Origin of the sequence: Halobacillus litoralis (assembly GCF_009856445.1) — a bacterium.
In the GTDB taxonomy this organism is placed as follows: domain Bacteria; phylum Bacillota; class Bacilli; order Bacillales; family Halobacillaceae; genus Halobacillus; species Halobacillus litoralis.
The window spans coordinates 1-57,671 of record NZ_WMFA01000011.1; the positions used below are offsets into that span (position 1 = coordinate 1).

Consider the following 57,671-nt stretch of genomic DNA (forward strand, 5'->3'; position numbering starts at 1 on the left):
TATAAGTGTCTCGAAACCACTTCTAAAAGGGTCAGCTTGAATGGTTGAGGGAAGTGGATGATTCGAACACCTGTATTCATAAATAAGGTTCCAAATCTTCTCCCCTATGCGGGCATATAGTGCGTTCTATCAAGCATTTGCGTATGCTAAACGTCAACGAGGTAGAGTTTAAATCATTCACTTCTCATATCCATACAAGCTGATTTTTAAGTAGTGGTTTCGAGAACCATACTTGGTTAAAGGGGCGAAGGGAAATGGCGAGACTCCTGCGGGAAAAAAGTGCAGGGTGAGACCCCACAGGACGCAGTCCGAGGAGGCTCACCGCGCTCCCGCGGAAAGCGAGCTATTCCCCGCAGCCCCCATCCACTCAGCATAAGGCTCGAAACTGAGTCTTCAAGAAACCTGCCATATAGTGGAATGTTAATTACGAATTGCGCCTTGGATAGAAAGGAAAACTGAAGTGTATTTTTACAAGAAGTTAACTAAATGAAGACAAAAAAAGACAGAAGCGAGGGAAGCTTCTGCCAAAAAGAGAAAACACCTTGGATGAAAGGGTTTCATTGGTATTCTATCGAAGTATTGTTAACCTTAATTTAATGAAATATTAATTTTCCGTAAACTTCTTAGGGATCTCAACATAAAACGCCGTCCCGACATCCACTTCACTTTCCACATGGATGGTCCCTTCGTGTGCTTCCACGATATGTTTAACAATGGCAAGACCGAGTCCGGTCCCTCCGGAGTTCCTGCTTCTCGCTTTATCCACACGATAGAATCTTTCAAAGATCCGGGATATTTCTTCTTTTGGTATTCCTACGCCATTATCAGTAATTTTAATCGTTACATGGTTTTCTGATTCTTGAAATTCTAATGTAACTTCCCCTTCATCACCTGAATAATTAATGGCATTTGTAAGCAAGTTCATAAACACTTGCTTCAAGCGGCTGGAATCACCCTGTATTTTCGTATTTCCTTGCACGGAAGCATGAAGTTTCACTTGTTTTTGGTCAGCGTGTTGTTCCACAATCGGCAGTAAGTCATTTAATAACCGTTGAACTTCAATCTGTTCAACATTTAAAAGGAAGTCATCTCTTTCAAGTTTGGACAATTCCAAAAGGTCTTGAATCAAGGACTGCAGACGACCACTTTCTTTTAAAATGATTTGTAAAAACTGCTCGAGCATCTTTTCATCTTTCATAGCCCCATCAAGCAAGGTTTCTGAAAAGCCGCGGATGGAAGTAATAGGTGTCTTTAATTCATGAGATACATTAGCTACGAAATCTTTTCTCATTTGCTCCAGCTGCTTCAGCTCTGATATATCATGAAATACTAAGACAACCCCTCTCCATTTTCGGTCTTCGCTAAAGATGGGTGCTCCGGTTACCTCCAAGTGTTTCCTGTCGATATTAACAGGCAACACAAACGTTTCGCTTATCGTTTCCTCGAACATATAGATTTTCTGGACGGTTTCGTGAATCGTTGTATAAGGGATAGCATCGTGATACAAATGACCAATAAAATCGTTTTGTACACCTTTAAACGTTTCTAAGAACGCACGATTCGTAAGGAGAATATATCCCTTTTCATCAATGAGTACTAACCCATTGCCCATATTATTAATAACTGCTTCTAACTGATTCTCCTGCATCCCCTTTGTACTCGTCATTTCCTGCAGATTTCTGGCAAGAATATTAATTGACTGGCTTAATTGACCTGCTTCGCCAAAGTGCCCCTCATAAGTTCTTGCTTTATAATTTCCTTTTGCAAGTTGTGTGGCTACATTAGCGGCTGAACGAATAGGGCGAATATATTTAGAGAATACGTTAAACCCAATAACAAAAATGACTAAAAGACCAAGAAGTAACGTAAAACCGATTAAAAGCCAAATATTCTTTGTAATATTGGTCAAAGCTTCCACGGGTGAGAGAAGGATAAGGGTGCCATTTATATCATCTACACTGTTATTCACAGGGTAATAGAAAATATCATCGAGCATTTGCCCTTCATTCACCTGCGAAGTACCACCTTCTACCCTTGCCATGACTTCCTGCTTTTCGTCTTCACTAATGACTGGCACAGCCCCAACTGTATCAATCATTGTTTCTCCTGAATCCGATATAAAAACCATACCTGTATTCAGCTGTTCGCTGAAGTTATACAACTCATCCTGACTTACTTCACGGTCTTCGGTAAATTGATCCAAGTACGTGATGAAATATTGACTTTCCAACTCTACACGTTGTTCAAATATATTAATAAAATAGCCACGAGTCAGCTGCGCAAGGATAATTCCCAGCCCAAGCATGACAATGACCACTAAAACCGCATAGGTCATCAGTGGCCTAGTATTAGAACCCATTTACTTAGGCTCCTCCATTTTATATCCAAGCCCGCGTATGGTTTTTATATACACTGGCTTTTTCGTCTCGGGTTCAATTTTCTCACGTAAATGGCTCACATGGACATCAACAATACGAGTGTCGCCGGCGAAATCATAATTCCATACAGCACTTAACAGTTGGTCTCTGGAAAGAACACGCCCCAGGTTTTGTGCAAGGTAAAGAAGAAGCTCAAATTCTTTCGGCGTAAATGTTAAAGGTTCATCTTTAATGGTTGCCTCGTATTGTTCAGGGTAAATAGATAGATCGGCAATCTGAATAACCTTTTGATCGTTTACAACATTTTCACGAACCATTCTTCTTAAGATTGCTTTGATTCTAGCTACAACCTCTCTAGGACTAAATGGTTTGGTCAAATAATCATCAGCCCCAAGCTCAAGACCCAGAACCTTATCAAATTCATCGTCCTTAGCGGTCAACATGAGTACAGGTGTATTCACTTGCATTTGCCTTAATTTCTTACATACTTCCATTCCATCCATTCCCGGGAGCATAACGTCAAGAACAATTAAGTCAAAATGATTCTTCGATGCTTTTTCAAGCGCATCTGTACCATTATAGGCCACGTCTGTCTCAAATCCAGCTTGATCGATATTATATTTTAATAAAGTCACAATAGATTCTTCATCATCTACAATTAAAATTTTCTGTTCCAATGCCATCACCTCAACTACAAGTTACTTTCATCATACAACGAAGTTTACAATTTGAATACGGAACTTTACTATTTTTACTTAATCTTAATATAGACATTAAGTTTCTCTTCATCCCTTGAATACACTCAATTATTTCATTCTTACAAAGAGTGATGAAACGTCCGGATGGACCAAAGATGTTAAAAAAGAGGACAAGCCGCCAGTCTCTCTCGAGTACAAGCGGCTTGCCATTATAGGTGATACCTAATCTACATTCTCTTGTTTAATAAAAGTTTTCAAGGGAGATGGCATTCATGGAATCAGGTTCGTACGGAGGGCGGACGATAAGCGTTCCTTTGACTACTTCATCACCTTCTTCATCATATCCTGTAACATGAAGTTCCACTTCATGCTCTTCTTTATGAATGGCTGTTACTTCCGCTAGAAAACGAACTTCTCCATAATGATACACAGGTTTAGGGTATTCTAGATTCTGGTGGATGATATGACTACCCGGACCAGGCAAATGCATGGATACAATGGAAGACACCATACCAAAGACCATTACTGTTGGGACCACTGGGCGTTTAAAGGGGGTTTGTGAAGCATAATCATGTTGGATATACAAAGGATTTGCATCATTCGTCAAGCCTAGATACATAAGTAAATCACGATCTTCTACTGTAAAGGAAGTTTCAAATTTCTCTCCGGATCTTATGTCATTGATTTTCTTACCAAGCTTTCTCTTTTTGCCTAACATATCCTCACCTCTTGTAAGCGTTTTCCTAACTGGTCAAAAAAGGGATCCGAGGGTTTTCCTCGAATCCCTTCTCTTTTATTTTAATACATTCAACACGTTTTTAACAGAATCCGCCGATTTATCCAACTGCTGTTTTTCTTCTTCTGTCAGTTCCAGCTCAATGACCTCTTCAATTCCATTGCCACCAAGGATAGTAGGAACGCCCAGATAGATCCCGTCATATCCATACTCCCCTTCTAAATAAGCAATAGAAGGAAGAATACGACGCTGATCTTTCAAAATCGCTTCTGCCATTTGAACTAATGAAGCAGCAGGTGCATAATAGGCACTTCCATTTCCAAGAAGACCGACGATTTCTCCTCCACCTTTACGCGTTCTTTCTACAATTGCATCCAGGCGCTCTTTTGAAATTAACTTCTCCAAAGGAATTCCACCCGCGAAAGAATAACGTGTAAGGGGCACCATATCATCACCGTGGCCACCAAGGACAAAGCCTGTGACGTCTTTGATGGATACATTAAGTTCTTCAGCAACAAACGTGCGGAATCGTGCTGTATCAAGGACGCCGGACTGTCCGATGACACGATTCTTAGGTAAACCAGCCTCTTGGAATACAGAATAGGTCATGGCATCAACAGGGTTCGTCAATACAACGATAAAACAATCTGGAGAGTTTTTGACAATTTCTTTCGTCACACTCTTCATGATTTTTGAATTTGTATTGACCAGATCATCACGACTCATACCAGGCTTACGAGCTATTCCTGCAGTGATGATGACAAGGTCTGAATCTTTCGTATCCTTATAATCAGAAGTTCCAGTAACCTTGGCATCAAAACCCTGTACAGGACTCGCTTCCAGCATATCCAGAGCTTTCCCTTTCGTCGGATCCTCCATATCAGGAACGTCAACGAGAACAACATCTCCCAGCTCTTTTTGTGCGAGCATAAGCGCTGTCGTGGCACCAGTGAAACCAGCACCGATTACGGATACTTTGTTTCTACGAATAGCCATCATGATCCACTCTCCCTTATTGATTAATCCATATTTTTAATCAGTTCATCACCGAACTCGGAGCACTTCACTTCTGTTGCGCCTTCCATCATACGAGCGAAATCATATGTGACTACTTTACTTCCGATCGTTTTGTCCATAGATTTCGTGATCAAGTCAGCCGCTTCTCTCCAACCAAGGTGTTCAAGCATAAGCACACCAGAAAGGATAACAGAAGACGGATTCACTTTATCAAGACCCGCATATTTAGGAGCTGTACCATGTGTCGCTTCAAAGATCGCATGTCCTGTTTCAAAGTTGATGTTTGCCCCTGGAGCAATCCCGATTCCACCGACTTGTGCAGCGAGTGCATCAGAGATGTAATCTCCGTTCAGGTTCATCGTTGCAACAACATCGAACTCTTTTGGACGAGTAAGAATCTGTTGAAGGAAGATATCTGCAATGGCATCTTTTACGATGATCTTACCTTCAGCTTCTGCTGCATCCTGAGCTTTGTTTGCTGCTTCTTTTCCTTCTTTTTCTACGATACGGTCATATTCTGCCCAAGTGAATACTTTATCCGCATACTCCTCTTCAGCAACTTCATAACCCCATGCTTTGAAGGAGCCTTCTGTGAACTTCATAATGTTTCCTTTGTGTACAAGCGTGACGTTTTTACGACCCTCGTTTAATGCATAATCAATTGCTGCACGAACTAGACGCTTTGTACCTTCTTCAGATACCGGCTTAATTCCGATTCCGGAAGTTTCAGGGAAACGAATGTTATGTACACCCATTTCATTTTGAAGGAAGTCGATGACCTTCTTCACTTCTGGTGTTCCTTTTTGCCACTCAATACCTGCATAAATATCTTCAGTGTTTTCACGGAAGATTGCCATGTCCGTATCTTCTGGACGCTTAACTGGAGAAGGTACTCCTTCGAAGTAGCGTACAGGACGAAGGCATGTAAACAAATCCAACTCTTGACGAAGGGCTACGTTCAATGAACGGATTCCTCCACCAATTGGAGTTGTCAAAGGACCCTTAATTGCAATCTTGTAATCTCTGATTGTATCCAGTGTCGCTTCTGGAAGCCACTCACCTGTTTCATCATATGCTTTTTGACCAGCAAGTACTTCTTTCCACTCGATGGATTTCTCACTATTGTATGCTTTATCCACGGCAGCTTCGATGACGCGGCTTGCGGCTGCCCAAATATCAGGACCGATTCCATCACCTTCGATGTAAGGAATAACCGGACGATCTGGTACATTTAGTGATCCGTTTTGTTCTACTGTAATTTTTTGTGCTTGTGTCACAATAAACCCTCCTAATATTTTGTAAGAAATATGGATGGATCATCCTTTTCTATCATACGTTAAAATAGGTTGAATAAAAAGGGAGGCTTGCCGGTATTACGGCAGCGCTCTTATCGATCCTCAATTGGTGTATAACTTTGTCCTTTCGGTCCTACGTATTCCGCACGAGGACGAATCAGACGGTTGTTGGAGTACTGCTCGAGAATATGTGCCAACCAGCCGGACACTCGGGAAACAGCAAAGATTGGTGTGAAAATATCGTGATCGATTCCAAGACTATGATAGACAGAAGCTGAATAAAAGTCCACGTTTGCAGGAAGACCTTTATTTTCTTTGATATAGTCCTCAATTTTAATAGACATTTCATAGTATTTAGAATGTCCTGTAAGTCCTGTTAATTCACGGGACATTTCTCTCAGGTGTTTTGCACGTGGATCACCAGAACGATAGACACGGTGGCCCATACCCATGATTTTTTCTTTATTTTCGAGCTTTTTCTCAATGGCCGGAATCGCGTTCTCGACGCTACCAATTTCCGTCAGCATCTTCATGACGCGTTCATTCGCACCGCCGTGCAATGGCCCTTTCAAAGCTCCAATAGCAGCTGTTACGCCGGAGTAGACATCAGAAAGCGTAGCTACACAGACACGAGCTGTAAAAGTAGACGCATTCAGTTCATGATCAGCGTGAAGAACTAGTGCTTTATTAAAAGCTTCCACTTCCAAATCTTCCGGGTCTTTTCCGTTGAGCATATAAAGGAAATTTCCTGCAAAACTTAAATCTTTTTTAGGTGCAACCGGCTCTTCACCTTTACGGATACGGGCAAAAGCAGTGACAACTGTAGGGATTTTTGCTTGTAAACGCAGTGCTTTCCGCTTGTTCGCTTCCTCTTCCATGACATCAGATTCAGGATCATAGAGCCCAAGCATGGAAACAGCTGTACGTAAAGCAGCCATAGGGTGTACTGTCGATAGATCATAAGACTTCAGATGATCGACAACTTCAGTCGGAATGTCCATATTTGAAATAAGTTCTTCTTTAAAAGCAGCCAATTCTTTTTTGTTTGGTAGCTTCTGGTTCCAGAGAAGGTAGACAACTTCTTCAAAACTGGAGTTATTTGCCAGGTCATCGATATCATATCCGACATATGTCAGTTTATCGTCGATGATTGAACTTATGGATGATTCAGTTGCTGTAATTCCTTCAAGACCTTTAGTTGATGATGACATACAATCTCTCCCTTTCAAAAATTCCTTTTTCCTTAATACTCTCAAATAAGAAAACGCTTTACTATTTGCTTATTTACCCTTATAGGAAAACTACCCCACAGACAATTATAAAGTATTCTGAAGAGAATGTGAATTGAAACCGTTTAATTTTGCAGGATTTTATCGAATATTCCTACATAATTATTAGAATTTATACATTCGTTCCTATCTTTTTCACTGCAATTAAAAAAACATACTCATTTTCATAAAGGGGAGGTGGATAATTTGGATAACCAAATATTAAAAATGATACAACGTTCGATTCTAGTCATCCTTAGTACAATCAGCCTTCTATTCTTCACTTATTTTTCCTGGATATACTTGCAGCCATTTATCTTTGCTATTCTGTTATCTGTCTTCTTCCAACCCTTTATTCAATTATTTAACACACACCTCAGGATCCCAAGAGGCATGTCTATATTGCTAGTTCTGTTTATTTTCGGTGGGCTTGCGGGAGGGCTGTTGGCTTTATTGGTGGCTGAAATCATTCGTGGTATTCAGTATTTGGCGGCCGGAGTTCCTGGACACTTCTCTTTACTAACGAATTACCTGACTCAAAAAGTTATGAATACTTTAAGCCCCTTATTATCAAAAGGGCAAGCATTCACCGACAAATTAAGTGTAAATCAGCAGCAAACATTGGAAGAATATCTGAAGGTGGCTCAGGACAAATTCAGTGAGACAAGCCTCTCCTTGTTAAACAGCGCACTTGAAGCTACAGGCATTTTTCTTGCAGAGCTTCCATCCTCTTTCGCTTTTGTCTTCATTACTCTGCTTGCTACTTTTTTCATATGTAAAGACTGGAATATTATTATGAAGTTTTTAAAAAAAGTTTTTCCTGAAACACTGTCGGCACGTATGTACATCTTCCAGGACGAATTTATTCAAACAATTAAAGGACTGATCCGGGCGCAGTGCATGCTCGTTATGATTTCAACTTCTATCATCGCTACCGGGTTATTAATCATTGGAGCACCACACCCTTTGACCATAACATTTCTTGCTGCACTTGTCGATTTCATTCCTTATGTCGGAACAGGGATCATTTTTATTCCGTGGATCATTTATCAATTTCTCACAGGAGAATTCATGATGACCATCGGTTTATCCATTCTTTATATGGTTGTGATACTTACAAGACAAACACTGGAACCAAAATTGCTCGCCGATCATTTCGGGGTCCCACCTATCATCCTCCTCATTAGCCTTTTTCTCGGTTTTCAATTGTTTGGTGGATTGGGAATGTTGATCAGTCCCATCGCCCTCATGACGGTACAGACATTAGTGAAAACAGGAGTAACGAAGGAAATTTGGAGTTACATCATTGGGAGACCATAGCCATGGAGAGGAGCATTTGAAAAGTTGCTGGTCATTTACAGCCATCCCTGGAGCTTACCATGGATAAAGAACCCAGATACACTTAGATAAATAAATCTCCCACATTCAGGAGCCCATCTAAAAGAGATCATATCTATAACAAAACAAAAAAACTCAGAGAAAGGCTTCTCTGAGTTTGCATTTATTTTCTGTATATTGTAATTGTCCCTTTTTGCATAGCTTTTTGAATCGCATTTCGTATGACCCGTTTGATCGGCAACCTCGTTGCCGGAAACAACAATAGAAATCCAATAGCATCCGTAATGAAACCAGGGGTGAGCAATACAGCTCCACCAACAAGTATGCAGGCACCATCTAAAAGTGTATCTTGAGGCATTTGTCCGTATTGAACGGATTGTTGGAAGTTCCTGATTGTTTCTAGCCCCTGCTTTTTGGCCAGCCATGCACCTAAAACGCCTGTCAGTATAATTAAAAGAATGACCCAGATGGGTCCGATTAAGTTTCCTGTCCATATGAGTACACCAATTTCTAAGGCGGGTACTACTAAAATAAAAAGCAATAACCAACGAAACATAGAATCTTCCCTTCTTTCCATTTCCTCTATTATACCTTTTTTACAGATACAATGAAAAGAAAAGGCAGAGAAGTAAATACTCCTCTGCCTCTTTTATTTTGTTTCCATTTTATAATACGCTTGCGTGACCCTCGTAAATATCACCGCGTGAACTATCAATCGTGATATCAGAACCATCCTTAATTAATTCAAGAGCATCATTTACTCCAACAATTACTGGAATTCCAAGGCTTAATCCCACAACAGCTGCGTGAGAAGTAAGTCCTCCTTCCATGGTAATGATTCCGGCAGCTTTTTCAATCGCTGGCATCATGTCCCGATCTGTTCCTTGCGTGACCAGGATGTCTCCATCTTCGACGCGGTCGATCGCTTCTTGTGCATTTTTTGTAACGATAGCACGTCCATAAGCGCTCTTCTGACCAACTCCTTGTCCTTTGACAAGTACATCCCCAATAACGTGAACTTTCATCAAGTTCGTCGTACCACTCTCACCAACTGGTACACCACCAGTGATGACTACACGGTCTCCGCGAATGGCAAGACCGGATGCAAGGCTACGTTCAACCGCAACATCCAGCATATCATCCGTAGAATAAGCACGTGGACCCATCACAGCATAAACACCCCAAACGAGAGATAGTTTACGATTTACTTCTTCATCAGAAGTAATCGCTACAATTGGAGCTTTCGGACGATACTTAGAAATCATGCGGGCTGTGTGACCACTTTCTGTAGGTGTAACAATGGCTGCTGCGTTCAAGTTAATCGCTGTATGAGTAACCGATTGACTGATTGCATCCGTTATTGTCATATCGCTATGCTTAGAGCGCTCTTGTAATAACGCCATGTGGTTTAAGCCGGTTTCTGTTTTGCTCGCAATATTATGCATCGTTTGAACAGCCTCAACAGGATAATCTCCTGCTGCTGTTTCCCCAGATAGCATGATCGCATCTGTACCATCGAAGATGGCATTGGCAACGTCAGAAGCTTCTGCACGTGTCGGACGTGGGTTACGCTGCATAGAGTCAAGCATCTGGGTAGCTGTAATGACAGGCTTTCCAGCTTCGTTACATTTACGAATCAAGCGCTTCTGTACAAGTGGTACATCTTCAGCTGGAATTTCAACACCTAGGTCTCCACGAGCAACCATCAACCCATCGCTGACTTCAAGAATATCGTCGATATTATCGACACCTTCTTGGTTTTCGATTTTTGGAATGATTTGAATGTGACTGGCATTATGCTTCTCAAGAAGTTCTTTAATTTCCAGGACATCTGATGCACGACGTACGAAAGATGCAGCAATAAAGTCAACCCCTTGCTCGATCCCGAACTCGATATCTTTCGCATCTTTATCCGTAATTCCAGGCAAGTTGACACTTACATTAGGAACATTGACACCTTTTTTATTCTTCAATGGGCCATTGTTTAATACAGTCGTCTTGATTTCATTATTCTCTTTATCAATTTCTTCTACTTGAAGTTCAACAAGGCCATCATCCAACAGGATTTTGGAGCCTGGATGAACATCATTAATCAATCCAGGGTAAGTGACAGAGAAGCGTTCGGCATCCCCTTCAATTTCGTCCATAGATACATAAGTCGTAGAGCCTTTTTCCAAATAGACTTCTCCATCTTTAAGTGTACCTGTACGGATCTCCGGACCTTTTGTATCAAGTAAAATAGCTACAGTCTTTCCAGTCGTTTTCGAAGCTTCACGAATATTGTTTATTCTAGCTCCGTGCTCTTCAAAATCTCCGTGAGAGAAGTTCAAACGAGCGACATTCATCCCTGCTTCGATCAGCTGGGTCAATTTTTCTACAGACTCAGAAGCAGGTCCGATTGTACTTACGATTTTTGTTTTTCTAAACATTTTATTTCCTCCTCAAGTGCCTCTTGCATTATATAGATAATTCTTTGGAGAGACGATACATATCAAAGTCGATCTCATGCTTCGAATTCAATATTTCTACAATATCATGATCCACCAATTTATTCTGCTGTATACCTACCATACGACCGGCTTGTCCGTTCAATAATAAGTCTACCGCATAAGCACCGAGACGACTTGCCAGTACACGGTCAGCGGCACTTGGAGAACCACCACGCTGTGTGTGACCAAGAACAGTCACGCGTGATTCCAATCCAGCGGCCTCATCAATCTTTTGACCAAGGTCTACAGCACTTCCGACACCTTCCGCTACAATAATGATGCTGTGCTTTTTGCCACGGTCATGTCCGCGCTTCAGACGATCGATGATGTCTTCAAAATCATCGTCAAATTCTGGAATGATGATACTCTCAGCTCCGTCCGCAAGTCCTGCCCAAAGTGCAAGATCACCGGCATCACGCCCCATAACTTCGATAATAAATGTACGTTCATGGGATGTAGCCGTATCACGGATTTTATCAATAGCATCAATGATTGTATTCAGGGCTGTGTCGAAACCGATTGTGAAATCAGTTCCAGGGATGTCATTATCAATCGTTCCTGGTACACCGATGCATGGATATCCTTTTTCCGTAATTTTTTTTGCCCCCATAAAGGTACCATCACCACCGATGGCTATCAAGCCCTCGATGCCATGTTTTTTCATTTGTTCAATCCCTTTAAGCTGACCTTCTTCTGTTTTGAATTCTTCACAACGAGCAGAATAAAGCTTGGTACCTCCTCGCTGAATGATGTCCCCGACTGAACCAAGCTCCATCTTTTCAATATCCCCATCAATCAATCCCTGGTAGCCATATTTGATCCCATAGACTTCAATACCATGGTAGATCGCTTTACGAACGACTGAACGAATCGCTGCATTCATTCCAGGAGCGTCGCCCCCACTAGTAAGTACTCCGATTTTCTTCATTCTCATCACCTCAAAAGTTTTCTATTTATGTTGTCCCCAACCAAAGATGAATCGAAACCTCCGTCTATTTTCATAAGGATAGCCTATCCTCTAGTCTATTCAATTAATAAAACTTCAACATTCCATTCATCAATGATAGCGTTACCATCCTGTTAAGATGCGAAAAGCCGCACCCAAGTGCGACCTTTCTTTACGGACTTATTATTTTGAACCATCCTATTATAAATCAAGATACGTGTAATCGCCAATATTTTTGTACTTTAAGAAACGTTTTTCTAATAATTCTTCAACCCCAAGAGTGCTCAACGTTTCTAAAGAATCAGAAATGGTTTTCTCAATTTCACGGGCTTGAGCCTCGATATCTCTGTGAGCTCCACCTCTTACCTCTGGAATCACAGCATCAATTACATTTAATTTCTTCAAATCATAGGAAGTAATTTTCATTGATTCTGCTGCTTCTTGTGCAAGGCCTGCATCCTTCCATAAAATAGAAGAAGCCCCTTCAGGAGAAATCACGGAATAAGTGGAGTTCTCAAGCATAAAAATACGATCTCCAATACCAAGACCGAGCGCTCCACCACTACCGCCTTCACCAATCACTATGCATATCACCGGAACCGTAAGACCGGCCATTTCCATCAGGTTCCTGGCAATCGCTTCACTTTGGCCTCTTTCTTCTGCTGCTTTTCCAGGATAAGCTCCCTTTGTATCAATAAAAGTAATAATCGGTCGTTTGAATTTATCTGCCTGCTTCATTAAGCGGAGTGCTTTTCTGTAACCTTCAGGGTGAGGCATGCCGAAATTACGACGAATATTTTCTTTTGTATCTTTACCTCTCTGGTGACCGATCACAGTTACGGGTTGACCTTTGAATTTAGCAATTCCAGATACAATCGCTGCATCGTCTCCAAAGGTACGGTCTCCGTGCATCTCAAGGAAATCTGTAAATAGATATTCGATATAATCCAGTGTGGTCGGTCTTTCAGGGTGTCGTGCCATTTGTACACGATCCCAAGGAGCCATTCGATCATACACATCTGTTTCAAGTCTTTCCAAACGATTCTCTAATGTTACGATTTCGTCGCTAAGATCCATTTCACTGTTCTCAGTCAGGCGTTTCAAATCAGAAATTTTCTCTCTCAATTCTATGACAGGTTTCTCGAATTCGAGTACATGTTTCACGATTGGCCACCTCCCACATTATGAAGATCAAGAACCGTCGTCAGTGTCTTTTTCATGTCATGACGATGAATGACTTTGTCCAGTTGACCGTGTTCCAGAAGGAATTCAGCTGTTTGGAAATCCTCTGGAAGTTTTTCGCGGATCGTTTGTTCGATGATCCTCCGACCTGCAAATCCAATCAAAGCGCCAGGCTCTGCAAAATTATAATCTCCAAGTGAGGCAAAACTCGCTGAAACGCCACCTGTTGTCGGATGGGTCATGACTGAAATGAAAAGACCACCATCGGCATGATGACGTTGGAGAGCGACTGATGTTTTCCCCATTTGCATAAGACTGAGAACACCTTCCTGCATCCTCGCACCGCCGGAAGCGGTGAAGATGATAAATGGAAGGTTCTCTTTCCTGGCATTCTCGATAGCGTTCGTGATTTTTTCCCCTACTACCGACCCCATGCTCCCCATCCGGAAGCGGGCATCCATAACAGCCACCGCTGTTTCCATGCCATCCATTTTCGCTTTTCCTGTGACAACCGCTTCATTCAAGTCTGATTTTTGACGGTCTTTTTCGAGTTTTTCTTCATATTCCGGGAAATGCAACGGATTATTTGAAATCATGTGCTTGTCCCACTCTACAAAGGATTCCTCATCAAATAAGTGTTGGATGCGTTCATACGCACTAAGCCGATGATGATGATCACAATGAGGGCAGACATTCATATTTCGATTCAATTCTTTTCTATAAAAGATTTTCTGGCAGTTTGGGCATTTCTGCATCAAACCTTCAGGTACATCCTGCTTTGCTTCTTGGCTGGGAATGGATGCGTATCTTTTTTTCTTGCTGAAAAAGTCTCTTAGCAAGGTGATTCCTCCTTTGGGACAAAGCTTCCTTTCTTATCAATATACATAAATTCCATTTCATAATATGACTTATTCTGTCGAAATAGATTCGACACGATGCGATCATTGAAATAGACGTATAATATTCATTGTACTTTCTTCTTCCATGGCGGTTACCATTTCTTCATACCAATCATCAGAATAGCTTACCTCATGGAAAGTATGGGTAAATCCTGAGATGAATTGCCACATCGACAGAAGGAGAGGTTGATCACAAAGGCTGAACAAATATTCAAATACCTTTTGGTGCCTCTGAGTGTAGGAATGGCCGGATATTATTGTTTTTAATGCGCTCATATCCTCCTGGCTGGCTAACCTCCCGTTCAACAAAAGCAGTACCTCTTTTTCTATCATTTGTTTAGCAATCATCAATTCGCTCTTGGTCCTGGATTCGTTAAGTAAGAAGTTGGATAGCAGCTCGACCATATGGTAAGGACGATATGCTCTCATATAGGTGCCCTCGCCTCTTCTTGTTTCAATCAATCCTAGAAGCTCCATCGCCCGAAAGGCTTCCCGGATTGAGGATCTGCCTACATTCAGCTGTTCACTTAACTCTCGTTCTGAAGGCAGCTTATCTCCAGGCTTTAACCGGTGCTCTTCAATGTATGATTTCAACTGTTGAAGAACACCTTCATACACTTTTCCTCGCTGCTCCTGGGCCACGTTACACGGACACCTCTTTTCATCTCTAACCACAATCATATTATGTAGAAGGAGAAACCGAAAAGCTTCCCCTTCTCATATCAATCTTCATCAATTAATGTCAGTTGTCTCGTTTTTTCTGCAACTTCCTCCGGGTCTACATGATGGCGGGCTACCCCGGACTCCATCGCCGCTTTCGCTACGCTTGCAGCAACAGCTGGGGCCACCCGTGGATCAAATGGTGCAGGAATGACGTAGTCCTCACTCAATTCATCCTCGCTTACTAAGGAGGCAATGGCTTCAGCAGCTGCAATCTTCATCTTTTCATTGATCCTAGTCGCTCTTACATCCAACGCACCACGGAAAATTCCCGGGAATGCCAGCACATTATTTACCTGGTTAGGAAAGTCTGAGCGGCCTGTCCCGATGACGCGCGCTCCGGCTTCCTTTGCATCTTCCGGCATAATTTCAGGTTCTGGATTTGCCATGGCAAAGATGATAGAATCATCATTCATTTTAGATACAGTCTCTTTAGAGAGCAGTCCACCGACGGATACACCAATAAACACATCCGCGCCTTCCATGACCTCTTCAAGATTCCCCTCTGTGCGGTCTTTATTCGTGATTTTAGCAATTTCATCTTTCACATCGTTCATTCCATAATCACGGCCTTCAAAAATAGCACCTTTGGAATCACACATAATAATATCACGCACACCGAAATGATAGAGTAATTTAATAATAGCTATTCCAGCAGCTCCAGCACCATTCGCCACCACTTTAATTTCAGAGAAGGTTTTCCCAGTTATTTTTAATGCATTCATTAACCCTGCAACTGTAACGATTGCCGTACCATGTTGGTCGTCATGGAAGATAGGGATATTCGTTTCTTTCTTCAGTCGATCTTCGATGATGAAGCAGTTGGGTGCGGCGATATCTTCCAGGTTCACACCGCCGAAAGTAGGTTCCATCAACTTTACTGTCTGCACAATCTGGTCAATATCACGCGTGTTCAAACAAATAGGGAATGCATCTACTCCTGCAAAACTCTTAAATAAAGCAGCTTTACCTTCCATAACTGGAAGAGCAGCTTCAGGACCAATATTTCCAAGACCAAGAACAGCCGATCCATCACTGACGACGGCTACCATGTTGCCCTTCATCGTATAATCGTACACCGTATCTTTATGATCATAAATCTCCTTACAGGGTTCTGCCACTCCAGGGGAATAAGCAAGACTCAAGTCTCTAGCATTCCTGACTGGAACTTTTGAATGGGTTTCAAGTTTCCCTTTATTCACACGATGTATGTGCAAAGCTTCATCTCTTAAATTCGACACGACGACACTCTCCTTTTAGACTTATAGTGAACCGACCCTGGTGGTCTGACCACCATTAACCTCTTAATTATAACAGATGAATATAGAGTGTAAAGAAATACAAAAATCCGGACTGAGCTTTTATTGTTCTGCCCCATCTTTCACAGGCCTGACAGCTACAGATGACTCCCCGAAAAATTCTTTCAATTTCCCCATAGAGACATCATTGAGTTCAAGACAATAGGTATCATCCAGTTTATAAGTCACGCGATCTTCGGATCGAAAAATGAAGATTGGTGTATTCCCCGGGAAATATTCAGCAAGCTTTTTCAATTTTTCTATGGAATAGTGTTCATGGTCTTCCGTCACCTTTATAAACAGCCGTTGCTTTTTTTCACCTGGTACATCATTCATACCTAAAGGGTTCGCATGATTAATGATCAATTGTTTCTGTCCTTTTCTTTCATCAATTTTCCCCTTCACGTGCACCAGCATCTGTTCTTTCACCCATACTTTTATATTTCGATAAGCTTCCGGGAAAAGGACCGCATCCATCTCAGCCGTTTCATCGCTGATCGTTAAGAATGCCATAGGGTCGCCCCGTTTCGTACGTATTTCACGTAGTCCATCAATTACCACGGCAACCTCCACCTGTCTCTTCGTCAAACGTTGAGCCTCTCGCAGTGGAAGAACACCCTTCTTATCAAGGTCTTTCCTTTGGTGACCCAAGGGGTGTTGAGACATGTATGTGCCCAACACCTCTTTTTCCATCGACAAACGTTTCAAAGGAGGGAAAGGTTCCACTTCCACCATTTCCATATCCAATTCATTACCAAAGAAGCCAGGTTGATCTTGAAACTCCTTAAAGAGCTCTCCCTGTTCTAAAGCTTGATCGATGCTTGCAAGAACAGTCGCTCTATTTTGGTGTAGATCGTCGAAGGCGCCCGCAAGAACAAGGGATTCAATGACCTTCCTGGGAACAAGCTTTCCATCGACACGCAAACAAAAATCGTTAAGGTTACGAAAAGGCCCCTTTGCTCTCTCTTCAATAATCGCTTGAGCTGCCTGGTAGCCCACCCCTTTAACAGCAGTCATTCCAACTCTTATTTCTCCAGAGTCATCAGTGTTCAGGGCTTGACTTCTATTCACAGATGGAGCTTTCACCTTCACTTTCATATCTCTGGCTTCACGAATATACATCGTCATCTTCTCATGATCTCCTAGATGAGCATTCATCAATTCTGCCATAAAGTAAGAAGGGTAATGAACTTTCATATAAGCTAATCTGTAGGAAATCAAGCTGTAGGCAACCGCATGGCTTCTGTTAAAGCCATAATTAGAGAATTTTACAATCCAGTCAAATAACTGGTGTGCAATTGAATCCACATAGCCTTTCGACTTACACCCCTGAATAAACCTCATCCGTTCTTCCTCTAAAACATCGGCTTGCTTTTTACTCACCGCACGCCTTAATAGATCGGCTTCTCCTAAGGAATATCCAGCAACTCGACGAGCGACTTCCATTATTTGTTCTTGATAAACCAACACGCCGAAAGTATGGGCAAGAATAGGTTTTAAGTCAGGATGTGGATACTCAATATTCTTCTGGCCATGCTTCCTTTCAATATATAAAGGGATGTATTCCATCGGTCCTGGTCTATAAAGAGCGTTAACCGCGACAACATCTTCAAAATGACTTGGTTTTAAACGTTGCAGTACATTCTTCATTCCTTGAGACTCCAATTGAAAAACCCCATTGGTTCTCCCTTGTTTCAATAGATCAAACGTCAGATGATCATCAAGCGGTATACGACTGATTGAAAAGTCCTTTTGACGATATCTTTTAACTTTCTGTTCCATCCTTTCCAGGAAAGAGAGGTTACGGAGACCGAGAAAATCAATCTTAAGAAGTCCTACTTTCTCAAGGTCACCCATTGCATATTGGGTTAAGGATACAGGACCTTGACTCTTCAACAGAGCTGTATATTTCACAAGTGGCTCTTCACTTAAAACAACACCCGCTGCATGGGTTGATACATGCCTTGGAAGTCCTTCCAGCTTCGTAGCCACTCGGAACAACAACTTTAAACGATCGGAGTTTCTAATGTATTCTTTTAACTCCTCCGATTTCTTCACGACTTCCACAAGTGACGAAGCGGTGGTTTTAGGGATTTGATGAAGAATGAAGGATGCATCACTCTCATCTACTTTCAATACCTTGAACAACTCTCTCAAGACACTCCTTGCGGCAAACGTACCAAATGTACAAATCTGAGCCACGTGGTCGCTCCCATATTTCTCAGCAACATAGGAGATTACCTCGTCCCTACGGTGATCAGGAAAATCAATATCTATATCCGGCATCGTGATTCTTTCGGGATTGAGAAATCGTTCGAATAACAATTGATACGCTAAAGGATCGACCTGAGTAATCCCAAGCAAGTATGACACAATAGAGCCAGCGGCAGAACCACGCCCTGGGCCGGCGTGAATACCATTTTCTCTCGCATAACTAATGAAATCCCATACAATTAAAAAATAATCGCTGAAACCCATTGAAGATATGATAGACAATTCATGATTCAGTCTCTCCACCGCTTGTTGACGATTCTTCGTGTCGTATTTTAGAGACAAAGTTGATTCACAAAGCTGCCGCAAGTATTCATCCGAGCTTTTATTTTCCGGTGAAGGATAGGATGGAAGCAGTTGTCTGTTCAATTCCAAATCAACCTGGCATGCATCCACAATATCTTCCGTTGCTATTAGAGATTCGGGCCACCATTCTCCGAAAAAACCTTCCATTTCTTCTTGAGACTTAAGATAGTGGTGGTGGTCATTGTTTTCAGGGCTATAACGTGCCCCTTCATCAATCGCACGTAAACATTGGAAAGCATCTGCATCCTCGCGGTTCAAATAACGCACATCACCTATGGCCACGACTTTCATTCCGTTTTTACTCACCCATTCTCTTAATGGTGTATGTAATTGGCGTTCCGAATGAAGATCACGATCCTGGATACTTAGATAGAAACGGTGTTGTCCTAAAAGATCCAACCAACGTTCTCTAGACGTCTCTATATTGTCAGTCATGCGATTAGAGATCGACTCCGCCCACGGGGAACTCGAAGTCATTTGGATGAAAATCAACCCTTCTTTGTACCCGGCCAACTGCTCAAGCGTTAAGTGTTCCTTCTCTGTTTGTACGATTGTACTTATTTCGAGGAGGTTATGGTAACCCCTGGTTGTTTCCGCCAACAAAATCATCGGAAAGGAGAATGTTTGATCCACGACAGAGGTTTTCATACCAATGATTGGCTTTAATCCCTCGTTCTTACATTCCTCATAAAAAGAGACCGCTCCGCTCATCGTATCCTGATCAGTAAGGGCAACAGCTTCAAACCCTGATTCTTTGGCTGACCGAACAAGGTCCTTGATTTTAATCGTGCTGTTCATCAAGCTATACCCTGATTGCACATTCAAATGGGTAAACGTCATTTCGCACACCTTCTTTCATGTAAATTATAGCTACTCTGGAGATAGGATGAAAGCCTTCTGCATAAAGAGAGGGTCGTAAGAATAATGGTTAGGTAAGAGACTATTTTCAGATAGCGAAAAGAGGGACAAGATGGAAGATCGTTTAGTCATATCCATGATCCAATGCTTCTTTATCGCGTTCGGGGTAATTGTCGGCGGGACCATTATCGGTAGTATAGGAAGTTTTTTGACAGGAGAAGCCGCTTTGACATCCATGTTCCGAATCGCAAAAGGGCTGAGGATTTGGGCCATTGTCGCTGCCATCGGCGGAACATTTGATGCCATAAGCAACTTCGAAAAAGGAATTTTTGATGGTTCCACTTTTGATATCTTCAAGCAGGTGATGATCATTGTCGCTGCCATGGGTGGGGTAAAAACAGCACTGCTTCTTTTTGAATGGTTATTGGGTGATGAGGTGATATAGTGCACTTTCCTGCCTACCATAAAAATAAGGAATGGAGACGTTTCTTTGCAGGTCTTGTATTAGGAGCAATTATTGGTTACTCCTTTTTCATTTACGTTCATGGTCAACTGCAACAAAAATACACAGAAGAACATATCGAAATGACAGCCCGACTAAGTGAATGGGAAGCTAAATATGAAACACTTCTGAACAATCAGGATCAAGGGTCAGAAGGCAAGCCCATGAGTGTCAAAGAAATAAGCGTGGTGTTTACAAATGCAAAAAAACTGGAGATCGATCTGTTGACCCAACATCAGCTGAATGCCTTAGTCAAAGATCAGCTGGTGACTGTATCTGGTAAGGATGTCTCCATCGTTGCTGATCAAGTGGATCTCATCATCTCGACGATTGAAAACAAAAACTATGTGGTCGATGATTTCACTTATGAGTTGAAGGTGACGAGATTAATTGTCTCTGAAACCATGAATTTGCACCTCGAAATCAAATTGAAACGATAAAAAAGCAGAGCAGGCTTAGTTTGCCTGCTCTTTTTTATACTTCAGACATACAGCTTCAAGTTCTTTTGCGATTTCAGCAGTTTCGTCCCATGAAGAAGCAGAAGCACCTGAAGCCATCGGATGACCTCCTCCATTATGGTTAGCTGCAATTCCATTAATCACTGGACCTTTCGAACGTAACCGGACACGGATGGTATCTTCTTCCTCCACGAAAAATGCCCATGCGAGCATCCCTTCTATATCTCCCAGCAAACCTACGAGCTGACTCGTTTCTGACGGTGAAACGTTAAACTGATCCAACGTTTTGCGATCCAGACGGATGGTTGAATAACCAGCATCATGAACGGTGAAATTCTGTAAAACATATCCTTTTAACTTAGCGACATGAACAGGCGTCTTATACATTTCGTTGTATAATGATGGTCGATCGAACTCAAAATTCACAAGGTCAGCTGCATAAGAGAGCGTCTGTTTCGTCGTACTTGGAAAGAGGAACCGACCCGTATCTCCTACAATTCCTGCATAGAGAAGTCGAGCGGCCTCATCAGTAAGAATCAAGCCTTCTCCTACAAATTCAGCGTACAATTGATAGATCATTTCTGAAGTGGAGCTTGCTGTTGTATCCACCCACTGGATATCCCCATACGCATCTACTTCGGGGTGGTGGTCAATTTTCACTAAAAGATCTCCCTGGTCATAGCGCTGATCATCTATACGAGCCTGATTCGCAGTATCGCATACAATCGTAAGAGATCCTTTGAAAGCTTCATCAGGTACTTCATTCATCGTTGCCAGAAATTCCAGGGAAGGTTCAGATGTACCTGTGATAAACACTTGTTTTTGCGGGAATGTGGCTTTAATTATTGTTGCTAAACCAGCCTGAGATCCATAGGCATCCGGATCTGGACGCACATGACGATGGATGATGATCACTTCATAATCTTTAATCGCTTTTATAATGGCCTTCTTATTCATAAAAAGGTCCTCCTTTTTTGTATTCCGTGTCAATGAATCATAGAATTCTCTGTACAGGTAGCCTTTTCTGTAGAAACAAGCTACAATAAAAGGGAAAATTAAACGCAGGAGTCGATCAAATGATTATTTTCCCGATCCTTATATTAGTCTCTTTTGTGCTCTACATTTACTACAAGGTCATGATTATTCGTTCCAATGATCCACTTACTCAAGAATACTTAAATAGTAAATCCAAGCTTTTCCTTGGAAGTTTCATTTTCTTCTTTGGAATTAACCAGTATGTATTCTATCAAACGAAACTTTCACTCTTTGTAGGCCTTGTATTCATTGCTCTTGGTATTTTCCAAGCTCGTTTGGGATGGAAAGCAAGCAAACATTACCAGGCAGAGTTTCAAAAACACCGGACAAGCCCTCAATCATGAATTCTAAGAAAAGTCGCTGTTGTTCAGCGACTTTTTTTATCGGTCGATGAGCTGAGCCATAAGAAGGGCTTTCCCAACAATTGATTTCCCATGGTGAACCTCGATATCGACTTTGGCAAATTTCCTACCGACCTCCAAAATTTGCGGACGCACTTCGATATCACTTTCAATTTGAACAGGTTTAATAAAATAGACAGAAATGTTTTCTACAACAAGATCGCCCTTTTTATACTTTCTTAATAACCGACTTGAGGCTTCTGTGATTAACGAAATAAAAACACCATAAGACATTGTTCCAAGTGGGTTCGTCATTTGGGGAGTTACTTTCGTCTGCCACACAGGGTTTGAGTCGTCTTCTGTAATAACCTCCATGCGATTTGTGGCCAGATCATCTATCGTTTCGCCTACCTGAGGCTGCCTCTGGATATGCTGCAAGGCTTTTAACACATCCTGACGGGAAATGATCCCTTGCAGTTTATGTGAAGGATCGACAACGGGCATCAGCTCAATCCCTTCCCAAACCATGACATGGGCAGCATTCGCAAGGGAGGTTTTGGCATGAACAGTCATCGGGTTTCGAGTCATGACTTTTTCAATCCTTGCCTCCTTATCTTTTCCAATTACATCTCTTGACGTAACGATACCGACTACACGATTCTGCTGATCTACAACCGGATAGCGGCTATGGCCTGTGGCTGCGTTAAATTCATGCCATCTGGCAACGGAATCTGATGCTTGCAGAAACTTTGAATCTTCATAGGAAGTATAGATATCATCGACAAGCACAATTTCTTTTTTTATTAATTGATCATAAATCGCTCGATTGATCATCGTTGCGACGGTAAAAGTATCATAACTGGTAGAGATGACAGGGAGCTTCTTCTCGTCAGCCAGCTTTTTGACCGTCTCACTTGTATCGAAACCACCCGTAATTAAAACGGCTGCCCCCTCTTTCACAGCAAGCTCATGTGCATTTGTCCGGTTTCCCACAATAAGAAGAGAACCCGCTTCTGTGTACCGCATCATCGCTTCAAGCTTCATCGCACCTATGACAAATTTACTTAGCGTTTTATAAAGACCTTCTCGTCCACCAAGTACTTGACCATCAACGACATTCACAATTTCAGCAAATGTTAATTTTTCTATGTTTTCTTTTTTCTTCTTTTCAATTCGGATGGTACCGACCCGTTCCATGGTGCTGACAAGGTCTTGATTCTCCGCTTCTTTGATAGCCCTGTAGGCTGTACCTTCACTGACATTCAATGCTTTCGCTATTCTTCTGACAGATATTTTACTGCCGACCGACAGGGATTCTATATGTTCAAGAATCTGTTCATGTTTTGTTGCCATACGCCCACCAATCTTTCTAACTGTACTAATCCAATCTCGTATAATTGTTATTATACAGTTGATACAGATCATCCGCAATTTCTTCCTGAAGTTTCAGAAAAAGCCGTTTGTCATAGAGTAGACAAACGGCTTTGAATATCCTGGTCTTATAGCTCGATGGATTCTCCCGGCTTTAAAGCCTTTCCTTTACCTGGTTTCACTTCATGAGCAAAGGCATCCCCATCCTGGGCAATTAAATCAAAGGTGTTGTAGTGAACAGGCACAACCTGTTTCGCTTGAATCCACTCAGCAGCCACCAGCGCATCAGATGGCCCCATCGTGAAATTGTCCCCAATAGGGAGAAAAGCAAGATCGATTTCGTTCCGTTCCCCAATCATTTTCATATCAGAGAACAATCCGGTATCTCCGGCATGGTAAATGGTCTTTCCATCAATCGTTAGTAAAATTCCTGTTGGCATTCCTGTGTACACGATCGTTCCATCTTCTTCTTGATAAGAAGAACCATGAAAGGCCTGGGTGAATTTCACATGTCCAAAGTCGAATTCATGGCCTCCACCGATATACATAGGGTGAGCGTTCAGCCCTTTATTTCCAAGGTAAGTAGCTAACTCGAACGGAGCGATGACTTGAGCATCATTTCTTTTTGCAATTTCAAATGTATCCCCAACGTGATCGTTGTGACCATGAGTAAGCAGAATCACATCTGCTTTTACTTGGTCAGCATCCAGATCTGTCTTCCCGTTGTCCGAAATAAAAGGATCAAAAAGAATCGTCTTTCCATTGGCTTCAACCTTCACAACGGCATGACCATGATAAGAAACTTTCATCCATAACACTCCTTTTAAACATTGCTTATTTAGTAATTACGCCAAGCTTTTTCATACTTCTGAATAAGGTGTGGGTTGATGAGAGTATTGGGTTCCAACTTGACCACTTGGCCTTCTCCATTCAAGATTTCCCCATCTTCATCTTTTCCAAACACTGTCATAGATTGAAAAACTTCCTCTGTTAGAAATTCCGTTTCCACAGTAAATTGGACTTCTTCGACCTCCAACGGTTCTCTTGAGGCCATAATGAATCCCCAATTACCAAAGCTCGGAACATCGACGTGGAAATTTTCGGTGTAAAGCCCTGTAGAGGCTACCGTTTCATTAATTGTCCAGTATACTTCTGTCGCAAAAAGAGGACTTGTCGCCTGAATCATCGCTGCCCCTCCAGGGGACAGATGGTTTCTCACTAAAGAATAAAACTCCCGGGTATAGAGTTTGTTCAGGCTTTCGTTATTCGGATCTGGGAGGTCAATAATAATGACATCATACATTTGATCCGCATTCTCCAAAAACTTGAAAGCGTCTTTGTTTAATACGTTAACTCTCGGGTCATCTAGCGCACCCTTATTTACTTGCAGTAGATGGAAATTGGACCGAGCAAGGTTTGTAACAGCAGGGTCAAGGTCGACGAGCGTAATCCCTTTGATCCCCTGGTACTTCAACAACTCATTAGCCGCAATCCCATCCCCCCCTCCGAGGATAAGTACATGTTCATGTTTTTCAGAAAGAGCGACAGGAGGGTGAACAAGTGTTTCATGGTAGCGGTGTTCATCTGTTGAACTGAACTGTAATGATCCGTTTAAAAAAAGACGTGTGTCTCCCTGCTCCTTTGTAAGTACGATCCGTTGGTAAGCACTCTCTTCCATATGAATAATCGGATCTTTATACAGCTTCTGTTCGAACGAGAAGGCCATTTCTTCACCGAAGAACAGCCCACCAATAAGAAGGACGCCGATGATAATGGCACCTGTCAAATGGATAGAGAATTTCTTAATTTCAGAGCGGAATAGATACAAAACTAAAACAGCAACGGCTAAGTTGATACATGCCACAAAAAAGGCGCTTTTCACCATACCCATTTGAGGCCGGAGATAGAAAGCAAACAGGAGACCACCAATCAATCCACCTGCATAGTCAGAAAACAATACTCTCGCCGTGCTCCTGTTGAGCTCTACACCTATTTCATTTGCCTTTCTGATAAGAATAGGTAACTCAAGACCGGTCAGTGCACCAATGGTGAATGTGACTAAATATAAGAACAGTGCATCCGTTCCCGAAGGAGCAAATGCTGTCATACCAAACATCGTGAAACTTGAGAATCCTCCAATTAAAGCCACCATGAATTCAATCCAAATGAAGGTGACAATCAGCTGCTTCATCACTCTCTCACTTATACTCGCACCAATCCCCATCCCGGTAAGGAACAGGCTGATCGTCAACGTGTACTGCTTCACACCATCACCGAGAATGTAAGACCCGAGCGCACCAAATAAAACTTCGAAAATAATACCACATATGGAAACAATGCCTGAGGCCCAGTATATAAAATGACTTTTTCTAATATTCGCTTCCACTTTGTTCACTCCACTTAAACTTGAATGTTAAAAAGCCACTATGAGAATGGTTCATAGTGGCTTCTCTCAGCTATTCCAAGGGCGTTATGTAATCGACGCACCAATAACGAAGGCCAAACCGATTGATACCCCCATCGTAATGATTCCGACCGCTGTATTATTTTCCTTTAACTTCGTTTCTACAGAAAATTTACGTGTGAATAATTCAAATAATAGGTAGGCAATCATTTGAAGGACAACTCCATACGCCCCCCATATCAACGTATCCCATACAGTGAAACTATGATAGATTGCAAATGAGAGGACAATACAGATGCCGATAATTTTTCCTGCGATCGACATGGCAACCGCCTGGTTGCCTTGCTTTACCTCTTCCCAATCCTTATACTGCCTTGTTAACCATTCGAAAATAACCAATCCAATTACAACAATCACAACCGCCATTACAAAATAGCCTAACGTAGCCAAAAATGGTTCCATCATGATAACCTCCTTTATTTTCCTGTACCTGGTCCTCCACCACGATTTGATGACCCTCTCATAGAAGTGGTTCCACCTGAGTTATAATTCCCGTACATCCCATATCCACCATAACAGTTCCCGGTTTGCTGGCAATTCGACCTACGACGCTCATACCAGTCATTAGACCCCAACGAACGGTTAAGAATAGATCCTAAAAATAAACCACTAAAAAAGCCGGGAGAGTAATGATTTCTTACAAAATCATCAGATGCAAGTTCAATCGTAATGACCCCGGGTTCCTCCGTACTTTCCTGAAGGATAACAAAATGATCAGGATATATGAGCGCCTGTTTATTTTCCTGCCTCTCACTTATTTCTTCTGGAGGAATAGCTGAGGTCAAAGAATCTGAGACCTCGGTTAACGTCAATTGTTTTGTCATATAAATCCTCGAGATGCCCTGTTCGGATCGGACTGTATCCAATAAAGGGAAATGATTCTGAACCAGTGATTCGATATCATTGGTCCCTGAATTTTCTAATCCATTTAGTATCTCTGAACGGTCAGGCTCTGAAGGGAGTTCACCATATGTATCTTCTGTATAAGACCCAGACATTCCTCTTTGGTCATTTCCACCGAATACATTGAACAACAAGAAAAAGGCAATGATTCCTACGACTATGATCCCTGCATAATCTTTCAACACACATCCTCCTTTCACATAACAATCGCTCAGGTCACACTGAGCGTAAAGCGATGTCTCTATTGAGGCAATCCATCCAACACTCGAAATATGTTATATTTCCAGTCCTTAAAACAGCCGTGCCTGACCACTTGGCCAGGCACGAGTGTTGGACCAGAGATTACTCTTTGTTCATCTTTTTCTTCAGTGCTTCCAACTCATTATCCACACTATCTTTATTATCCAAGTCTTCGAATTCATCGTCCAAGGAACGGCTCTCTGAAGACATATCCTCACTTGTTTCAGCTTCTGCTTCATAGTGCATAACTTTTTCTTCCATACGTTCAAAACCTTGTCGTGACTGATCCCCACCAATGTTTGACATGGTGCGATTCATCTTCGTGCGCGTTTTCGCAGACTCGGCACGTGCCTTCAAGGAATCTTTCTTTAACTTCATTTCCTGATATTCCTTCTTCATTTCATCCAGCTTTTGACGAAGGTTATTCGCGTCCTGCTGAGCACGCTCCCAGGAAGCCTTGAATTGATCCGCTTGATCCTGATGGTTCTTCTTATCTTCCAGAGCACGACGGGCTAAATCTTCATTCCCTGCCTCAATCGCTTTTTCTGCCTGCTGCATGCGCTTATCTACAAGAGCCTGAGAGTCGTCGTATTTTCGTTTCAACATTTTTTCATTAGCAATCTGCTTGGCTACTGCACTTTCAGCTTCACGGATATCATTCTCCATATCACGCATGAATTGATCCAGCATTTTAACAGGGTCTTCTGCTTTATCCAACATGGCGTTCAATTCTGAACCTACGACTGTTTTTACACGATTAAAAAATTTAAACATTTTTCTTCCTCCTTATTTTGAACCTGCCAGGATTTTAATTTCATATGCTTCAATATCAAAACCTACACTTGCTTCTACTTCACTGCCCCAGGATTCGAGGCTGAGATACGTTTCTTCATCTTCCGAAATATACTCCGCATATCGGGAGGTACGTCCATTAATGTTTGTACTTCTCCCTTCTCCTGTTACGCGCGCTTCTCCTTCTTCATCTTTAAAGAAGTTTTGGCCCTCATACTCGAGTTTTTCAGGGAAGGGCAGGGATACAGGGAGTTTGACTGTCTCATACACGCCTAGTTCCAGCTCATCATCCATTTCTGCTGCCAGCCACTTTGTTTGATTCCCTTCCAATAGCTGATAAGAAAACCATTCATAACCACCGTCACGATAAGTAATCTTACCGACTACTTCGTAATCCACAAGATCGTATGTGACAATGTCCCCGACTTGGATATTCAAAGGGGTTCGCTCTTTCACTTCTGGTGTCTGCTTCTCATTTTTTGTAAACAATCTAGAAAAGAAACCCAAATCTTCACCTCTCCTTCAACTATGACCCTGTGTACCTGTATGTACGTGTGATGCTCTTAAAAGGTTTCACTTTTTCTTTTTATTTTACGCAGGATCTACAAGAATCTCAAATCTTGGGCCATTTCTTGCTTTTTTTCATTTTTTTCTGGTCTATCATCCTTTGTTTTTTCTGAAAAGAGCGTATAATCAGAAAATATATTTTTACATAAGGAGTTGAATCATATGAAAACATTAGAAAAAGTAAGTCAATTTGCAGGCAGCACTTTCGCGGTCTGGGTCCTCGTTTTCGCGGCCTTATCTTTTTTTATCCCAGGAGGATTTACGTGGATCGCCCCTTATATTGTTCCCCTATTAGGAATTATCATGTTCGGGATGGGCTTGACTCTATCTAAACAAGACTTTCAGGAGGTTTTCAAACGGCCAAAAGATGTGGCGGTCGGTGTAGGAGCCCAGTTTACACTTATGCCTCTTCTCGCTTTCCTATTAGTGACGATCCTTCCCGTTTCACCAGAAGTAGCGGTCGGTGTCATTCTTGTAGGATGTTGTCCGGGTGGGACTTCTTCCAATGTTATGACTTACCTTTCAAAGGGCGACACAGCTCTGTCCGTTTCTGTTACAGCCGTATCCACTCTGCTTGCTCCTCTTTTCACCCCGTTCCTGGTATGGGTGTTTGCAAGCCAGTGGCTCGCGGTTTCAGCAGGAGACCTTTTTGTCTCTATCGTTAAAGTCGTTCTTGTACCGATTGTTTTAGGTCTGATCGTTCAATCCATCTTCAAGAAAAGAGTGCAGGCAACCGTCAAGGTCGTGCCACTTGTATCGGTCATTAGTATCGTAGCCATCGTTGCTGCAGTCGTAAGTGTCAATCAATCTCAGATCGCAGAGACAGGAGCCGTCATCTTCGCAATCGTGGTCGTCCATAACCTGCTCGGTTACCTGACTGGCTATGGTTTAGGGAAGTTGTTCAACATGGAGCCTGCAAAACAACGAGCCATTTCCATTGAGGTTGGTATGCAAAACTCTGGTCTTGGGGCATCTCTCGCGGCTGTTCATTTTAACCCGCTCGCTGCCGTACCCAGTGCCATTTTCAGTGTTTGGCACAACATTTCAGGACCTATCATTGCAACCATCTTTAGAAAACAAAAAGGGGCTGACACAGAAGATACTAACCAGAATCATATTAAATCGGCTTAAAGAAATACCTGAGGAATCAACGATGCAACTAAAACTCCCTATACTTGAAGACTCAGTTTCGAGATGTTTGTGTGATTCTAGGGGCTCCCGCGGAAAGCGAGTTATTCCCCGCAGCCCCCGTCCACAAAAAAAACATCTCGATACTGAGTCTTCCACATTCCTGCTATATTGCGTAGGAAGAAGAGGTGAGGAATATAAAAAAGCGTGGACATAAAGTCCGCGCTTTTTGAAAGTTGACTAATTAAAAAAGTTGCTCGGCCTCTGTGAACTCAAGACCTTGCGCTTCTGCCACCGCTTTGTAGGTCACATGACCATCCAGCGTGTTCAGGCCCTTATAAAGCGCATCGTTTTCCTGACAAGCCCTCACATAGCCCTTATTCGCTAACTGAAGAGCGTAAGGAATCGTTACATTCGTTAACCCGATTGTGGACGTCCTGGGAACAGCTCCCGGCATGTTCGCTACTGCATAGTGAAGCACGCCATGCTTTTCATAAGTGGGATCATCATGAGTGGTAATTCGACCAGTGGTTTCAAAAATGCCCCCCTGATCAATGGCTACATCTACAATGACGGAGCCTTCTTTCATAGATTTGACCATATCTTCTGTAACAAGGCTTGGCGCTTTAGCTCCAGGAATAAGGACAGCTCCAATAACAAGATCAGACTCTTCCAAAGCCTCTTGAATATTAAGCGGGTTTGACATCAAGGTGTTGATATCAGAACCAAAAATATCATCAAGTTGGCGCAAGCGTTCAGGGTTGAGGTCAATGATGGTGACATCTGCTCCTAGCCCCATAGCGATTTTTGCAGCATTTGTTCCTACAACTCCACCACCGATAACAGTGACTCTCCCGCGCCTTACACCAGGGATGCCTCCTAAGAGGATCCCTTTTCCACCTTTGGATTTCTCAAGATATTGTGCACCGATTTGGGATGCCATTCTTCCAGCTACTTCACTCATCGGTGTCAAAAGTGGTAATGAACCGTTCGGTAATTGGACGGTCTCATAAGCAATTGAAACCACTTTCTTATTCACGAGAGCCTTCGTCAATTCAGATTCCGGCGCTAAGTGTAAATAAGTAAATAGGATTAAACCTTCATAAAAATAGTCATACTCTTCAGGAACCGGTTCCTTCACTTTCATAACCATTTCCTGACTCCATGCTTTCTGAGCGGACTCAACGATTGTGGCCCCCGCTTCCCTGTACTGTTCATCGGTGAACCCTGAACCTAATCCTGCATGGGTTTCTACAAACACTTCATGTCCCGCGTTGGTTAAGCTGACCACACCTGCAGGAGTCATAGCTATACGACTCTCATTATTTTTGACTTCTTTTGGTACTCCTATCTTCAACGCAACCCAGCCTCCTTGTTCCACATATGATTAATACGTCCTCTTTTTGTGCTTATCATACAAGTTAATCGAAGATCTAAGAAAGCCCTTTCATTGTACCAAATCTTTTACCCGTGATGAAGGTACACTGAAATTCAGCCCTTCCTGCGTCTTCACCGATGCCTGTGAATAACGTCCAATCCACCGGTGACTTCATAGATCGTACCCGTAATCATATCCGAGTCTTCATGACATAAAAAGTCGATGGTCCGTGCTACATCTTCCCCTGTTCCCGGCCTCCCGATTGGGGTTTCTTCATCCTTGCTTTTTCTACTCACCTCTATACAGGCTTCCTTCCACTCTCCTGTTATGTTTCCCGGACATATCATATTTGATGTGATGCCATATTCTGCTTCTTCATAAGCAATGGTTTTAGTCAGGGATACAAGACCAACTTTTGCTGCTGCGAAAGCAGAACGATAGATCCACCCGGAAGCAGATTGCGCACCCTGAAACCCATAATTAATGATCCTTCCGAAATTTTGCTTCCTCATATGAGGAACAATAGCTTTCATCAGATAAAACACAGCGTCAAGATTTCCTCGAATCATCGAATTCCATTCCTCTTCTGTATAGTCCATCAGTTTTTTACGTTCAAAAATATATGGTCCAGCATTGTTAATCAAATAATCTACTTTTCCAAAGCGCTTTATTGTATTTTCGGTAAGACGATGAATATCCTCTTTGACTGTCACGTCAGCCTGTATAATTTGTATTCTGTCATGATCCATTGGGAAATCATCCAGTAAAGAGAGGGCTTTAGCTTCGTCGTTTTTATATGTAACGGTAATGGAATGATTCTGGTCCAGCATGTGCTCAGCTACTTTTCTGCCCAGCCCCTTGGTGCCAGCTGTAATCAGAGCATGTCTCATTTTCCAAACCTCCTTAAGATTCTATTTTCATTTACACTTGTGTCACCTTTCTGTACAATGATTGGGTCAGAAAGGACGTGAATGTTTTGAAAGCTTATGCTCCACGGAAACGTGTAATCGAACAATATGGATTAGAAGCAGTCCCCGCCGAGAAACGGGATACCCCCTGGTACCGCTTTGCTTTCATTCAGATTGCCATCGCTGCCAATGCAGGTAATTTCCTCGTTCCCGCATTGGCTGTCTTGGAAGGTGGACTTTCCTTCTGGACAGGTGTCATCTCCACTAGTATCGGAGCCATCCTCGGCTTTTTACTTGTATCCTTTTTATCTTTACCAGGCGCAAGACTCGGCATCCCGGCCCAATATGCATTACGTACCATCCTTGGAGTAAATGGAACCCGCTTTTTATCCGCACCGATTCGAAGTCTCACTTCCCTTTATTGGTTCAGTGTACAAACGATCGGCGGTACATATGTCATCCAACAACTGATTTTACGTTTAACTGGTATCAATTTCCCGTTTTGGGTCTATTCCATTCCGTTGTCCATTCTCATGGTTACACTTGCGATTGTTGGTTTTAATGCGGTAAAAAAAGCGATGAGCTATTTTTTACCTTTATTGCTCGTTGGAGAGGCAACAATCTTGTATGTTTACTTTACTACAAATGTGACACCTGGTTCACTGATGATGCTTCAAAGTGGAGGCTTGGGAGGGTCCTTTCCCTCTATGTTATTTTTTGCAAGCCTTGCCTTTGTTCAATATGTATCAGGCGTCAGTGCATCTGCTGACATGACGAGGTACGCAAAGTCCCCTTCCCATGGATTTTACGGGCTACTCATAGGAAATGGAATTGGATTTTTTATTACAGCCGTTATCGGATGTGCCTCCGCCTATCTTTTTCAGGATATCAACCCATATGTATCATCGACGGACTTGACGGATTCCCCGATTTTTATAACGATCATTACAGCGACAGCCATCGTTTCTATGATCAGTATTAATGTCAGCAATGCTTATACAGGTGGATTCAGCCTTTTAAATACCTTTCCAAAACTCTCGAGAGTTCAAGCGGCCGTTGCTTTCGGCTCAGTAGGTGTGCTCCTTAGTGGATTTCCCACCCTTGTAAATGAAGCCGAATCCTTCATCTCTTTGCTTGGCGGCTTAATCATTCCAATCTCAGCTGTTATCTGCAGTGATTACCTGATTGTAAAAAGAATACATTTGGACGAAGAAGATCTGCTCCTATTAACGAAGCCACGGTATGTGAACAGCTTGGCTATGGGAGTGATTATGGCAGGGAGCCTTCTTTATTTCCTTCTTCCTGATTCGTGGTCTCCGGGATTCTTAACTTTCTTGGTGATCTTCACGGTTTACCCATTCTTAAAAAAGAAAGATAAATCAAGTACCCCAACAGCATAAAACTGTTGGGGCTTTTTGTTAGCGTTTATCTTTTTTCTTACTTCCAGATTGGTAACTCTCATTCATGGACTGCATGAGTTGCTGATCCTGTTCCATTTCTTTTTCTCTTTCGATTGGATTTTTCGGTTTCTTCATGTGACCACCTCCCTGTTTACTTTTCGCAAAATTGTTATAATTATGCTTGATTCGTCCGTCTATCCAATAAACAGGCGTGATATAATAAAAATATAGAAATGAGAGGAGGCATCCAGCATGACTTTTGAATACAAAGATATTGTTGTGGCGGTCGATGGTTCTGTAACGGCAGAAGTTGCATTTAATAAGGCTATTGACATTGCGAACCGTAACGAGGCGAAGCTGGTTTTAGCTCACGTGGTGGACACCCGGGCCTTTGCGACCGTAGAAGCCTATGACCGTTCCCTAGCCATCCGGGCGGAACAATATGCGACCGAATTATTAAATGACTACCAGGAAAAAGCAGAAAAAGCCGGTGTGAAAAATGTAGTGGTTGACATTGAATACGGTTCTCCAAAAGTAAAAATTGCTAAAGATGTCGCTCCGAAATATAATGCCGATCTGATTATCTGTGGCGCAACCGGCTTAAATGCGATGGAACGTTTCTTTATCGGCAGTGTATCCGAACACATAACAAGATACGCTACCTGCGATGTACTTGTTGTTCGCCCTGATGACACACAAGAAAGCCAAGACAAATAAAAGAGCCCGCATGTGGGCTCTTTTATTTGTCTTTATTCAGTTCACCAATTATGTGTGGAAGTTCAGGAAGAATTAATCGATTCATCGCGAGTTTTACAGCACCAGAAGAACCTGGAGTAGAGAAAATAGCCGTTCGTCCTGATACTCCAGCGATCGCCCGCGATAAGATTGCCGCAGATCCAATATCCTCTTTGTAGCTAAGCATTCTGAAGATTTCTCCGAAACCTGGCATCTCTTTATCCAGTATTTTTTCTATCACTTCAATCGTTACATCTCGTTTGGCAACCCCTGTACCGCCGTTTATTAAAACGGCATCGATTTTGGGATCATCCACCCCTCGCTTCACATAGTCATGAATTTGACTTTGTTCATCTATTACAATATGGTATTCACCCACCAAGTGACCTTCTTTCGTCAGCGTATCGATCATCAGCTTACCACTTTTGTCCGTTTTTTCTGTACGTGTGTCGCTCACGGTGAGCACAAGGCAGGAAATTGAATTTGCTGCGCTTTCTTTATGTTCCTTTACGGCCAATTAAGATGCTCCTTCCTTGTTCATAAGGTGACGGTATTGATAAAACTTCATAGCGAACTCTGTCACTTGTTTTGTTAAATGATAATTCGAATAAGCACCGATCGCAATACTGATGAATGGAAGACCTTGAACAAGTTTTTTCCTGAACATGAGGATGAATAAGGATTTAAAGCACTGTTTCACCGGTTGTTCCATCCAACCTTCATCGGTCAATTGATCCTCCCCTGCAAAGATAAAAGGATGCTCTTTCTTTTTCACTTCTTCGATCAACTCATTCCACGCACCCGCTTTTAGTCTTTTCGGCAAGGTAGCGGCATGAAAAACCTTGAGAGAAATCATCATTTCGTAAGGGTGGTTCATCTCATGACCAAAGGTTAACCCAATCAGCTGAATGGCTCTTAAATTCATTAACATCATCAAAGGATAATCCATCCCTAAGAAAAGCCATCCACCAGCCCCTGTCAAGCCGCCCTGTGCAAATGAGTACAGGCGCCCCCGAGCCATCTGCTGCTCGGCTATGTAGGTCAACTGTTCAACGGTCAGCTCTGTCTCCATATCTTCAATTTTTTCAATCTGATTCGAAAAAATCCGTCCCACCGTTAGAATCCGTTCTCTCGCCTCATATTGATAAGAGGTGCCTTGTAAAAAAGCATGGGTATGAAAAAACCAGGCATCTAATTTTGAGAAAAATGCTTTTTTCACTTGAGGATCCACATTCATCAGACTTTGTTGAATCCAATGATCATAAACCATTTCAAAATCATTCGGCTGATACTGTTGGTATTGCTCTAACCATGTCTTTAATTCCGTACGTATGCGGTGGTGGTGTGACAAAGCGCTCCCTCCTCGTCTTTGTTCCTTACCATATATTGTAGACTGAAAGCTCAAAAAAAAGCAATTGCACCTAGGGTACAATTGCTTTTCCTATTATAGTCCTTTTTCGACGGTATCACGAGCAATCATGACTTCTTCGTTTGTCGGAATAATCATGACCTTCACAGGGGAGTGAGGGTAGTTTACAAATGCTTCTTTTCCACGAACTTTGTTAAGGGCAGGGTCCCAGTACACGCCCATGAATTCAAGCCCTTTTAACACACGTTCACGCATCGTAACACTGTTTTCACCTACACCAGCTGTAAAGATAATTCCATCAATGCCGTGCATACGAGCTGCATAAGAACCGATATATTTATGAATACGTGCAGCAAACACTTCTAGAGCAAGCTCGGCACGCTCGTCCCCATTTTCTGCACGCTTTTCGATATCTCTCAAGTCACTGGAGAAACCAGAAAGCGCAAGCATACCACTTTCTTTGTTCAATACATTCATGACTTCATTCGCTGTTTTACCTGTCTTCTCCATGATGAATGGAATCAATGCAGGGTCGATGTTACCTGAACGCGTCCCCATTGTAACCCCAGCAAGTGGTGTGAAGCCCATAGATGTATCAATAGACTTGCCGCCTTCAATAGCTGCAATACTGGCACCATTACCCAGGTGGCATGATAGAAGACGAAGTTCTTCCACTGGGCGTCCCAACATCTCAGCAGCACGCTCTGAAACATACTTGTGAGAAGTACCATGGAAACCATACTTCCGGATGCCGTAGTCTTCATAATACTCATATGGCAGGCTGTACAGGTAAGACTGCTCAGGCATGGATTGGTGGAAGGCAGTATCAAATACTGCTACGTGAGGTACATTCGGAAGCACTTCACGGAAAGCATTGATTCCAGTCAAGTTTGCAGGGTTATGCAATGGCGCCAAGTCTGATACTTCCTCAATTTCTTGGATGACTTCATCCGTGATGAGTACAGATTCGCTGAAACGCTCGCCGCCGTGAACGACACGGTGACCGACACCATTGATCTCATCTAGAGAATCAATGATTCCATTCGCTGTCAATTTATCAAGAAGCATTTTTACAGCTTCTCCGTGATCAGGGATATCTGTTACAGTTTCATCTTTTTCATCATTTACTTCAATAGTAAATACCGCATCATTCAAGCCGATACGCTCGACTAGACCTTTGGTAATTACAGTTTCTTCAGGCATTTCAATCAGTTGGAATTTCAGTGATGAACTACCTGCATTTATAGCAAGAATTTTATTACTCAACGTTGCTCATCCCCTTAAAATATAGGTTCGTAATTTTCTACCACTACTATTTAATCACCCGTTATCATCGATTTCAAGGTCACTGAGCTATGATAACGTTTACTTGTTATATTCGTTATTTTCTCACAATTGTGTGCTTTTATATTCGTCGAACCATTGGTTCATCTGTGTCAGGATATCCGCCATCCCATTCGGGTTCTTAAAAGAAGGGAGTTTGGCCAACAATGCTTGTTTCGGAGCCTTCGTTCCCTGTCCTTTCTTCTGTAAAATCAAAATGCTCTTTCCATGCTTTTCATCTTTGAATAAGCTATCGGAAAGCTGCAGCATTCCCACAATATGAGCATGCTCACGTAAAAAAGCATTCAAAGCCTTAGACTGCTCACTCTCAAAAAGGAAGTTCGGGACAATGAACATAAGGAAGCCGCCTTCTTTTGTATAATTCAATCCCTGTTCTATAAACAGATGATGGGCATAGGATAAGCCTTCATCCGCTTTCAGTTTATACCTTGCCGCTTGAGCGTCATCAGGATAATAGCCTACAGGAAGGTCAGCCAAAACAAAATCGACAGGCTCCATTAAGAAAGGGGCCAGGCTGTCCTGATGGAAGAATTCAATTTCATTTTTTTGCAGGTTGGCATTCGCAACAGCAAGCTGGATAAGCGTTGGGTCAACTTCACTGGCATACGCTTGCAGCGACATATCCAGCTGGTTCATAACGGATGTCATTAGATTTCCGCTTCCCGACGCTGGATCGAAAAGTTTCAAGCTTTCTCTTCCTTCAAATAATTTGGAAGCCAAATACCCCATAAACATGGCTACAGAGTCTGGTGTGATGAGGTGTTGCTGCTGAGTAGCTCCTTTCATTCCTTTTAGAATGGCAAGCTGAACCGCTTTTCTTATTTCTTCTTTTTCAAACTCTTCTTTTTTCACTTTCAGCAGTTCATTCGTGAGAAAGGTCTGCAAAGCATCTCCCATGTCGTCAAAGGGCTGTCCATTGAACAGAACATCCATTGTTTCTGCAATTGCTTCTAAATAAGTGATATTCAAGTCTTCAGATATGACCGTTGACGTATCATCGATCCATTGAAATAGTTTTTCCACTTGTTCCTGCTTCATAATCATTCTCCTTATAATATAATTACGCTTTCATACCTTGTAAACTTCCTCGTACCAAATCAAAAGAAATTGACGCAGCTGTCTGTTTAACTCAAACATGATGCGCCAATCTTCGTTTACGTTTTCATCTATATCCACCATATCGAATTACACCCTTCAATTCAACAATGTTAAACTTTCCCGATTTGTTTGAAAATTGTGTGCGGTTTCAAGAATGAAATGATAAAATGACATCAAGCTATACATAAAAGGAGGATGCTAGATGAACGACCAACGAAGAAATTTATACTTTTTTTATCAACAAACCGAAGAATTAAATGATAAATTGGAATCATTATTCCAACTGGCACGCGACAATAATTTTCATATCGTCGAAGATTCCACAGATGCTAACATCATCATCGCTGTAGGCGGCGATGGCACCTTCTTGCAAGCTGTCCGCAAAACGGGCTTCCGTCAAGACTGCCTGTATGTTGGGATCCGGACCGGGCATGAAGCAGGTCTTTACTGTGACTTTGACATCGATGATCACGATGAAATGATTGATGCGATGAAGAATTCTGAAGTTGAAGTCCGCCGTTTTCCCGTCATTGAAACAACGATTAATAATGAGTCTACCTTCATGTGTTTGAATGAATGCAGCGTGCGCTCGACATTGATCAAATCCATCGTCATTGATGTCCACATCGATGATCTCCATTTTGAAACGTTCCGTGGAGACGGTTTAATTATTGCCACTCCTACTGGAAGCACCGCTTATAATAAATCCATCAACGGTGCGGTGGTGGATCCGAAGCTTCCTTGTTTCCAAATCAGCGAGCTTGCTTCTCTCAACAATAATCGCTACCGCACACTCGGCTCTTCCTTTATTTTAAGCGGAGAACGGTCATTAAAGCTCAAAGTCCGGCAAGATGGAAATGACTATCCTATTATTGGTATGGATAATGAGGCTTTCTCCGTTCGTAACATCCAAGACGTTACCATCAACCTCAGCGAGAACGTTATTAAAACCGTCAAACTTAAAAATAATACGTACTGGGACCGTGTAAAACGTACGTTCCTGTAATCTCTTCTAAAAAGGAACTTCCGAGACATCGGAAGTTCCTTTTTTTGTTTAAAATATATCTACTACACAAAAGCTCCCTTTAGTGGAAGACTCAGTTTCGAGACTTTTGTTGAGTGGATGGGGGCTGCGGGGAATAGCTCGCTTTCCGCGGGAGCGCGGTGAGCCTCCTCGGACTGCGTCCTGTGGGGTCTCACCAAGCACTTTTTTCCCACAGGAGTCTCGCCATTCCCCTCCGCCCTTTGCCATATAAGTATCTCGAAACCACTTCCAGGAAAGGGAAGCTTTTACTCCTAAGGAAAGTGAAGCAACATGGATTCTCCTACAACATTTTGAATGATAAAGCCTGTTATAGAGCGCTTTATCACTATAGATTCAGGATCTGTGAAAGCCACTCATACTGGGCAAAGGGGTTCGTTTCTCACTTTTATCGTATGGGGTGGCTGGGAAGCTGCGAGACTCCCGTGGGAGAAAGGAGATCGGCGAGATCCTGCAGGGCGTAGCCCGAGGAAGCTCGGCACTCCCCCACAGGAAAGCGAGTAGCTTCCCAGCCACCCCTGACTCCAAATATGGCAAACGAAGCCCCCAAACATCTCGAAACTGAGTCTTCAAGAAACCTGCCAGTTTGTTGAATAACTTTTACTTATCGGTGGTTATGAGCGTTGGTAGACGATTTCCTCGTCTACGACGGTCATGGTAACCGTTGCGTCTGCAAGTTCATGTGATTTCAGTGCAAAAAGATCCCTGTCTAATACGGTAAAGTCTGCAAGGAACCCTTCCTGAATCATCCCTTGTTCTTTCTCCTTGTGAATCGCCTGCGCACTTCCTTTCGTGTAAAGGGAAATCGCCTCATATACCGTAAGCTTCTCTTCCGCTTGATAGACGGCATGATCATAAGACGCTCTTCTGTCTACGGCGGCACGGATGCCTAGCAGCGGGTTGATTTCTTCAATTGGGGCATCTGATCCTCCTGCACATTTAATTCCTGCATCAAGAAGAGTTTTCCATGAATAGGAATTCTTCAGTCTTAAATTCCCTAGTCGTTCCATGACCCACGGAAAGTCAGAAGCAACGAAGGTTGGCTGTATATCCAAAACGACATTTAAGCGCTGCAATTGATGAATTAACGCAGGACTTAGAATTTGTGCATGGATGATACGGTCACGTTCTCCATTCTTAAGAGGATTGGACGCAATGGCGTTGGCCACAGCTTCCACCGCTCCGTCCCCGATGGCGTGGACAGCCACCGGCATATCTCTTTTCCTTGCTTCTTTTACAAGTTGATCAAGCTCTTCGTCTGTATGGATAGCTACTCCATAGTTTTCCGGATCATCTGCATATGGATCTTTCAACCAGGCTGTTCTTCCACCTAAAGCTCCATCAGAGAAGATTTTCAAAGCCCCTAATTCCACGAAGTCCGTCCCTTTTTTGAACCCAAGTTTTTCTTGATCTACCTGTTCAATGACGCCATGATGAATTAGAAGATGAGCACGGAATTTTGTTACCTTACCGTCAATGACATGCAGAAAAGCGTCGTATGTTTTTTTGAAACCACCATAGTAATTCAAGTCTTCACTATGGCCTCCAACAAGACCATAAGAATGCATATCCTTAACTGCTAAGTCGGTAGCTTTCCTTAAATACTCAGGCGTAACTTCAGGCATGGCCGCTTTGATAAGTTCCTGTGCCTGATCATGGAAAAATCCAGTCGCTTCTCCGTCTTCCCCTCTTACAATGACACCACCCTGAGGGTCCTGGGTACCTCTTTCGACCCCAGCCATGTTCATGGCTTTTGTATTGGCTAGTAAGGCGTGGCGGCAGACCCTTGTAAGCATCATCGGATGTTCCGAAGAAATTTCATCAAGTTCATCTTTATGTATGATGCGTTTTTCTTCCCATTGGTTTTCATTCCAACCATCACCGATGATCCATTCTCCAGGTGGCAGTTGTTCTGCGTGCTGATGTAAGGCCTGTTTCACTTCTTCTGCAGATTTCATAAAAGAAAGATCGAGCCTCATTAAACGTTCTCCGTGGCCGATGATGTGTAAATGACTATCGGTAAATCCAGGGTACATGACAGCCCCTTTCAAATCATGTTCTTCCGTAATTTCATCTTTGTAGGTTTGATATAAAAGCTGTGTATCACCAACCGCTTTCACCTTTCCTTGGGAAGTCACAATCGCTTCCACCCATTCGCCTTCTTTTTTCATCGTATATATTTTCCCACCATACCAGAGCTTCACTTTTAACACTCCCTCTTTCTTCCTTTTATCTATACCATAAGCTATATGCGGAAAGAAATGAAGTACAAGCTATTAAAAGAATGACCACGATGGTCTCGAATGGTATTAGAGGTCAATTCCTTATCAATATAATTATTTCCTAGAAAATAAAAAAGCTCTGGCCATTATGGCCAGAGAGATAACTCTACAGTAAATCATCAAATTCGTCGTCTTTCTGCCCTGATTGATGATCAGGAGAGACTTCAATGGTATAGGATTCTTCCAATGCTTTTTCAATATCCTCAGAGAAATCTGAATTGGATTCATAATAATTGGCATTTTTGCGTGTCGGCTTCGTTTTAGGAGCTTTCGGAACGAATACAGTACAACAATCTTCAAATGGGCGGATAGATATATCATACGTTCCAATTTTTCTGGAAATATCGATAATTTCAAGTTTGTCCATAGAAACTAGCGGCCTGATAATCGGGTAATTAGTAACCTCATTAATCGTATGCATGCTTTCCATCGTCTGACTGGCGACTTGACCAAGGCTTTCGCCGGTAGTGATGGAAAGAAGATCATTCTTAGCAGCCAATTGCTCACTGATTCGCATCATCATTCGGCGCATGATCGTCATACTGTACCCTTCCGGCATTTCACGATGAATCTTTTGCTGAATTTCTGTGAAAGGAATAACATGGATTTTAACTTTTGAACCGAACTTTGATAAAGCTTGAGCAAGATCGATGACTTTTTGTTTCGCCCGTTCACTTGTGTAAGGAGGAGAATGAAAATGAATCGCTTCAATTTCAACACCACGTTTCATCGTCAAATATCCGGCGACAGGACTATCGATTCCGCCTGAAAGCATCAACAAACTCTTCCCTGTTGTACCGACCGGCAGTCCACCCGCTCCTTTGTAATCTTGTGCCGTCACATAACACCCTTCGTGACGAACTTCTACTTTTATTTCTACATCCGGATTGTGTACATCGACCTTTACGTCTTCCGTTTGACGGAGGATATGGCCCCCCAATAACGGGTTGAGCTCCTGTGAAGGAATAGAAAAAGTTTTATCTGTCCGCTTTGATGAAATCTTGAATGTACGTGCATTCTTTGCATCATGAAAGGCAAGCATCACTGCTTCTTTCATTAGCTCCTCTTCTTTTTCCACTTTGACAGCGAAACTGAGGCTGTGAATACCGAAAACTTCCTGGCATTCTCTCATTACATCATGAGGATTTTCCCCATTCAGCAGGACAAACATGCGCCCTTGTGTTTTTTTTATCGTTGTATTTGGATACTTCCTTAGCTTTATAGCAATGTTACTTTGCAGTTTTTGTTCAAATGCACGTTTATTCTTCCCTTTCAACGCCATTTCACCGTATCGAATCATAATTCTATCAAAATTCATTATGCTCACCCCATCGTCGCTTGTAAGTTTTCAACTGTTTGATCTAATTTTTTCAGGAACAGATCGATTTCCTCTCTTCTATTGCTTGTAGAAAGACTAACGCGCAAAGCGGATGTCGTCCGTTCATAGTCCAAGTTACATGCCTTGAGAACAGCGCTCACGTCCGGCTGTTTGGAAGAACAGGCAGATTTGGTTGAAATAAATATGCCTTCTTCTCCAAGAGCGTGAATAATGACTTCAGGTTTATATCCTGGGATAGAAAAATTCACAATATGGGGAGCCCCGTCCTCCGGTGAATTGATCCTACAAAAGTCTCGGAGCATGAGCCCTTCCCATAACATCTTTCTCATTCCACTTAAGTGGTCAATTTTTTGTTCACGATTTTCATGAAGCAGACGAAGAGCTTTTACAAACGCAACTGTCCCAGGCAAATTTTCTGTCCCTGCTCTTACTTCTGCCTCTTGATTTCCTCCATGCAACAATGGAAAAATACGCACGTGCTTTTGCATGAGTAAAGCCCCGGTCCCTTTCAATCCATGAATCTTATGACCAGAAAGAGTACAAAGATCAATGCCCCAATCTTTTAAGGATAACTCTATTTTTCCTAACCCTTGAACATGATCGACATGAAAAAATACTTTAGGGTAAGATTTGAGTAATTCACCAATTTTTTGCACGGGCTGAATGGTACCTAGCTCATTGTTCACGCTCATGACACTGACAAGAATCGTATCATCTCTTAACGCTTGCTTTATATCTTCAGGATTAACTTTCCCGTTCTGATCAACATTTATATAAGTGACTTCAAAACCCAATGTTTCCAGTGCCTTGAATGCTTCCATCACAGAGGGGTGTTCAATCTCAGTCGTAATCAAATGTTTCCCTCTGGTTTGATGTTGAAGCGCAACCCCTTTGATCGCCATATTATTTCCTTCTGTACCCCCGGATGTGAAGACCACTTCCTGTGGAGAGACGTTTAATAGCTGGGCCGCTTGTTTTCTGGATCGATCCAATAAGCGTTCAGCATCACTCCCGAAACGATGGACGGATGAGGGATTGGCAAAATATTGGTCGGCGACTTTTTGAAAACTCTCCAAAACTTCGTCATGCGGATGAGTTGTGGCACTGTTATCTAGGTAAATCATGGGCTCTGACTCCTTTGTTTTCGAATTGCAGCTCATTATTTTATCATAACATGAAGTCAAATGGAACACTTGGTTTAGGAACAAAAAAAGCACCTGCCTCAGCAGGTGCTCTTCATCTTAACTGTTGTCCGTATCATTTAATTTAAGAGATTTAAGGAGAGTATCGATACTTAGTTTTCCATCTTCACGGACATCCTTGACCCATTCTTTCGTCAAAGTCTTTTCTCCGATGATTGTTCCACTAGCCTCATCATCCACTCCTACGTTTCTTTCAAAGAAATCAACGATTCGCTGATCATTCAAATTTTTACCTTCTGAATTCATAGACCTGGTAAAACTATGCTCCCCGCTCTCTAACACACCCGCATCCTGGTTTATAGAAAATACGGTAAAAACACTTGCCCAGGTAAGAACGGTTGCTGAAATTAATCCGATGATGATTCTTTTCTTCAAATGAAACACTTCCTAAACCAGGACTTCTTCCTCTTTATCAATTTTAGACAATGCAGCTGGATCTACTTCTTCAATGGCCTCTTTTGCTAGAGAAAGTGCTTGATCATAATGATAAGACCTGAATCTTTCCTCTGCTTCAAGAAGTTTAGCAGCTAAGATCGGGTATTTGCTTCTATAACGATTGCCGCATTGAATGACTCGTTCAGCAAGTTGAGCTGTCTCCATAACCGTTTCAGCATCCTGACTCAACTGCTCAGTCATACCCATAGCTTCATCAAGTTTTTCATTGACTACAGCCATATCCAGTGGCTGTGCTTCAAGGCTTTGAAATACCTCATCCACTTTGTGGCTCGCCGTTTTCATATCTTCATAGATAGCAGTAGGAATGCCCGGGATGTTGCTTCTCTTTAGACGTCGATGAGTATCTAAGAGAAGGCTCTCCATCTTCGTCAACTTTTGTTTAGCTTCTCTTTCATCTTTTCTGAGGTTTTGTACACGCTCATGGAAATATTTATGCTTTTCTTCGAGTTCTTGCAATTGTTTTTCGGTATCTTCTACCTCTTCACGGAGAAGAGAATAGGAGGTTTCTCCATCGTTTCGTCTGAAATCGAGGCTTGTCACCCGTTTACGCATTTGATTAAACCACTTTTTCAAGCTTCGGTGAGACTCCAAATGATCTTCCTCCACTTGATACGTTTGTTGGATTTCTTCTAATTCCCGTTCCGTGTCCGCCAAAACATATTCCAGCTCATCCAACTGAGCTTTAAGCGGTACAAACTGTTTCTCCACATAATGATGAGCTACTGCTTCTCTTTCCAGCAGCTGGTACATTTCCTGAATTCTTGTTTGAATTTCTTCTAACGACTCTTCGACCCCTGATTGGTCTCCCTGCTCCATTTGCACGAGCATTTCCTCCAGAGACCGCTCATAATTATGTAACTCCGGAAGAAAATCAAAATGAGAGATCCTGTACCCTTCCGCCTTCATCTCTTCCACACCATTTTTCAGCTCTTTCAACTGTTCAGGCAGATCAATTTTCACCTGTTTCAAACGATCAGGAAAATGTTGGACATCCTCCTGCAATTGTGTAGTCTCCTGCCGAATCGTTTGCACCAGGGTGTTGGCTTCAATGTAATCCCCCTGCTCGGTTAACTGTTCATATTCACTAAGCTTATCCTTCAATTCACCCACTCTTTGTTCAAAAACACGGACCGCTTTGCCATATTGATGGCGGTTTTGAATAAGTAGTTTGGTGAGCTCTTTCAATTCCGGCTCCATCGATTCAATTTCCAAGCGGCTCTGCTTTTCGGAATCAAGGAGGTCTTCCAGTTCTTGAAGCATCATTTTAATGTCTTCCTCAATGGCTACTAACTTTTTCTCTGTGTTTGCCAAGACCACTTTCACGCGTTTATAACGATAGCGATCCGCCGCTTCTTCTGCATCGAAAAGGTCTTCTTCCAGCTCAGGCAGTTCTTTTGTCAGGATTTGATCCCAACGGGCCCGCCAGGCTTCGAACTTTTCCTGTGTCTCACCGGAAAGGTTTAAACTTTTCACTTTGGATAATTCTTCAGTGACGCGCCGGTTCATGATATCCATTTTCCAACCTTCCAGGCGATCCACTTCATCATAGACCTTTTTCCGCCAAATCAGCCCTATGATGAACAATGCGATGAGTAGTAAAATAGCCCCGATGACGAACTTCATAAATAGCCTCCTTACAATAAACGTGCCATACGGATGTATTCCGTTCCGAATTGTGATTTAGTTGTCTATAATGATACCATGTAAAACATCCTTTTGGCTAAAATATTTCAAATTTATTATCATATTGACAAAAAATTCAAGCACAAAGGAGAGACGACTATGATTGATGGTCACATCCATACCCCATATTGCCCACATGGATCTTCAGATACACTTAAAAGTTACATTGAACAAGCCATAAAATGCGGGTATCATTCCATGACATTCACAGAACACGCACCGCTGCCCTCAACGTTTGAAGACCCCGTGCCGGAAAAAGATAGCGGGATGTCTTTAAACCAAGTGGAAGAATATTTAAAAGAAATCGATCAATTAAAAGCAGCATACAAAAAGGATATTCATATTAAGAAAGGATTTGAAGTTGACTATATCGAAGGGTATGAAAAAGAGGTGGAAAGCTTCCTCCATACTTATGGTCCCTCTCTTGATGACAGCATCCTATCCGTTCACTTTTTACAAGGACAAAGCCGGTGGTACTGTATCGATTACAGCCCGGACACGTATAGAGAAGCCCTTCATGATTTTGGCGGGGTCGACCAACTTTATGAGGCCTACTACAAAACACTTACCCGATCGGTTCTCAGTGATTTAGGTGAATACAAGCCGTCCAGGATTGGTCATATGACACTTGTAAAGAAGTTCCAGGAACTCTATCCCGCACCGGCTAATTGGGAAGAGCTGGCTCATTCATTTCTCAAACTTGTTAAGGATCGAGGATACACCCTTGATTATAACGGTGCAGGAGTTGTGAAAGAGCATTGCAAAGAGACTTATCCGCCATTAAAAATGGCACGAAAAGCCTCTTCGATGGGTATACCTTTAATCTATGGTTCTGATGCTCATACGTCATCAGGTCTGGGGCAAGGATATAGCTCTGTCGATTCTCAGATTCTCAAGCTTTAGCAAGCTCCTGGACGGAACGATGATCGTTCATAAGTCCACTATACATGTCTACAAAGTGATTGAGAGAAGCATCTGTAATAAACGGATCTTTAAATTCATGTGGCATCATGAACGGAGCATTTAAGAGTCCTTTTAATTGAAGCAGGCATAATTTTTCTTTGAATGTCACATCAATGTGGGAGTTTTTATGAAAAAGGATTTGGGTAAGCAAGTGATTCTCTTTCGCCAGGTAAGTGACGAGCATTTCTCTTGCAAACGTCGTGTTTAACGTCAGCTCCCTATTTAACAAACAGGATAGTTGATAATTGGACTGTTTATAATGTAGAATTTTTTTCACTAATTCATTTAGACGATATTCGCCTTCTGAGGGTTGCTCGTTTTCCAGCATTTCAAGATAAGGCTCAAAATAGCTGACAGCGAGCGATTCAAAAAGGCCTTGCTTGCTCTTAAAGTAGTAATGGATCAGCGAGACATTGACATTAGCTGCCTTCGCGATATCCCGGACAGATGTTCCATTGAAACCTTGGCTGTAAAAAAGGCGGCAGGCTACATCTAACACTTTGTCACGCGTTACGTTTGGTCGGCTCATTATTTTTCCCCCTCAGGAAAGGATTCTCTATATTTGTTGGATTTCCTGCTTGCAATCGTCCATCAAATACCGACAGAAAACTCTAGTTTTTGTCGAATACTATATGCTCAGGAGGTATCAAGATGTTTCAAGCGACTTCTTACTCAGGTTCAAAAAATGAAAAATATGATTTGGTCATCAAACAATTAAAGGCTCTTATTGAGGACGAGCCGGATCAAATCGCTAACTTATCCAATGCATCCTCTCTCCTCAACCAATTCTTAGATGATGTGAATTGGGTCGGCTTCTATTTGTGGAAAGAAGACCAGCTCGTTCTTGGGCCTTTCCAGGGCCTTCCCGCATGTGTTCGAATCCCATCAGGCAAAGGGGTTTGTGGTACAGCCGTAGCCGATAACGAAGTTCAGCGCATTGAAGATGTCCATGCGTTTCCAGGTCATATCGCATGTGATGCCGCAAGCCAATCTGAAATAGTCGTTCCCATTTTAAAAGATGGTGAAATTTTCGGTGTCCTTGATATCGACAGCCCTTCCAAAGGAAGATTTGATGAAGTGGATGAGGAGAAATTGATCGAATTCGTACAAACCTTACAAAAATACATTTAACACAAAGAAGCCGCTGGAGCAGAAAACACTCCAGCGGCTTCTTTGTCAGCTTCTTTCTTTTATTGGATGAGCCGTTACAATTCGATTTCTTCCTGAACTTTTGGCTTTATATAAAGCTTGATCCGCCTGTTGGACAATTTGTTTCCGAGTAGGTCTGACCCATTCTGCCTTCCACGGAGCAATCCCACAGGAAACAGTTACAGCAGGGGAAGTAGACATCGCTATCTTTTCACGGATCATTTCGGTCAAATCGTGGGCTTTTTCAGATGGAAGCATCGGAAGGTAAACCGCTAGTTCTTCTCCACCCCACCGTGCAGAAAGACCATGATTCCCTATCACTGCTTTGATAATATCAGCGACCTGACAAATAACTTCGTCCCCCACCTGATGACCATAGGTATCATTGATATTCTTAAAATTATCGATATCAAAGAGAATCAAACTACCTTGCTCATCATTTTTGACATGTTTCTCCACGCATTGGTCTAAATGAACCCTTGAATGAAGTTTGGTTAGATAATCAGTGATGACCGCTTTCTCTAACTTTTCTCTCAGGATTGAATTCGCAAAAGCAAGCGTAGAATGAGCGACAAGCGATTGCAGAAGTTTGAATGACTCAAACGTAAAAAAATATGGATCTTTCTGGAGGACAATTGCAAGACCGCTGATATGTTCGTGGTCTTTCATTGGAACAGCCATCAGAGAACGGTAAGGCAAAACATGTTCGATGGGCTTTGCATCCAAATCACCTATGAAAAGCGGGCCCTCTTGATGAGATATGGATTCTTTTACATAGTGGATAAGTGGTCTGGAGTCAGACGAAGCGAAATATTCTGTACTCCCCTCTAGAACGTTGGGAATCGCGGGTTCTTCGTATGTAACAAAACCGACTTCACCCGCATCAAAAGACTGTTGAATTTTATAAGCCATATAACGAATCTTTTCAGTTAATCGCATATTGGAGTTAAGTTTTTGTGATGTAGAGTTAATCAATTGCAAATCACTATTTAACTTTCTTGATTGCTGATAGAGCTGAGCATTTTCAAGTGCCTTCCCCGCTGTGTTTGCTATGAAAATGAAAAATTCGATATCTTTTTTTGGAAAATGTAAATATCCCGGGGTTACAACTTTCAAAACTCCATAAATGCCTTGTTTTCCTTTAAGAGGAGCGTATAGAATCGATCGCTTTTCTACCAGATGGTCTTCCATTTGTACTTCGCCTGTTAAATAAGCCTGTGTACTTGCACTGGACTCAAAATCAATGTCATATGTGAGCTCGCGGACAGGGAGGTCATTATCTTTCGTGTAATCATTCGACAATAATAAATAGTATTGAAAATCCCGATAGGTTTTTCTTAGAGTTTCAATAATTTCTTTTAACACACCATCTGTATCGATAGAGGAATGGAAGTGAGAAGTTACTTTGTATAACAACTCGTATTTCTTCTCTTCCTCCATGGACGTGTAAAACCCTTCAATCTTTTTAATACATTTCGTAACCTCTGACCCAATCGCATGCAGTAAATCCTCCTGCATATGTATGGCAGCCACTCCCTTCAGAACCAGATAACCAAAGACATTTCCCCCAGAGTGTAGTGAGGTGACCCGCAACGAAGACCCCACTTCTTTCACATTTATAATATGTTGTAGGTCGGATTGATTCGGCGTCTGGGTATATAAATCATGGAGAGAAAAATGACTTCTCAGTGATTCTCTCATGTACCTGTCCTTTGAATGGATTTGAAACCACCCTTTCCATTCATCCAGCAAATATATAGCACAAAAAGAGGCACCGGAAAATTTCTTTATTTCATCAGTCAGGTTGACAACAAACTGTTCATACGTATAGGGTGATTCTGAAACAAAATATCGGAACAGACGACTTTGCAGTTTTTCCATTCTCTTCTTGATGAGGGATTGGACAATCATTCGACTCACCTATCTTCCCTAACAAACATTTTGAGTATATTGTACCACTACTTTAATCCCAAAAACGACCTTGAATATGTAAAAATTTATCTTATTACCTGTTTACTATTATATCATTCTAGATTTGTTTGCCTGGAATCAGCCAACCTTCCCTTTTTCAAACTGCATCTATCAGGAACATCGGCATAAACACCAGAAAAACGATAGGTACGAACCATAATGGGTCCTTTCACCAACATGGGGATTCCCCCAATAAATATAAAAAATACTATAATCACTATATTTCTACGATCCACTCTTCCATACTCGACACCTTTTTTATTTCCATCCCCTTGACTTCCGTATCTATAAGGATTACAATGTTCGTTGTGTAAAATAAATGGCAGCCTATGTGAACCACCATTGTCATCATTTTGTTCCTCTCTTTGAGGTGCATCGTGTAACTCTCTGCTGCTGGGGCGAAGGTGCATGAAAACATAATGAGCAATGATCGAAGGGACACACTGTTTTTATTTTATGCAAAATAAAATAAAAAGGAGGAAATTCCTATGGCACGTTACACAGGTCCAACCTGGAAAAAATCACGTCGTTATGGTATTTCTTTAAGCGGAACTGGTAAGGAGCTTGAAAAGCGCCCTTACGCTCCTGGACAACACGGTCCAAACCAACGTAAAAAACTATCCGAATTCGGTCTTCAACTACAAGAGAAGCAAAAGCTTCGTTTCATGTACGGTTTGACTGAGCGTCAATTCCGTCGCTTGTTTGAAGAAGCGGGTAACATGAAAGGGATCCACGGTGAAAACTTCATGATCCTTCTTGAATCCCGTTTGGATAATATCGTTTACCGTCTAGGTCTAGCTCGTACGCGCAACCAAGCTCGTCAGCTAGTTACTCACGGTCACGTTACAGTAGATGGCGGTCGCGTTGATATCCCATCTTACCGCGTAGCTCCTGGTCAAATGATCAGCCTTCGTGAAAAATCTCAAAAGCTTAACGTCGTAGAAGAAGCGATCGAAGTAAACAACTTCGTACCAGAATATCTTACTTTCGACGAAGACAAGCGTGAAGGAACGTACACTCGTTTCCCTGAGCGTTCTGAGCTTCCTTCTGAAATCAACGAAGCACTTATCGTTGAATTCTACTCTCGTTAATATCTGCTCTTGCAGATCAACGATAAAGCGTCTTTGGAATGTTATTTACATTTCAGAGGCGCTTTTTATTTTCATTAAATGGAAAAGGAATTACGCTCCTCTAAGTAATCCATAAATAAAGAGGCGGACCACAACGGTCCGCCTCTTTGCTTTGTTATTGGAACTTAACCAAGAAATACTTTTTCTTTCCACGGCGGATAATGGTAAAGCGATCCTCAATACGATCTTCCTCACCGATTGTATGCTTAAGATCCTGATTCCGTTCTCCGTTAATGTAAACGGCCCCATTACCGATGTCCTCGCGCGCCTGACGCTTGGAAGAAGAAATGCCTGCATCCACGAGCAGATCGAGCAGCTGCGGTTCTTTTTCTTCGGAATGGTAAGTCGGCACATCTTTAAATCCTTGCTCGATTTCTGCGCCTGATAAAGCTTTGATATCTCCACTGAATAAAGCCGCAGAAATGCGCTCCGCCTGTTTCAAGGCTTCCTCATCATGAACGAGCTTGGTCATTTCTTCAGCGAGACGACGTTGAGCCACACGCTTTTCAGGCTGGCTTTCTACCTCTTTTTCCAACTCAGTGATTTCTTCTACGCTTAAGAAGGTGAAATACTTCAAGAAGCGGATGACATCCCGGTCATCTGCGTTGATCCAGAACTGATAGAATTCGTAAGGAGATGTTTTCTCAGGATCAAGCCAGATGGCTCCACCAGCCGTCTTCCCGAATTTTGATCCATCCGCTTTCGTAATCAATGGGACAGTCAAACCATAGGCTTCCACTTCTTCTTCTCCAGCTGCAGATCGTCTCAGCAGTTCAAGACCGGCTGTAATGTTCCCCCACTGATCGCTTCCACCGATTTGAAGCGTGCAATTTTCTTTTTGATACAACTGTTGGAAGTCAAGAGACTGCAAGATCATGTAAGAGAATTCTGTATAACTGATCCCCTGTTCAATACGGGACTCTACAGAATCTTTCGCCAACATATAGTTGATTCCAAAATGTTTCCCGGTATCCCGGAGGAAATCGATAATGGTCATTTGAGATAACCATTCATGGTTATTGCGCGCAACCGCCGCATTTTCTCCTTCATCAAAATTCAGGATTCTCGCTAATTGTTCTTTAATACTCTCACTGTATCCCTGAACAACCTCTGCACTGTTCAATTGTCTTTCACTTGAGCGGCCACTCGGGTCCCCGATCATTCCCGTACCGCCACCGACAAGCGCAATCGGACGGTGCCCTGCTTGCTGGAATCTTTTCAACATGAGTACTGGAAGCAGGTGTCCAATATGAAGACTGTCCGCTGTCGGATCAAAGCCGCAGTAAAGTGTTACTTGTTCTGACGCCAGGTGTTTTTTTAAACCTTCTTCGTCTGTCATCTGATTGATCAAACCACGTTGTTGCAAATCCTTCAAAATATCCATTGGATCACTCCTCATTCTTTAATAGATAGACTTGTGCTAAGGTCTAAGAGATGAATTTTCTGAATACAAAAAAAGACCTCGCTCCCTGTAAAAAGGGACGAGGTCTCGCGGTACCACCCTTGTTGCACACACGTATCATGTGCCACTCCGATCGATAACGGCATTTCACCGTCTTCTGATTCATACCAGAAGAATGCTCCAGGTCGTAATTCAAAAACAACTGTGTACCGACTCTCACCCACCATCGGCTCTCTGAAACAGGGAATTGTTTTTTACTCCAGTCCTTCAACGCACATATATTCATCTACGTATATATTTATCACAACACAACCCAAAAAGCAATAAACCAGGAGGAGAATTATATCCTATCTTCCTTGGGTGTGTTATAATATTGGTGGATTTTTTAGGAGGTATTATCATGTCTAATAAACCGGAAAACGGGCGAAAAAAGCTGGATATACGCTCTTTATGGCAGAGTGGCACCATCCAGAAAAATGGCCGGATCACCTATGATGTCGTATGGAACGTCATCTTATTTTTTATCATCATCGGTGTTATCGGGTTATTCTTCGCAGGTGGTGTAGGCGCCGGCTATTTCGCTTCTCTTGTGAAAGATGAAGAGGTCAGAAGCGAAGAGCAAATGAAAGAAACGATTTATAACTATTCGGAAACCTCAACCATGTTCTTCAACGATGAAAAAACAGAGATTGGAGATGTCAGGTCGGATCTCTATCGTGAAGAAGTCCAATTAGAGCAGATTAATGAACATTTAAGAAATGCTGTAATTGCGACAGAGGATGAATATTTCGGAGAACACAAAGGTGTGGTTCCGAAAGCGGTCATGCGGGCTGTTGTTCAGGAAGTGACCAACTCCTCCGTCAAAACAGGTGGAAGTACCTTGACCCAACAGCTGGTCAAAAACCAAATCCTGACGAACGAAGTATCGTTTGAACGTAAAGCCAAAGAAATGCTGCTGGCTTTAAGAATCGAACGATTCCTTGATAAAGATGAGATTTTGGAAGCCTATTTAAACATCGTACCTTTTGGCAGGAATGCGAATGGTCAAAATGTGGCAGGCGTACAAACAGCAGCTCAAGGAATTTTTGGAGTGGATGCTAAAGATTTAACATTAGCACAATCCGCTTATATTGCAGGATTACCTCAATCACCCTTCGGATATACCCCTTTCTATAATGACGGATCGATAAAAGAACCAGAAAATTTAGAAGCGGGAATCGACCGCATGCACGAAGTTCTTGAACGTATGCATGAGGCTGAATACATCACTCAGGCAGAGTATGATGAAGCGATGAAGTTCGAGATTAATGAAGAAACATTAACAGATCCAAAAGCTACGGTTCTGGGTACTTATCCTGCTATTAACCAGGAAGTCCAAGGTAGAGCGAAAGCACTCATTAAAGATCACTTAATGAAAGAAAACGGTCATACCGAAAAAGACCTTGCAGAAGACGACGAGTTAAGTGAGGAATATGAGACGATGGCAGAGCGTGAACTTTCTGCCGGAGGATACCAGATTCATACCACACTAGACAAAGAAGTCTATGATGCTATGCAGAAAGTGAGAGATTCCTATACTGAAGGTAACTGGCCATGGGGTAAAGAAACGGTCTTGAACAGTGAAGGGGAGAAGGTCAAGGTTGATTCGCCTCTCCAGCTGGGAAGTATAATTATTGAAAACTCCACAGGCAAGATTTATGGTTTCATCGGTGGATATGATTTTGAAGAAGAAAACCTCAACCACGCAACGCAGGCCCGCCGTTCTAACGGAAGTACCATGAAGCCATTACTGGTCTATGGCCCTAGTTTCGACATGGGGGCAGCTCAGCCTGGTTCTGTAATTGCAGATGTTCCTTTTTACTATAATAGCGGGAAGGAAGTTCGTAACTTCTCGAGAAACCATAGAGGGTTTGTCTCTGCACGTTATGCCCTTGCCAAATCATATAACGTTCCTGCAGTAAAACAATACAAAAAAATTCAATCTCAAAAGCCTGTAGAAAACTATTTAGTTAAAATGGGAATGGAAGAGAATTTAGTTAAAGATGACTACACGAATGAGTCAATGGCACTTGGTGGACTTAGGTACGGAATTACAGTAGAAAATAACGTAAACGCTTATGCTACATTTGGAAATAAGGGTAAATTCGTTGATGCGTATATGATAGAAAAAATAGAAACAAAAGACGGAGATACCATCTATGAACATCAAGCGGAAGAAACAGAAGTGTACAGCCCGCAGGCAGCTTACCTTACTATTGATGTCATGCGTGATGTATTGGAATATGGAACAGGTTCTAGGGTCCGTGGTTTGCTTTACAATAGAGGCGTCGACTGGGCTGGCAAAACCGGAACGTCACAATCGACCAGAGATTCCTGGTTTGTAGCGACAAACCCTAATGTTACGGTCGGCATGTGGACTGGTTTTGCAGAAGGAAACATGCAGAACTTAAACTACAACTCACGTACGCAGGGCTTATGGGCGGACGTTGTCAATGCCGTGTCTGAACTCCGACCAGAATTAATGGTTCCAAAGAACGACTTCCAAAGCCCGGGTGGTTTGGTGACGCGTTCATATTGCGCCACATCAGGACTGCTGGCCTCTGACCTATGCTCTTCTGTTGGGCTTGCCAAGAGCGATCTATACGATGCCGACTATGCACCAACAAAAGTAGACGACAGCTTGATCAGCGGTGATTTTGTCCGTGTCAAAGATCAACTGGTCTTAGCAGGTCCGAATACACCTGGTGAATTCATTATTGATGGTGGAGGCGTTACTCTCAGCCCTGAATTCTTAGAAGAAAATGGGTACACAAGCTCTGAAGTATTAAAAGAACTCTTGCCGAATTCAGGCGCATGGTCCAATGTGGCTCTTCCTTCTACGGATAGTATCGGATCGACCGCTTCTTCCATTGATAATGATGGACAGGCACCAGCGGCACCAGGGTCCGTGAGCGCTAGTGGATCGGCCATTTCCTGGTCACCTTCCTCCAGCAGTGATGTTGTAGGATACCGCGTTTATCGCGCTTCTACACCAGGAGGATCATTCACTCAAATTGGAAGTACAGTCGACAATTCTCTTGGATTCTCAGGAGGAAGCGGAATTTATGCCGTAAGAGCCGTAGATTACTTCGGTCAGTCTTCGGGATTATCCGGAACGACGACTGTAGGAAATCCCGGCGCACCAGAACCTTCAGATGATGAAGGCACCTCCTCTAATAACTCAGGAGGAAATTCAAACTCAGGCAATGATTCTTCCAATAGCGGATCTTCCAATGATGGGGACGAAGATTCCAACGATTCGAATGGAAATAATTCTGGGAATGATGAAGGAAATTCAGATGGTGGACAGGCAAACGATAGTGAGGGATCTGGAAACAATGATTCTGGAGACAGTGGATCTGGAGACGATAACTCCGAAGGGAACTCCGGTGAGGACTCTGGCGGAGAAGGATCTGACGATGGCACTGGAGATGGTTCCGGTTCTGACTCTGAAGAGGATTCTGACTCTGGTGACGGGTCAGAAGGTAATGATTCTGGAGCAGATGATGTATCAGATTCTCAGGAAAATTAAATCATGAATTAAAATCCGATCGGCTTGCCGGTCGGATTTTTTCATACATCATGAAAAACAAGCATGGTTTCATGTATAATGGAGGAAATTAGCAAATTAATCTATTAATCTATGTCAGGTGGTGGCTGAATGAATCATGAAAAGACGTATCATTACGAGGCATTTGACACAGAACATGGACCTGTCATCGTAGAAGGTCCATTGCCCTCTGAAGATCTAGAGAAGTACACGTTCCATGAAGGTTTGACGGCCTTCCGTCCCCCGGAAAAACAATTTGAGGCCATTAAAGGGATTGCAGACTTCGAAGAAGGACGTATTATTATTGCGAGGCACAATGAGGAAATCATCGGTTATGTTACCTATCTCCATCCAGATCCTCTTGAACGTTGGTCAGAAGGAAATATGGAAGACCTCATAGAGCTTGGAGCAATTGAAGTCATACCAAAATTCCGCGGCTATCGAATTGGCTCGCGTCTATTAAAAGTCTCCATGATGGATGAATATATGGAAAACTATATCATCATTTCTACAGAATATTATTGGCACTGGGATCTTAAAGGTACAGGACTGAACATATGGGATTATCGAAAAGTCATGGAAAAAATGATGGCAGCAGGAGGACTTACTCCCTCTCCTACTGACGATCCAGAAATCATATCCCATCCTGCAAACTGCTTGATGGTGAAGATAGGAAACCATGTCTCTGATTCATCTGTTGAACAATTTGATAAATTGAGGTTCTTAACAAGGCATCAATATCGCACGAGGAGGTAGTCATATGTTAGTGGAAGAAATCATGAAAGAGAAAGTCATTACCCTTTCGCCTGAAGAAACCATTGAAAAAGCTTTGAAACTCCTTCACGAACATCATATTCGTCATATCCCAATCATCAACGAAGAAAATGAAGTCATTGGCATCGTCTCAGACCGTGATGTCAGAGATGCAAGTCCTTCAGTTTTTGACAAAGAAACCGCTCATGAAGAGCTGAAAAATCCAATCCGATCCATCATGACCTCGCCCGTAACAACAGTGCATCCGCTGGATTTTGTTGAAGAAGTGGCCTCCATTTTTTATGAGCAGGAAATTGCCTGTGTCCCTGTGACTCGAGATGAAAAACTGGTAGGAATTATAACGGAAAAGGACATGTTGTACACGCTCATTCAACTGACGGGAACTCATGTCCAAAGTTCACAGATTGAAGTTAAAGTGATCAACAAACCCGGAATACTGCCTCAAGTAACTCAAGTGTTCGGTAAAAGAAAAGTGAATATCAGCTCTGTCCTCATCTATCCCTATAAACCGGATCCCAAATATAAAATCATAGTGGTAAGGATCCAAACCATGAATCCCCTGCCTACGATTGAGGACTTGAAATCTGAAGGCTATGAAGTACTGTGGCCTCAAATGCCAGGGATTCCATCATGACCTGTCATGCTGGATTTGTGTACTCCGAAGAATTTACGACATACCGCTTTCGCGACGATCATCCTTTCAATCAAATGCGTGTGGTGATGACAAAAGATTTGTTAGAATCTGCAGGTGCGTTATCTGAGAAGGACATCATTGCTCCACGCTTGGCCACAGAAGAGGAATTGTCGCTTGCGCACAGCAAAAAGTATATTGAAGCTGTCAAAAAAGCAGGGCAGGGGTTATTGACAGAAGATGAGGGTATGGAGTTCGGGATCGGCACCGAAGATACGCCAATTTTTAAAGGCATGCATAAAGCGTCCCAGTTGCTTGTTGGAAGT

General features: G+C 42.4%; 51 protein-coding genes and 1 other annotated feature (1 of these 52 running past the window's edge). Of the genes, 15 read left to right on the forward strand and 36 right to left on the reverse strand.

What is annotated here, in order from left to right; genetic code table 11:
• Window positions 1–604 precede the first annotated feature (604 nt).
• The 6 genes from pnpS to citZ all read right to left on the reverse strand — a co-directional run bounded on the left by pnpS (window position 605) and on the right by citZ (window position 7,335).
• A complete protein-coding gene (gene pnpS, locus GLW00_RS17390; protein WP_160916207.1) occupies window positions 605–2,359 on the reverse strand; it encodes a two-component system histidine kinase PnpS in 1,755 nt (584 codons plus the stop codon).
• Window positions 2,360–3,055: a response regulator transcription factor gene (locus GLW00_RS17395; RefSeq protein WP_160916209.1), complete on the reverse strand. Its 696-nt coding sequence runs from the start codon at window positions 3,053–3,055 to the stop codon at window positions 2,360–2,362. It abuts the gene before it with no gap.
• A 262-nt stretch (window positions 3,056–3,317) separates the two neighbouring features.
• Window positions 3,318–3,794: a MaoC/PaaZ C-terminal domain-containing protein gene (locus GLW00_RS17400; RefSeq protein WP_160916211.1), complete on the reverse strand. Its 477-nt coding sequence runs from the start codon at window positions 3,792–3,794 to the stop codon at window positions 3,318–3,320.
• A 75-nt stretch (window positions 3,795–3,869) separates the two neighbouring features.
• The gene (mdh, locus tag GLW00_RS17405) at window positions 3,870–4,808 is read right to left on the reverse strand and encodes a malate dehydrogenase (RefSeq protein ID WP_160916347.1); all 939 of its coding nucleotides are present in this window, start codon (window positions 4,806–4,808) and stop codon (window positions 3,870–3,872) included.
• A 23-nt stretch (window positions 4,809–4,831) separates the two neighbouring features.
• Entirely contained in the window at window positions 4,832–6,106 is a 1,275-nt protein-coding gene (icd, locus tag GLW00_RS17410; protein ID WP_160916212.1) for an NADP-dependent isocitrate dehydrogenase, read from the reverse strand.
• A gap of 110 nt (window positions 6,107–6,216) precedes the next feature.
• Entirely contained in the window at window positions 6,217–7,335 is a 1,119-nt protein-coding gene (gene citZ, locus GLW00_RS17415; RefSeq protein ID WP_160916213.1) for a citrate synthase, read from the reverse strand.
• A gap of 264 nt (window positions 7,336–7,599) precedes the next feature.
• On the opposite strand from citZ, the gene ytvI reads away from it, so the two are divergent.
• Window positions 7,600–8,712 carry a sporulation integral membrane protein YtvI gene (ytvI, locus tag GLW00_RS17420; protein ID WP_160916214.1) on the forward strand — a complete coding sequence of 371 codons (1,113 nt, stop codon included), beginning with the start codon at window positions 7,600–7,602 and terminating at the stop codon, window positions 8,710–8,712.
• A gap of 181 nt (window positions 8,713–8,893) precedes the next feature.
• Here ytvI and GLW00_RS17425 read toward each other — a convergent pair whose 3' ends face one another.
• The 8 genes from GLW00_RS17425 to dnaE form a co-directional block, all read right to left on the reverse strand.
• Window positions 8,894–9,286 carry an FxsA family protein gene (locus tag GLW00_RS17425; RefSeq protein ID WP_160916215.1) on the reverse strand — a complete coding sequence of 131 codons (393 nt, stop codon included), beginning with the start codon at window positions 9,284–9,286 and terminating at the stop codon, window positions 8,894–8,896.
• Window positions 9,287–9,395: 109 nt separating this feature from the next.
• A complete protein-coding gene (gene pyk, locus GLW00_RS17430; RefSeq protein ID WP_160916216.1) occupies window positions 9,396–11,159 on the reverse strand; it encodes a pyruvate kinase in 1,764 nt (587 codons plus the stop codon).
• 28 nt (window positions 11,160–11,187) lie between these two features.
• Complete coding sequence (gene pfkA / locus GLW00_RS17435) at window positions 11,188–12,147, reverse strand: 6-phosphofructokinase (RefSeq protein ID WP_160916217.1); 960 nt, start codon at window positions 12,145–12,147, stop codon at window positions 11,188–11,190.
• A gap of 219 nt (window positions 12,148–12,366) precedes the next feature.
• Entirely contained in the window at window positions 12,367–13,329 is a 963-nt protein-coding gene (accA, locus tag GLW00_RS17440) for an acetyl-CoA carboxylase carboxyl transferase subunit alpha (RefSeq protein ID WP_160916218.1), read from the reverse strand.
• Window positions 13,326–14,186, reverse strand: coding sequence for an acetyl-CoA carboxylase, carboxyltransferase subunit beta (gene accD, locus GLW00_RS17445; protein ID WP_160916219.1), 861 nt, complete (start codon window positions 14,184–14,186; stop codon window positions 13,326–13,328). Before accD ends, accA begins: the two co-directional genes overlap by 4 nt.
• Window positions 14,187–14,288: 102 nt before the next feature.
• The gene (locus tag GLW00_RS17450) at window positions 14,289–14,888 is read right to left on the reverse strand and encodes a FadR/GntR family transcriptional regulator (RefSeq protein WP_160916220.1); all 600 of its coding nucleotides are present in this window, start codon (window positions 14,886–14,888) and stop codon (window positions 14,289–14,291) included.
• Window positions 14,889–14,968: 80 nt separating this feature from the next.
• Window positions 14,969–16,207 carry an NADP-dependent malic enzyme gene (gene ystJ, locus GLW00_RS17455; protein WP_089650539.1) on the reverse strand — a complete coding sequence of 413 codons (1,239 nt, stop codon included), beginning with the start codon at window positions 16,205–16,207 and terminating at the stop codon, window positions 14,969–14,971.
• Window positions 16,208–16,327: 120 nt separating this feature from the next.
• Window positions 16,328–19,681 carry a DNA polymerase III subunit alpha gene (dnaE, locus tag GLW00_RS17460; protein WP_160916222.1) on the reverse strand — a complete coding sequence of 1,118 codons (3,354 nt, stop codon included), beginning with the start codon at window positions 19,679–19,681 and terminating at the stop codon, window positions 16,328–16,330.
• A gap of 130 nt (window positions 19,682–19,811) precedes the next feature.
• Here dnaE and ytrH point away from each other — a divergent pair, with 130 nt between their 5' ends.
• Together ytrH and ytrI are read left to right on the forward strand one after the other, a co-directional pair.
• Window positions 19,812–20,144, forward strand: a complete 333-nt coding sequence (gene ytrH, locus GLW00_RS17465; RefSeq protein WP_160916224.1) for a sporulation membrane protein YtrH — start codon at window positions 19,812–19,814, stop codon at window positions 20,142–20,144.
• Entirely contained in the window at window positions 20,144–20,641 is a 498-nt protein-coding gene (ytrI, locus tag GLW00_RS17470; RefSeq protein ID WP_160916226.1) for a sporulation membrane protein YtrI, read from the forward strand. The genes ytrH and ytrI overlap by 1 nt, the downstream gene beginning before the upstream one ends.
• Window positions 20,642–20,656: 15 nt before the next feature.
• Here ytrI and GLW00_RS17475 read toward each other — a convergent pair whose 3' ends face one another.
• A complete protein-coding gene (locus GLW00_RS17475) occupies window positions 20,657–21,616 on the reverse strand; it encodes a DHH family phosphoesterase (protein WP_160916228.1) in 960 nt (319 codons plus the stop codon).
• Window positions 21,617–21,735: 119 nt separating this feature from the next.
• Between GLW00_RS17475 and GLW00_RS17480 the strand changes: the two genes are divergently transcribed.
• A complete protein-coding gene (locus GLW00_RS17480; protein WP_160916230.1) occupies window positions 21,736–22,038 on the forward strand; it encodes a YtpI family protein in 303 nt (100 codons plus the stop codon).
• A 36-nt stretch (window positions 22,039–22,074) separates the two neighbouring features.
• Here GLW00_RS17480 and GLW00_RS17485 read toward each other — a convergent pair whose 3' ends face one another.
• From GLW00_RS17485 to GLW00_RS17515, 7 genes are all read right to left on the reverse strand, one after another.
• The gene (locus GLW00_RS17485) at window positions 22,075–23,388 is read right to left on the reverse strand and encodes a DRTGG domain-containing protein (protein ID WP_160916232.1); all 1,314 of its coding nucleotides are present in this window, start codon (window positions 23,386–23,388) and stop codon (window positions 22,075–22,077) included.
• A gap of 146 nt (window positions 23,389–23,534) precedes the next feature.
• Complete coding sequence (locus GLW00_RS17490) at window positions 23,535–24,215, reverse strand: metal-dependent hydrolase (RefSeq protein WP_160916234.1); 681 nt, start codon at window positions 24,213–24,215, stop codon at window positions 23,535–23,537.
• Between the two features lie 29 nt (window positions 24,216–24,244).
• Complete coding sequence (locus GLW00_RS17495) at window positions 24,245–25,792, reverse strand: polyamine aminopropyltransferase (protein WP_160916236.1); 1,548 nt, start codon at window positions 25,790–25,792, stop codon at window positions 24,245–24,247.
• Window positions 25,793–25,876: 84 nt separating this feature from the next.
• Window positions 25,877–26,272, reverse strand: coding sequence for a DUF350 domain-containing protein (locus GLW00_RS17500; protein WP_160916238.1), 396 nt, complete (start codon window positions 26,270–26,272; stop codon window positions 25,877–25,879).
• A gap of 14 nt (window positions 26,273–26,286) precedes the next feature.
• The gene (locus GLW00_RS17505; RefSeq protein ID WP_160916240.1) at window positions 26,287–26,955 is read right to left on the reverse strand and encodes a DUF4247 domain-containing protein; all 669 of its coding nucleotides are present in this window, start codon (window positions 26,953–26,955) and stop codon (window positions 26,287–26,289) included.
• 160 nt (window positions 26,956–27,115) lie between these two features.
• Window positions 27,116–27,787: a PspA/IM30 family protein gene (locus tag GLW00_RS17510; RefSeq protein WP_160916242.1), complete on the reverse strand. Its 672-nt coding sequence runs from the start codon at window positions 27,785–27,787 to the stop codon at window positions 27,116–27,118.
• 12 nt (window positions 27,788–27,799) lie between these two features.
• Entirely contained in the window at window positions 27,800–28,312 is a 513-nt protein-coding gene (locus GLW00_RS17515) for a DUF4178 domain-containing protein (RefSeq protein WP_160916244.1), read from the reverse strand.
• A 222-nt stretch (window positions 28,313–28,534) separates the two neighbouring features.
• On the opposite strand from GLW00_RS17515, the gene GLW00_RS17520 reads away from it, so the two are divergent.
• Window positions 28,535–29,503, forward strand: a complete 969-nt coding sequence (locus tag GLW00_RS17520) for a bile acid:sodium symporter family protein (protein WP_160916246.1) — start codon at window positions 28,535–28,537, stop codon at window positions 29,501–29,503.
• A 241-nt stretch (window positions 29,504–29,744) separates the two neighbouring features.
• Here GLW00_RS17520 and ald read toward each other — a convergent pair whose 3' ends face one another.
• Together ald and GLW00_RS17530 are read right to left on the reverse strand one after the other, a co-directional pair.
• Window positions 29,745–30,857 carry an alanine dehydrogenase gene (gene ald / locus GLW00_RS17525; protein WP_160916248.1) on the reverse strand — a complete coding sequence of 371 codons (1,113 nt, stop codon included), beginning with the start codon at window positions 30,855–30,857 and terminating at the stop codon, window positions 29,745–29,747.
• A gap of 152 nt (window positions 30,858–31,009) precedes the next feature.
• A complete protein-coding gene (locus GLW00_RS17530) occupies window positions 31,010–31,768 on the reverse strand; it encodes an SDR family oxidoreductase (RefSeq protein WP_160916250.1) in 759 nt (252 codons plus the stop codon).
• Between the two features lie 86 nt (window positions 31,769–31,854).
• Here GLW00_RS17530 and GLW00_RS17535 point away from each other — a divergent pair, with 86 nt between their 5' ends.
• Window positions 31,855–33,186: a purine-cytosine permease family protein gene (locus GLW00_RS17535; protein ID WP_160916252.1), complete on the forward strand. Its 1,332-nt coding sequence runs from the start codon at window positions 31,855–31,857 to the stop codon at window positions 33,184–33,186.
• Window positions 33,187–33,438: 252 nt separating this feature from the next.
• Entirely contained in the window at window positions 33,439–33,903 is a 465-nt protein-coding gene (locus GLW00_RS17540; RefSeq protein ID WP_160916254.1) for a universal stress protein, read from the forward strand.
• A gap of 22 nt (window positions 33,904–33,925) precedes the next feature.
• Here the strand turns inward: GLW00_RS17540 and GLW00_RS17545 are convergent, their stop codons facing one another.
• The 4 genes from GLW00_RS17545 to GLW00_RS17560 all read right to left on the reverse strand — a co-directional run bounded on the left by GLW00_RS17545 (window position 33,926) and on the right by GLW00_RS17560 (window position 37,672).
• On the reverse strand, window positions 33,926–34,438 hold the full coding sequence (locus GLW00_RS17545; RefSeq protein ID WP_160916256.1) for a MogA/MoaB family molybdenum cofactor biosynthesis protein: 513 nt from the start codon (window positions 34,436–34,438) through the stop codon (window positions 33,926–33,928).
• Window positions 34,439–35,272, reverse strand: coding sequence for an EcsC family protein (locus tag GLW00_RS17550; RefSeq protein ID WP_160916258.1), 834 nt, complete (start codon window positions 35,270–35,272; stop codon window positions 34,439–34,441).
• A 93-nt stretch (window positions 35,273–35,365) separates the two neighbouring features.
• On the reverse strand, window positions 35,366–36,556 hold the full coding sequence (locus tag GLW00_RS17555) for an acetate kinase (protein WP_160916260.1): 1,191 nt from the start codon (window positions 36,554–36,556) through the stop codon (window positions 35,366–35,368).
• 123 nt (window positions 36,557–36,679) lie between these two features.
• Window positions 36,680–37,672, reverse strand: coding sequence for a class I SAM-dependent methyltransferase (locus GLW00_RS17560; RefSeq protein ID WP_160916262.1), 993 nt, complete (start codon window positions 37,670–37,672; stop codon window positions 36,680–36,682).
• Window positions 37,673–37,934: 262 nt separating this feature from the next.
• Between GLW00_RS17560 and GLW00_RS17565 the strand changes: the two genes are divergently transcribed.
• Window positions 37,935–38,738, forward strand: a complete 804-nt coding sequence (locus GLW00_RS17565) for an NAD kinase (protein WP_160916264.1) — start codon at window positions 37,935–37,937, stop codon at window positions 38,736–38,738.
• A gap of 650 nt (window positions 38,739–39,388) precedes the next feature.
• On the opposite strand, the gene GLW00_RS17570 is transcribed toward GLW00_RS17565, so the two are convergent.
• From GLW00_RS17570 to ezrA, 5 genes are all read right to left on the reverse strand, one after another.
• The gene (locus GLW00_RS17570; RefSeq protein ID WP_160916266.1) at window positions 39,389–40,978 is read right to left on the reverse strand and encodes an amidohydrolase; all 1,590 of its coding nucleotides are present in this window, start codon (window positions 40,976–40,978) and stop codon (window positions 39,389–39,391) included.
• A 184-nt stretch (window positions 40,979–41,162) separates the two neighbouring features.
• On the reverse strand, window positions 41,163–42,374 hold the full coding sequence (thiI, locus tag GLW00_RS17575; RefSeq protein ID WP_160916268.1) for a tRNA uracil 4-sulfurtransferase ThiI: 1,212 nt from the start codon (window positions 42,372–42,374) through the stop codon (window positions 41,163–41,165).
• Window positions 42,375–42,379: 5 nt separating this feature from the next.
• Window positions 42,380–43,519, reverse strand: a complete 1,140-nt coding sequence (locus GLW00_RS17580) for a cysteine desulfurase family protein (RefSeq protein ID WP_160916270.1) — start codon at window positions 43,517–43,519, stop codon at window positions 42,380–42,382.
• A 117-nt stretch (window positions 43,520–43,636) separates the two neighbouring features.
• On the reverse strand, window positions 43,637–43,972 hold the full coding sequence (locus tag GLW00_RS17585) for a hypothetical protein (protein ID WP_160916272.1): 336 nt from the start codon (window positions 43,970–43,972) through the stop codon (window positions 43,637–43,639).
• 12 nt (window positions 43,973–43,984) lie between these two features.
• Window positions 43,985–45,676, reverse strand: coding sequence for a septation ring formation regulator EzrA (gene ezrA, locus GLW00_RS17590; RefSeq protein WP_160916274.1), 1,692 nt, complete (start codon window positions 45,674–45,676; stop codon window positions 43,985–43,987).
• 159 nt (window positions 45,677–45,835) lie between these two features.
• On the opposite strand from ezrA, the gene hisJ reads away from it, so the two are divergent.
• Entirely contained in the window at window positions 45,836–46,639 is an 804-nt protein-coding gene (gene hisJ / locus GLW00_RS17595) for a histidinol-phosphatase HisJ (protein ID WP_160916276.1), read from the forward strand.
• Here hisJ and refZ read toward each other — a convergent pair.
• Window positions 46,629–47,228 carry a forespore capture DNA-binding protein RefZ gene (refZ, locus tag GLW00_RS17600; protein ID WP_160916278.1) on the reverse strand — a complete coding sequence of 200 codons (600 nt, stop codon included), beginning with the start codon at window positions 47,226–47,228 and terminating at the stop codon, window positions 46,629–46,631. The genes hisJ and refZ overlap by 11 nt on opposite strands.
• A gap of 122 nt (window positions 47,229–47,350) precedes the next feature.
• Between refZ and GLW00_RS17605 the strand changes: the two genes are divergently transcribed.
• Complete coding sequence (locus GLW00_RS17605; RefSeq protein WP_160916280.1) at window positions 47,351–47,830, forward strand: free L-methionine (R)-S-oxide reductase MsrC; 480 nt, start codon at window positions 47,351–47,353, stop codon at window positions 47,828–47,830.
• A gap of 45 nt (window positions 47,831–47,875) precedes the next feature.
• On the opposite strand, the gene GLW00_RS17610 is transcribed toward GLW00_RS17605, so the two are convergent.
• Window positions 47,876–49,759 (reverse strand): sensor domain-containing diguanylate cyclase, encoded by a 1,884-nt coding sequence (locus GLW00_RS17610; protein WP_160916282.1) that lies wholly within the window; start codon window positions 49,757–49,759, stop codon window positions 47,876–47,878.
• Window positions 49,760–50,307: 548 nt separating this feature from the next.
• On the opposite strand from GLW00_RS17610, the gene rpsD reads away from it, so the two are divergent.
• The gene (rpsD, locus tag GLW00_RS17615) at window positions 50,308–50,910 is read left to right on the forward strand and encodes a 30S ribosomal protein S4 (RefSeq protein ID WP_160916284.1); all 603 of its coding nucleotides are present in this window, start codon (window positions 50,308–50,310) and stop codon (window positions 50,908–50,910) included.
• A gap of 154 nt (window positions 50,911–51,064) precedes the next feature.
• Here rpsD and tyrS read toward each other — a convergent pair whose 3' ends face one another.
• Window positions 51,065–52,333, reverse strand: a complete 1,269-nt coding sequence (gene tyrS, locus GLW00_RS17620; RefSeq protein WP_160916286.1) for a tyrosine--tRNA ligase — start codon at window positions 52,331–52,333, stop codon at window positions 51,065–51,067.
• A 90-nt stretch (window positions 52,334–52,423) separates the two neighbouring features.
• Window positions 52,424–52,631: a binding site (T-box leader), on the reverse strand.
• 120 nt (window positions 52,632–52,751) lie between these two features.
• On the opposite strand from tyrS, the gene GLW00_RS17625 reads away from it, so the two are divergent.
• The 4 genes from GLW00_RS17625 to GLW00_RS17640 form a co-directional block, all read left to right on the forward strand.
• A complete protein-coding gene (locus tag GLW00_RS17625) occupies window positions 52,752–55,922 on the forward strand; it encodes a transglycosylase domain-containing protein (RefSeq protein WP_160916288.1) in 3,171 nt (1,056 codons plus the stop codon).
• Between the two features lie 129 nt (window positions 55,923–56,051).
• Window positions 56,052–56,696, forward strand: coding sequence for a GNAT family N-acetyltransferase (locus GLW00_RS17630; protein WP_160916290.1), 645 nt, complete (start codon window positions 56,052–56,054; stop codon window positions 56,694–56,696).
• A gap of 4 nt (window positions 56,697–56,700) precedes the next feature.
• Complete coding sequence (locus GLW00_RS17635) at window positions 56,701–57,348, forward strand: acetoin utilization AcuB family protein (protein ID WP_160916292.1); 648 nt, start codon at window positions 56,701–56,703, stop codon at window positions 57,346–57,348.
• Window positions 57,345–57,671, forward strand: partial view of an acetoin utilization protein AcuC gene (locus GLW00_RS17640; protein ID WP_160916294.1) — the 5' end (the start) only. The gene runs 852 nt beyond the window's last position; the window shows 327 of its 1,179 coding nt (coding positions 1–327); its start codon is at window positions 57,345–57,347; its stop codon lies beyond the right edge, outside the window. The genes GLW00_RS17635 and GLW00_RS17640 overlap by 4 nt, the downstream gene beginning before the upstream one ends.

Coding starts and splice junctions, on each gene's coding strand:
- refZ (WP_160916278.1), bottom strand. CDS start 47,228: ATGAGCCGACCAAACGTAACGCGTGACAAAGTGTTAGATGTAGCCTGC.
- ytrH (WP_160916224.1), top strand. CDS start 19,812: ATGGAAGATCGTTTAGTCATATCCATGATCCAATGCTTCTTTATCGCG.
- pfkA (WP_160916217.1), bottom strand. CDS start 12,147: ATGAAGAAAATCGGAGTACTTACTAGTGGGGGCGACGCTCCTGGAATG.
- GLW00_RS17635 (WP_160916292.1), top strand. CDS start 56,701: ATGTTAGTGGAAGAAATCATGAAAGAGAAAGTCATTACCCTTTCGCCT.
- GLW00_RS17625 (WP_160916288.1), top strand. CDS start 52,752: ATGTCTAATAAACCGGAAAACGGGCGAAAAAAGCTGGATATACGCTCT.
- ezrA (WP_160916274.1), bottom strand. CDS start 45,676: ATGAAGTTCGTCATCGGGGCTATTTTACTACTCATCGCATTGTTCATC.
- GLW00_RS17520 (WP_160916246.1), top strand. CDS start 28,535: ATGAAAACATTAGAAAAAGTAAGTCAATTTGCAGGCAGCACTTTCGCG.
- pyk (WP_160916216.1), bottom strand. CDS start 11,159: ATGTTTAGAAAAACAAAAATCGTAAGTACAATCGGACCTGCTTCTGAG.
- GLW00_RS17560 (WP_160916262.1), bottom strand. CDS start 37,672: ATGAAGCAGGAACAAGTGGAAAAACTATTTCAATGGATCGATGATACG.
- GLW00_RS17530 (WP_160916250.1), bottom strand. CDS start 31,768: ATGAGACATGCTCTGATTACAGCTGGCACCAAGGGGCTGGGCAGAAAA.
- GLW00_RS17500 (WP_160916238.1), bottom strand. CDS start 26,272: ATGGAACCATTTTTGGCTACGTTAGGCTATTTTGTAATGGCGGTTGTG.
- GLW00_RS17610 (WP_160916282.1), bottom strand. CDS start 49,759: ATGATTGTCCAATCCCTCATCAAGAAGAGAATGGAAAAACTGCAAAGT.
- hisJ (WP_160916276.1), top strand. CDS start 45,836: ATGATTGATGGTCACATCCATACCCCATATTGCCCACATGGATCTTCA.
- rpsD (WP_160916284.1), top strand. CDS start 50,308: ATGGCACGTTACACAGGTCCAACCTGGAAAAAATCACGTCGTTATGGT.
- citZ (WP_160916213.1), bottom strand. CDS start 7,335: ATGTCATCATCAACTAAAGGTCTTGAAGGAATTACAGCAACTGAATCA.
- thiI (WP_160916268.1), bottom strand. CDS start 42,374: ATGAATTTTGATAGAATTATGATTCGATACGGTGAAATGGCGTTGAAA.
- mdh (WP_160916347.1), bottom strand. CDS start 4,808: ATGGCTATTCGTAGAAACAAAGTATCCGTAATCGGTGCTGGTTTCACT.
- GLW00_RS17475 (WP_160916228.1), bottom strand. CDS start 21,616: ATGAATAAGAAGGCCATTATAAAAGCGATTAAAGATTATGAAGTGATC.
- GLW00_RS17605 (WP_160916280.1), top strand. CDS start 47,351: ATGTTTCAAGCGACTTCTTACTCAGGTTCAAAAAATGAAAAATATGAT.
- GLW00_RS17580 (WP_160916270.1), bottom strand. CDS start 43,519: ATGATTTACCTAGATAACAGTGCCACAACTCATCCGCATGACGAAGTT.
- GLW00_RS17490 (WP_160916234.1), bottom strand. CDS start 24,215: ATGAAAGTTTCTTATCATGGTCATGCCGTTGTGAAGGTTGAAGCCAAT.
- GLW00_RS17565 (WP_160916264.1), top strand. CDS start 37,935: ATGAACGACCAACGAAGAAATTTATACTTTTTTTATCAACAAACCGAA.
- tyrS (WP_160916286.1), bottom strand. CDS start 52,333: ATGGATATTTTGAAGGATTTGCAACAACGTGGTTTGATCAATCAGATG.
- GLW00_RS17485 (WP_160916232.1), bottom strand. CDS start 23,388: ATGGCAACAAAACATGAACAGATTCTTGAACATATAGAATCCCTGTCG.
- dnaE (WP_160916222.1), bottom strand. CDS start 19,681: ATGACGTTTACCCATTTGAATGTGCAATCAGGGTATAGCTTGATGAAC.
- GLW00_RS17400 (WP_160916211.1), bottom strand. CDS start 3,794: ATGTTAGGCAAAAAGAGAAAGCTTGGTAAGAAAATCAATGACATAAGA.
- GLW00_RS17630 (WP_160916290.1), top strand. CDS start 56,052: ATGAATCATGAAAAGACGTATCATTACGAGGCATTTGACACAGAACAT.
- GLW00_RS17480 (WP_160916230.1), top strand. CDS start 21,736: ATGATTATTTTCCCGATCCTTATATTAGTCTCTTTTGTGCTCTACATT.
- GLW00_RS17510 (WP_160916242.1), bottom strand. CDS start 27,787: ATGTTTAAATTTTTTAATCGTGTAAAAACAGTCGTAGGTTCAGAATTG.
- GLW00_RS17540 (WP_160916254.1), top strand. CDS start 33,439: ATGACTTTTGAATACAAAGATATTGTTGTGGCGGTCGATGGTTCTGTA.
- GLW00_RS17425 (WP_160916215.1), bottom strand. CDS start 9,286: ATGTTTCGTTGGTTATTGCTTTTTATTTTAGTAGTACCCGCCTTAGAA.
- pnpS (WP_160916207.1), bottom strand. CDS start 2,359: ATGGGTTCTAATACTAGGCCACTGATGACCTATGCGGTTTTAGTGGTC.